Annotated in this window: 57 protein-coding genes, 1 tRNA gene and 2 pseudogenes (2 of these 60 running past the window's edge); 41 read left to right on the top strand and 19 right to left on the bottom strand. The window is 62.8% G+C overall.

Going from position 1 to position 56230, the window contains the following annotated elements:
• On the top strand, window positions 1-190 hold the 3' portion of the coding sequence (locus KBY66_RS03200; protein WP_255087710.1) for a transposase. It extends 89 nt beyond the left edge of the window; 190 of the gene's 279 nt are visible here — the last part of the coding sequence; its start codon lies off the left edge, out of view; its stop codon occupies window positions 188-190.
• Between the two features lie 14 nt (window positions 191-204).
• On the opposite strand, the gene KBY66_RS03205 is transcribed toward KBY66_RS03200, so the two are convergent.
• Complete coding sequence (locus KBY66_RS03205; RefSeq protein ID WP_255087711.1) at window positions 205-2826, bottom strand: hypothetical protein; 2622 nt, start codon at window positions 2824-2826, stop codon at window positions 205-207.
• A 665-nt stretch (window positions 2827-3491) separates the two neighbouring features.
• On the opposite strand from KBY66_RS03205, the gene KBY66_RS03210 reads away from it, so the two are divergent.
• Window positions 3492-3893, top strand: a complete 402-nt coding sequence (locus tag KBY66_RS03210; protein ID WP_255087712.1) for a hypothetical protein — start codon at window positions 3492-3494, stop codon at window positions 3891-3893.
• A 421-nt stretch (window positions 3894-4314) separates the two neighbouring features.
• Window positions 4315-4884, top strand: coding sequence for a tyrosine-type recombinase/integrase (locus tag KBY66_RS03215; RefSeq protein WP_255087713.1), 570 nt, complete (start codon window positions 4315-4317; stop codon window positions 4882-4884).
• 425 nt (window positions 4885-5309) lie between these two features.
• Here the strand turns inward: KBY66_RS03215 and KBY66_RS03220 are convergent, their stop codons facing one another.
• From KBY66_RS03220 to KBY66_RS03250, 7 genes are all read right to left on the bottom strand, one after another.
• Window positions 5310-5798 carry a hypothetical protein gene (locus KBY66_RS03220; RefSeq protein WP_255087714.1) on the bottom strand — a complete coding sequence of 163 codons (489 nt, stop codon included), beginning with the start codon at window positions 5796-5798 and terminating at the stop codon, window positions 5310-5312.
• A 170-nt stretch (window positions 5799-5968) separates the two neighbouring features.
• Entirely contained in the window at window positions 5969-8557 is a 2589-nt protein-coding gene (locus KBY66_RS03225) for a phage/plasmid primase, P4 family (protein WP_255087715.1), read from the bottom strand.
• Window positions 8554-10143: an ATP-dependent RecD-like DNA helicase gene (locus KBY66_RS03230; protein WP_255087716.1), complete on the bottom strand. Its 1590-nt coding sequence runs from the start codon at window positions 10141-10143 to the stop codon at window positions 8554-8556. Before KBY66_RS03230 ends, KBY66_RS03225 begins: the two co-directional genes overlap by 4 nt.
• Window positions 10144-10146: 3 nt before the next feature.
• Window positions 10147-10404 (bottom strand): hypothetical protein, encoded by a 258-nt coding sequence (locus KBY66_RS03235; protein WP_255087717.1) that lies wholly within the window; start codon window positions 10402-10404, stop codon window positions 10147-10149.
• 539 nt (window positions 10405-10943) lie between these two features.
• Window positions 10944-11225: a hypothetical protein gene (locus tag KBY66_RS03240; RefSeq protein WP_255087718.1), complete on the bottom strand. Its 282-nt coding sequence runs from the start codon at window positions 11223-11225 to the stop codon at window positions 10944-10946.
• A gap of 17 nt (window positions 11226-11242) precedes the next feature.
• On the bottom strand, window positions 11243-13126 hold the full coding sequence (locus KBY66_RS03245) for a recombinase zinc beta ribbon domain-containing protein (RefSeq protein ID WP_255087719.1): 1884 nt from the start codon (window positions 13124-13126) through the stop codon (window positions 11243-11245).
• Window positions 13127-13265: 139 nt separating this feature from the next.
• Window positions 13266-13775, bottom strand: coding sequence for a hypothetical protein (locus KBY66_RS03250; protein ID WP_255087720.1), 510 nt, complete (start codon window positions 13773-13775; stop codon window positions 13266-13268).
• Window positions 13776-14387: 612 nt separating this feature from the next.
• Between KBY66_RS03250 and KBY66_RS03255 the strand changes: the two genes are divergently transcribed.
• Window positions 14388-14609, top strand: coding sequence for a hypothetical protein (locus KBY66_RS03255; protein WP_255087721.1), 222 nt, complete (start codon window positions 14388-14390; stop codon window positions 14607-14609).
• 151 nt (window positions 14610-14760) lie between these two features.
• Here KBY66_RS03255 and KBY66_RS03260 read toward each other — a convergent pair whose 3' ends face one another.
• The gene (locus KBY66_RS03260; protein WP_255087722.1) at window positions 14761-15510 is read right to left on the bottom strand and encodes a DUF4143 domain-containing protein; all 750 of its coding nucleotides are present in this window, start codon (window positions 15508-15510) and stop codon (window positions 14761-14763) included.
• Between the two features lie 12 nt (window positions 15511-15522).
• Window positions 15523-15855 (bottom strand): AAA family ATPase, encoded by a 333-nt coding sequence (locus KBY66_RS03265; protein WP_255087723.1) that lies wholly within the window; start codon window positions 15853-15855, stop codon window positions 15523-15525.
• A 231-nt stretch (window positions 15856-16086) separates the two neighbouring features.
• Here KBY66_RS03265 and KBY66_RS03270 point away from each other — a divergent pair, with 231 nt between their 5' ends.
• Both KBY66_RS03270 and KBY66_RS03275 read left to right on the top strand, forming a co-directional pair.
• A complete protein-coding gene (locus KBY66_RS03270; RefSeq protein ID WP_255087724.1) occupies window positions 16087-16353 on the top strand; it encodes a type II toxin-antitoxin system VapB family antitoxin in 267 nt (88 codons plus the stop codon).
• Entirely contained in the window at window positions 16280-16690 is a 411-nt protein-coding gene (locus KBY66_RS03275; RefSeq protein ID WP_255087826.1) for a type II toxin-antitoxin system VapC family toxin, read from the top strand. The genes KBY66_RS03270 and KBY66_RS03275 overlap by 74 nt, the downstream gene beginning before the upstream one ends.
• Here KBY66_RS03275 and KBY66_RS15675 read toward each other — a convergent pair.
• Entirely contained in the window at window positions 16664-17044 is a 381-nt protein-coding gene (locus KBY66_RS15675) for a Uma2 family endonuclease (protein ID WP_315855473.1), read from the bottom strand. The genes KBY66_RS03275 and KBY66_RS15675 overlap by 27 nt on opposite strands.
• A 118-nt stretch (window positions 17045-17162) precedes the next feature.
• Here KBY66_RS15675 and KBY66_RS03285 point away from each other — a divergent pair, with 118 nt between their 5' ends.
• Window positions 17163-17291: a hypothetical protein gene (locus tag KBY66_RS03285; protein ID WP_255087725.1), complete on the top strand. Its 129-nt coding sequence runs from the start codon at window positions 17163-17165 to the stop codon at window positions 17289-17291.
• Between the two features lie 9 nt (window positions 17292-17300).
• Here the strand turns inward: KBY66_RS03285 and lepA are convergent, their stop codons facing one another.
• A complete protein-coding gene (gene lepA / locus KBY66_RS03290) occupies window positions 17301-19109 on the bottom strand; it encodes a translation elongation factor 4 (RefSeq protein WP_255087726.1) in 1809 nt (602 codons plus the stop codon).
• A gap of 81 nt (window positions 19110-19190) precedes the next feature.
• Here lepA and KBY66_RS03295 point away from each other — a divergent pair, with 81 nt between their 5' ends.
• The 11 genes from KBY66_RS03295 (at window position 19191) to KBY66_RS03345 (ending at window position 28796) form a co-directional block, all read left to right on the top strand.
• Window positions 19191-20327 carry a glycerol dehydrogenase gene (locus KBY66_RS03295; protein ID WP_255087727.1) on the top strand — a complete coding sequence of 379 codons (1137 nt, stop codon included), beginning with the start codon at window positions 19191-19193 and terminating at the stop codon, window positions 20325-20327.
• Between the two features lie 77 nt (window positions 20328-20404).
• On the top strand, window positions 20405-20806 hold the full coding sequence (locus KBY66_RS03300) for a type II toxin-antitoxin system Phd/YefM family antitoxin (RefSeq protein ID WP_255087821.1): 402 nt from the start codon (window positions 20405-20407) through the stop codon (window positions 20804-20806).
• Between the two features lie 10 nt (window positions 20807-20816).
• Window positions 20817-21224: a type II toxin-antitoxin system VapC family toxin gene (locus tag KBY66_RS03305; protein ID WP_255087728.1), complete on the top strand. Its 408-nt coding sequence runs from the start codon at window positions 20817-20819 to the stop codon at window positions 21222-21224.
• 51 nt (window positions 21225-21275) lie between these two features.
• A complete protein-coding gene (locus tag KBY66_RS03310) occupies window positions 21276-21557 on the top strand; it encodes a NifU family protein (RefSeq protein WP_255087729.1) in 282 nt (93 codons plus the stop codon).
• A 49-nt stretch (window positions 21558-21606) separates the two neighbouring features.
• Window positions 21607-22899 carry a serine--tRNA ligase gene (gene serS, locus KBY66_RS03315; RefSeq protein WP_255087730.1) on the top strand — a complete coding sequence of 431 codons (1293 nt, stop codon included), beginning with the start codon at window positions 21607-21609 and terminating at the stop codon, window positions 22897-22899.
• Window positions 22900-23216: 317 nt separating this feature from the next.
• A complete protein-coding gene (gene rseP, locus KBY66_RS03320; protein ID WP_255087731.1) occupies window positions 23217-24305 on the top strand; it encodes an RIP metalloprotease RseP in 1089 nt (362 codons plus the stop codon).
• Between the two features lies 1 nt (window position 24306).
• Window positions 24307-24969 (top strand): endonuclease III, encoded by a 663-nt coding sequence (gene nth, locus KBY66_RS03325; protein ID WP_255087732.1) that lies wholly within the window; start codon window positions 24307-24309, stop codon window positions 24967-24969.
• Window positions 24970-25002: 33 nt separating this feature from the next.
• The gene (rpsN, locus tag KBY66_RS03330) at window positions 25003-25305 is read left to right on the top strand and encodes a 30S ribosomal protein S14 (RefSeq protein WP_071800145.1); all 303 of its coding nucleotides are present in this window, start codon (window positions 25003-25005) and stop codon (window positions 25303-25305) included.
• 198 nt (window positions 25306-25503) lie between these two features.
• Window positions 25504-27624, top strand: coding sequence for a polyribonucleotide nucleotidyltransferase (locus KBY66_RS03335; protein ID WP_255087733.1), 2121 nt, complete (start codon window positions 25504-25506; stop codon window positions 27622-27624).
• Complete coding sequence (rsmI, locus tag KBY66_RS03340) at window positions 27596-28468, top strand: 16S rRNA (cytidine(1402)-2'-O)-methyltransferase (RefSeq protein WP_255087734.1); 873 nt, start codon at window positions 27596-27598, stop codon at window positions 28466-28468. Before KBY66_RS03335 ends, rsmI begins: the two co-directional genes overlap by 29 nt.
• A gap of 85 nt (window positions 28469-28553) precedes the next feature.
• On the top strand, window positions 28554-28796 hold the full coding sequence (locus KBY66_RS03345; RefSeq protein WP_255087735.1) for a hypothetical protein: 243 nt from the start codon (window positions 28554-28556) through the stop codon (window positions 28794-28796).
• Here KBY66_RS03345 and KBY66_RS03350 read toward each other — a convergent pair.
• Window positions 28775-29623 (bottom strand): helix-turn-helix domain-containing protein, encoded by an 849-nt coding sequence (locus KBY66_RS03350; RefSeq protein ID WP_255087736.1) that lies wholly within the window; start codon window positions 29621-29623, stop codon window positions 28775-28777. The genes KBY66_RS03345 and KBY66_RS03350 overlap by 22 nt on opposite strands.
• A gap of 41 nt (window positions 29624-29664) precedes the next feature.
• Here KBY66_RS03350 and KBY66_RS03355 point away from each other — a divergent pair.
• The 19 genes and pseudogenes from KBY66_RS03355 (at window position 29665) to KBY66_RS03430 (ending at window position 40753) form a co-directional block, all read left to right on the top strand.
• Window positions 29665-29738: transfer RNA gene (locus KBY66_RS03355), tRNA-Arg, on the top strand.
• A 147-nt stretch (window positions 29739-29885) separates the two neighbouring features.
• The gene (locus tag KBY66_RS03360; protein ID WP_255087737.1) at window positions 29886-31079 is read left to right on the top strand and encodes a hypothetical protein; all 1194 of its coding nucleotides are present in this window, start codon (window positions 29886-29888) and stop codon (window positions 31077-31079) included.
• Between the two features lie 173 nt (window positions 31080-31252).
• On the top strand, window positions 31253-31471 hold the full coding sequence (locus tag KBY66_RS15830; protein WP_399224749.1) for a helix-turn-helix domain-containing protein: 219 nt from the start codon (window positions 31253-31255) through the stop codon (window positions 31469-31471).
• Between the two features lie 496 nt (window positions 31472-31967).
• Window positions 31968-32192 (top strand): hypothetical protein, encoded by a 225-nt coding sequence (locus KBY66_RS03365; protein WP_255087738.1) that lies wholly within the window; start codon window positions 31968-31970, stop codon window positions 32190-32192.
• Between the two features lie 320 nt (window positions 32193-32512).
• A pseudogene (locus KBY66_RS15835) lies at window positions 32513-32872 on the top strand (DUF3854 domain-containing protein); the annotation flags it as partial.
• Window positions 32873-33064: 192 nt separating this feature from the next.
• A complete protein-coding gene (locus KBY66_RS03370) occupies window positions 33065-34654 on the top strand; it encodes a phage/plasmid primase, P4 family (RefSeq protein WP_255087739.1) in 1590 nt (529 codons plus the stop codon).
• 41 nt (window positions 34655-34695) lie between these two features.
• A complete protein-coding gene (locus KBY66_RS03375; RefSeq protein ID WP_255087740.1) occupies window positions 34696-35199 on the top strand; it encodes a hypothetical protein in 504 nt (167 codons plus the stop codon).
• A gap of 230 nt (window positions 35200-35429) precedes the next feature.
• Entirely contained in the window at window positions 35430-35927 is a 498-nt protein-coding gene (locus KBY66_RS03380; RefSeq protein ID WP_255087741.1) for a hypothetical protein, read from the top strand.
• Window positions 35928-36087: 160 nt separating this feature from the next.
• Entirely contained in the window at window positions 36088-36609 is a 522-nt protein-coding gene (locus KBY66_RS03385) for a hypothetical protein (protein ID WP_255087742.1), read from the top strand.
• Between the two features lie 28 nt (window positions 36610-36637).
• Window positions 36638-36925: a galactose oxidase gene (locus KBY66_RS03390; RefSeq protein ID WP_255087743.1), complete on the top strand. Its 288-nt coding sequence runs from the start codon at window positions 36638-36640 to the stop codon at window positions 36923-36925.
• Window positions 36922-37434 (top strand): hypothetical protein, encoded by a 513-nt coding sequence (locus KBY66_RS03395; RefSeq protein ID WP_255087745.1) that lies wholly within the window; start codon window positions 36922-36924, stop codon window positions 37432-37434. The genes KBY66_RS03390 and KBY66_RS03395 overlap by 4 nt, the downstream gene beginning before the upstream one ends.
• Window positions 37431-37688, top strand: coding sequence for a DUF1651 domain-containing protein (locus KBY66_RS03400; RefSeq protein WP_255087746.1), 258 nt, complete (start codon window positions 37431-37433; stop codon window positions 37686-37688). The genes KBY66_RS03395 and KBY66_RS03400 overlap by 4 nt, the downstream gene beginning before the upstream one ends.
• A 60-nt stretch (window positions 37689-37748) precedes the next feature.
• The gene (locus tag KBY66_RS03405) at window positions 37749-37910 is read left to right on the top strand and encodes a DUF2256 domain-containing protein (protein WP_255087747.1); all 162 of its coding nucleotides are present in this window, start codon (window positions 37749-37751) and stop codon (window positions 37908-37910) included.
• A gap of 160 nt (window positions 37911-38070) precedes the next feature.
• On the top strand, window positions 38071-38316 hold the full coding sequence (locus tag KBY66_RS03410) for a hypothetical protein (protein ID WP_255087748.1): 246 nt from the start codon (window positions 38071-38073) through the stop codon (window positions 38314-38316).
• A gap of 13 nt (window positions 38317-38329) precedes the next feature.
• Window positions 38330-38772, top strand: a pseudogene (locus KBY66_RS03415) (nuclear transport factor 2 family protein).
• 453 nt (window positions 38773-39225) lie between these two features.
• Window positions 39226-39615 carry a hypothetical protein gene (locus KBY66_RS03420; RefSeq protein ID WP_255087749.1) on the top strand — a complete coding sequence of 130 codons (390 nt, stop codon included), beginning with the start codon at window positions 39226-39228 and terminating at the stop codon, window positions 39613-39615.
• Window positions 39616-39657: 42 nt separating this feature from the next.
• Window positions 39658-40026, top strand: coding sequence for a thermonuclease family protein (locus KBY66_RS03425; protein ID WP_255087750.1), 369 nt, complete (start codon window positions 39658-39660; stop codon window positions 40024-40026).
• Entirely contained in the window at window positions 40027-40308 is a 282-nt protein-coding gene (locus KBY66_RS15840; protein WP_399224753.1) for an excalibur calcium-binding domain-containing protein, read from the top strand. It abuts the gene before it with no gap.
• Between the two features lie 79 nt (window positions 40309-40387).
• Window positions 40388-40753, top strand: coding sequence for an AbrB family transcriptional regulator (locus KBY66_RS03430; RefSeq protein ID WP_255087751.1), 366 nt, complete (start codon window positions 40388-40390; stop codon window positions 40751-40753).
• A gap of 28 nt (window positions 40754-40781) precedes the next feature.
• Here the strand turns inward: KBY66_RS03430 and KBY66_RS03435 are convergent, their stop codons facing one another.
• On the bottom strand, window positions 40782-41183 hold the full coding sequence (locus KBY66_RS03435) for a hypothetical protein (protein WP_255087752.1): 402 nt from the start codon (window positions 41181-41183) through the stop codon (window positions 40782-40784).
• Window positions 41184-42071: 888 nt separating this feature from the next.
• On the opposite strand from KBY66_RS03435, the gene KBY66_RS03440 reads away from it, so the two are divergent.
• From KBY66_RS03440 to KBY66_RS03455, 4 genes are all read left to right on the top strand, one after another.
• Window positions 42072-43376 carry a hypothetical protein gene (locus tag KBY66_RS03440; RefSeq protein WP_255087753.1) on the top strand — a complete coding sequence of 435 codons (1305 nt, stop codon included), beginning with the start codon at window positions 42072-42074 and terminating at the stop codon, window positions 43374-43376.
• 159 nt (window positions 43377-43535) lie between these two features.
• Window positions 43536-44384, top strand: coding sequence for a hypothetical protein (locus KBY66_RS03445; RefSeq protein WP_255087754.1), 849 nt, complete (start codon window positions 43536-43538; stop codon window positions 44382-44384).
• Between the two features lie 3 nt (window positions 44385-44387).
• On the top strand, window positions 44388-45098 hold the full coding sequence (locus KBY66_RS03450; protein ID WP_255087755.1) for a hypothetical protein: 711 nt from the start codon (window positions 44388-44390) through the stop codon (window positions 45096-45098).
• Between the two features lie 1057 nt (window positions 45099-46155).
• The gene (locus KBY66_RS03455; protein WP_255087756.1) at window positions 46156-47208 is read left to right on the top strand and encodes a restriction endonuclease; all 1053 of its coding nucleotides are present in this window, start codon (window positions 46156-46158) and stop codon (window positions 47206-47208) included.
• Between the two features lie 4 nt (window positions 47209-47212).
• Here KBY66_RS03455 and brxL read toward each other — a convergent pair whose 3' ends face one another.
• From brxL to pglX, 5 genes are all read right to left on the bottom strand, one after another.
• The gene (gene brxL, locus KBY66_RS03460; RefSeq protein WP_255087757.1) at window positions 47213-49423 is read right to left on the bottom strand and encodes a BREX system Lon protease-like protein BrxL; all 2211 of its coding nucleotides are present in this window, start codon (window positions 49421-49423) and stop codon (window positions 47213-47215) included.
• A complete protein-coding gene (gene pglZ / locus KBY66_RS03465; protein ID WP_255087759.1) occupies window positions 49413-51932 on the bottom strand; it encodes a BREX-1 system phosphatase PglZ type A in 2520 nt (839 codons plus the stop codon). The genes brxL and pglZ overlap by 11 nt, the downstream gene beginning before the upstream one ends.
• 5 nt (window positions 51933-51937) lie before the next feature.
• Window positions 51938-53605: a GTPase gene (locus KBY66_RS03470; protein WP_255087761.1), complete on the bottom strand. Its 1668-nt coding sequence runs from the start codon at window positions 53603-53605 to the stop codon at window positions 51938-51940.
• Between the two features lie 72 nt (window positions 53606-53677).
• Window positions 53678-55996 carry a GTPase domain-containing protein gene (locus KBY66_RS03475; RefSeq protein ID WP_255087763.1) on the bottom strand — a complete coding sequence of 773 codons (2319 nt, stop codon included), beginning with the start codon at window positions 55994-55996 and terminating at the stop codon, window positions 53678-53680.
• Window positions 55993-56230, bottom strand: the end of a protein-coding gene (gene pglX / locus KBY66_RS03480; protein WP_255087764.1) for a BREX-1 system adenine-specific DNA-methyltransferase PglX. 3284 nt of this gene lie beyond the right edge of the window; the window shows 238 of its 3522 coding nt (coding positions 3285-3522); its start codon lies beyond the right edge, outside the window; it ends in the stop codon at window positions 55993-55995. Before pglX ends, KBY66_RS03475 begins: the two co-directional genes overlap by 4 nt.

Consider the following 56230-nt stretch of genomic DNA (forward strand, 5'->3'; position numbering starts at 1 on the left):
AGTGATGAACTCCATTCCCGATGCCACCACCATTGCATTCTTCCGGTCCTGCCCGTCGAGAGTGATGATTTGTGAAGGTGTGACGGGGTTTTGGTTCAAGGTCTTACCCCCCAAGCATTTTATCACCGCGCCAAGAGAAAAGGGGCGCAGTTTATACTCGTTGATTCAAATCTGTTTTTCGATGTCATGAGTGTGAGCATATATCTACCGGAGGGAGAGGGTGACAGCGCCTGGACGTTCTTCTGTTCCGCCTGCGAAACTGCCAGCAAGATAAGGTATCCGTCCGCCATCTACGTAAGTGTCGCCGTCATAGACTAGAATTGTAAGTTCTACGACTTCGCTGTTGGTCGGCAAGTCCTCGAACCCGATGTTGAAGAGCCTCTCATAGCTGCCCTTCTCTGTCCCCGCTTTGGCTGTCCGCTCACAGATTTTTCCCGAGCGGTCACGCCAACTTACGACGATGCGGTCGGCTCCACTTTGGACTATGTCGTCATCCGTTACCTTGACCTTGATATGGAGGCTGTCGGCATCGCGCAGAAAAGCGGTTATTGCGGAGAGGTTGGCGGTTTTGAAAAAGGTTCCCCGGAAGATGTTGGGGTCGCTTGCGCCAAGCCAAAAAACGCTGCCTTTGATGATTTGCACTTCGTTGTCGAGCGCGATTGAAGGCGCCTTTTCCCAGGTTGTCGGGTTATCGAGGAGACCGGAGGCCAAAGGCGTCTCAAGTGCGGCTTTCTCCTTCTGCGTTCCTGCGTTCAGAAGCTCCCAGGGCGCGGCGGAGACCAGATAGACGGGCAGGTAGGTGAGTGGGAGCGTGAACGTGCCCGTCGGTGAGTCACTCACATTGCCGAAGAGGTCGTACTGCTTGGTAGGCGCGGAAGCTTTGATTTGCGCTACCGCCTCACCGTCCGCTTGTTTAGACCAGAGGACGAGGACATAACCAGCGGCGCCACGCCAGGAATATCCCTTGCCACCGCGTAACTTTATCTCCTTGAATTCCGAGCCGAGGTCGGTCAGATAGGCGAAAGCGGAGTCCATAGCGAACCTCCAGGACGGAGCGCCGTCGTACAGCCGCGTGCCCCAGTTACCAAAATCCTCACTGCCGTCCAGGGAGTCCAGCACGGGATTTCGGGAGTAGGGCTTGCGGTTGTTTATGAAGCTGGTGAAGAAACGAGCACCCTTGAGCCGACTCTGAAGCATCTCATCCAAGAGCATTCGGAATGATGCCAGCTTGGTGCCAGGTAGTCCGCGCTCGGTGTCGGCCCAAGGCATTTGCGGATAGACGGCGGCCAGATCCTTGAGCACTCGCAGCGTGTTTTCATTGCCACCGTAGCCGTGTAAGCCGAAAATGTCGAAGGGCGGCGTCTGGGGAAAATGCTTTTTCGTCTCTGCCAGGAACCGTGGGACGAACGTCTCGCGTCCGGGCGTCCAGAGTCCGCAAGTAACGCCTACGCTGACAGTCAAGGCCGCTGGGTCCCCCGCCTTAACTCCCTTACTGAAATACGCCAGGTCGCGCGCATATTCTTCCGGCGTACTCCACCAGTCGAAATCACCTGGGAATTTGGCATTTTTGAAAATTATCCGGTCATACTCGTTCCCGAATTCGTAGTAGCGGACCAGCCCCTTGAGCTTGGAGGCGAGGAAGGCCATTTGTTTTTCGAAACGCTCCGGATTTTCGCTGCGGTAGTGCAGGTTAACAGTTTTACCTGGGTCAACGTCTGTCTTCACGTTGTACTGCTTGACGAGCTCCCTGATATACTCGACGTTGTTGGCATGCTGTGGAGCAGCTTGCTGGCTCCAGAGTACGTCAAGACCTTTGGCGCGCCTGAGTTCCACCGCCTGACGGGCGATCAGCCAGTTCTCCTCAACGCCAACGTGGTCTTGCAGGATGTGCGCAAAGGGTACGCCCAAGAGTCTTACCATTCCATAACCGGCGAGGCGTAGATCCTCCAGCTCCGCCGCAGCGAGCGCGCTGTCCTGCGTGCCGAGCCATGACGCTGTTTTTCTGGCAGGCACGACAAGGAAATGAGTCCCGGTCTTGTAGCTGTCAGCGCTACGAGTCAGCTCCAGGCTCACGGAGTAATAGCCTTGCGGTAGCAACCCGAGGTCAAGTTCCTTGACGGAGGAGCCCGCATTGAACGCGAGATTAATAGTGTGCTCAGCACTGACCTTGCCGTCGGAGCGCGCCACCACTGCCTTCAGGGTTCCTTCACCTGGAGCGGCGGCCGTAACAGGCAATTGCAGTTTAACTGTTTGTCCGACAGGGAAGACATGCCGCGCAGGCCAGCCAATTTCAAATGGTCGCTTTGCTGTGATATTAAGGTAGCGGAGGTTGTGAATCAGCAAAGTCCCGCGCTCTTCCTGCGTCGAGGTGAATACCAGCGAATCGACTGTCTCTCCGAGAAACCCGGCTGCCTGCACCTTCGGCTCGAAGTCCTTTTTATACTCCAACGTGAACTCCCCCCACGGGCCGGGATCAATGGACAGGAGACGGCTCTTGAGCCGGACGTTTTTCTCCTTGCCCTGGGCATCGCGCGCCTTACCTGAAACTTCTATTTGGACTTTTGCGGAGGTATTCAGGCTTTTCAGGGAGACTTGAAGCGCGTCATGGGGCAGGCTTAACACATGGGGTATAGTCTGACGGAAATAGGGCGGCTTAAGGTTGACGGCGTTGACCTTTCCTTTCTCTTGATCGTCCGCGACCGCGCCATAGAGCGGTTCATCCGTTGGGAAAACGGCGATGCTGGAGGGCGTGTCGGTTCCAGCAAAAGTAACGACGAAAGCCTGGGCCGCCGGCTTGCTGGCCAGAAGCAACAGGAGAAGGAACAACAGGAGAAGGAAGGGTAGTTTCATATCAGTATCCTTGGAGTTGGCTTGAAGATGAGATATCCATAGGGGTTATAGTGTTTTTGACCGCATTAGCATGGTAGCTCCAGATCTCGACATGGCATCTACAAAGGGCGCATGGGTCATGATTTATCCATGGACTTGATTAGGTAGCAAACTCCGCGCTCCTGACGTGACCCCATCAGTGGTCCAGTTCCTATGAGAGCTGGTGGGGTGATCAGGCCGATTTCCATTGCTGGAAATAGATGAGGCCCATTTGCGGGCAGCGGCACGGGTGGTGGCTATTAGGGCTGAGGCAGCCCAGCTGCGGGCAGCGTGACTCTGCAGGGGAGGGGGAGCTGTTACGCCAACCGTAACGCCATAAGCCCGTTGGGGCAGCGCTTGTGACGGTGTTACGGAGTTAGATAGATAGGTAGGTCGACAAAAGGAAAGAGAGAGTGGTCCTCGCTTCTTTGCTTCCTTCCCCAGGCGTCTATCTCTCAGGAGGCGTAACAGCGTTACAAGCGTCACAACGACTGCGCCGGAACGCGACTGCCGTTACAGTCGGAGCTGCAAGGCGTAACATCCCAACTTTGATGTGTTGCTCACTTTTACGCTGCAGGGAAGGAGCTTCCATCCATTGGCCGGTCGCCCTAAGTTTTGACACCATGAGACACGCGATCTTCACTGGTGCCCTGGTGGCGGCCACTTCGATGATGCCAGCTATCGCCACTGGGTTTTCGGACCTTGCCACCTGCTTTACAGCCGACATGGCGACTGGGAAGAAGATCCGCGAGCTGGGCGAATGCCGCATTAGCGCGCGCGGGAGCTGGGGCAGCGGTGACGGACTGAACCTGTCGATCAATGGCCGTGTCATCATCGACGCTGATACCCCTGGGCGCAATTCTCCTGATTTCGGCAAGCGGGGCACGCTGGTCAATGGCCAACCTGGTGAGCTTGATTTCAGCATGGGGCAATTCGTAGAAGGCGGCCCCACCATGTATTGCGCCTACAGATATACCGATGCGTTCGCCTACTGTGCACTACCTTACAACCACGGAACCCGATAACGGAACCACCTATCACGGACTGATGCAGATAGCCCAACCGCCCCTGACCTGGGAACTCTGAGCTGGCCATACAAGACACCGACCCGAGAGCTGTCCGCCTGGCTGAGCTTCGAGTCCAGCTGAACAAGGTCGGCAGCGAGGTTCGAGGGCTGGCGCCTGGGAGCCCGGAGCAGCTGGAGGTCCTGGACGCTTTGAACCGATCCTGGGCTCCGTGATGGCCCTTGAGGAGGAGCTGAGCGAGGGCAGAGAGCTGCCGGGCTGTCCGCCGACGCTTCAGACGATTCTCAACTGCTGAGCTTGCTGCGAATCAATAAGGTCGTCAATAGCCCGAAAGATGGCCTGTTCCGGCTGTCCCCTTCCTGCGCCTCAGTGGTTGCTCTTCTCAGGAAAGAGCAACTGATCCAAACGAGTCGAACACCCCATGAAGACCTGCCGCCACGGCGCCGCCGCCGTACTTTCCGAAGATCAGCTAGACGCCCTACTGGAGTCGGCCCCATCGCCTCGATACCGCGCCCTGTGGGCCGTCCAACGCTGGAGTGCCGCCCGCATCGGGGAGGCCCTGGCCCTGACCTGGGCTGATCTCAACGCCGCGGTCACCTTCCGCAGGGCCACCACCAAGACCAAGGTCACCAAACAGATCCCGACCTCGCCCCGACTGACTGCTGAGATGGCCACCTACCGGGAGGTCTGGGCGATAGAGCACGGCCACGCGCCTGCGCCCGGTGAGTGCCTGTTCCCGGCGATGGGCAGCACCACTCAGCACCAGAGCCGCCAAGCCGCCGACAAGGCCCTGCGCTCCACCTGCGCCCTGCTGGGCCTGGTGGGGGTGAGTACCCATTCCTTCCGCCGCTCCCTGGCCACCGCCGCCGTGCGCCGGGGTGTGCCCCTGCATGTGGTTCAGCAGATCACTGGCCACAAGTCCTTGGCCAGCCTGGGCTATTACCTCGAAGCGGATGCCGCCGAAGTGCTGGCGGCGATCGATGGGGTCTGATCCCACCATGGCGGCCGCCCTGGGCCCTTCTCAGGTGGCGCGGACCCTGCGTCGCATGGGCCTGGCCTGGTGAAGCCCTCCCGCCCCTGCAACAGTCCCGGCAGAATTACCGCGTTGCGTGACGCCTTGAGGATGGTTCTCACCCCGGCGGAACGCCAGCGCCTACGCCGTGCTCGGGTGAGAGCTGGCCTGACCATGCAGGTGTGCACCAGCTGCGGCGCCCGGTTGCTTCTGGATCGACGTGTCCGCGCTGATCGGCAGGGTGACTCGTTGTGCTGGTGCTGCTGGTTGAAAACCCCTGCTGGTAGGGCCGACGTTGCGGCGAGAAGGAGAAGGGCCAGGCTCGCCAGTCCCGAGAAGGTGCGGGCCGCCACGCTGGCCAGTGTGCGGAAGGTGCGGGCCGCCAGGGCCCAGGTGGCGAAGGGCTAGGCCACCGCCGGGAGGGCTGCCTTCGGTTTCCGGCCTGACCGCTTAAGGACCGGGAACCGCTCCAGTGCCTCGCTGAAATCCAGGATGGTTTCACCCCGTCGAGCAGCACCACCGACTGAGGCCAGCTCGGGATTCAGCAGGTAGGCCATCTCGCCGGTTCGAGGGTCCGGCAGCCGAGCGAGGAAACCCAGCCGTCGCAATCGCACGACCGAGCGCACCAAATGCCCCCGCGTCATGCCCAGCCGCTGGGCCAGGGTGGCGGGGTCGGCGGCGATCCTGCCGGTGGGGAAGGGCATCGCCTCCACCAAGGCGAGCAGCACCACCAGATCGAGGGGGGTCAGCGCCTTATCCCTGGCATGGTCCAGCAGGGGGGCGAGCTGGGCCGCCCACAGCATGGTGAAGCGTTCGCCGTGCCGGTCACTGCTGCCCAGCGCCAGGAGCCGGTGGGCCCCCTTGGGATGAGCGTGGCCGGTGGTGTCGTTCATTGGATGGCCTTGGAATCTCCATCAAGGACTCTTGATGCATTTAAGCCATCCGGGCCTGGGGCGCCAGATACCCGTCTCACCATCGCCACCACCTATCCACCCATGGACAGGCCCCACGGAACACCAGGGGGCCCCAGCTGCAGTGGGTGGCTGAGCCTGCCCCGAGCGAATCACTGCCCCTCCTGCTCGAACAGGTCCGGCTGGTCCTCCTGCTCGGCCTCGATGAGCTCCTGCACGATCTCTGCCACACGCTGGCGGGGCACGGCACCACCGAGGTGGTCGTAGGCCGCATCACGGGCTCCCGGGTGGCACGGGGCGAGCTTGAGCTGCTCCAAGGCGTGCTCCACGTGTTCGCGGCTGGTTTGGAGGCCCGCAGGTGGTGGGTCAGCAGGTGCGATCGGGGCCACCGACGCCCGAGAGGGGGCGCTCAACCCCTCGGCAGTTTCGGCAGTTTCTACCCACTCTCGGTTCCCTGGTGTTTTTTGAATGCCATTACTAGGGGGGGAGGAGTAGGGCAAAACTGCCGAAACTGCCGACCGACCCGGCAGATCGCTTTCTCCAACTGGGTTTTGCTCTCGGCAGTTTTGGGAGTTTGAAACTGCCGAGGGTCCGCTCGGGGGCGCCTGACTCGCCGCCGCTCCCTTGGAGATGCCGACGCTCGGCAGTTTCGGGGGGTCGTGCTCGGCAGTTTCGGAGTTGCTGGGAAGCAGGTTCCAGCGCAGGACATCGCCGGCAGGCTTGAAAAGTTCCACCTCCGCGTTGTGGACCCGGGCATTGAACTTCTGTTTGCCCAACACCCGGGCGTTCTTGTTGCCCTGCTCCTCCTGTGACCACTCCACAAACTGCTGGTACAGGGTGGCCCTGGTGATGCAGCGCATGGACCGATCGCCCGGCCTGGTGCGTTCGGAGAGGAACAGGGCCACCTTGTCGCTGGCCAGGCGGAACTGTTCCGCCGCCGCCTCATCGCAGGGCAGTGGCCGCCCCCGGTGCTTGCGGGCCATCAGCGCCTCGGTGAGCCGCCGCATGATGCCGGGGAGCTCCTGAGCCATCCGGTCCTCGATCCCTGGATCTTCCTTGCCGATGAAGCTGTTGGCGAAGTTGAAGACTGCGGATCGGGCCAGGTAGGCCTTGCTCGATTCGCTGACGGCTGGGATCGAGTTGGCGGAGAACACCAACATCGCCATATTCTCCAGGTCAAAGCCGTCCTTCCCCTTGTATTCGGCGTGGATCGGATCACCGCCGGTGAGGCACTTGAGGATGGAAAGGTCGCCCAGGTCGTCAGAGCTGAGATCGGCGAAGGCGTTGAGCACCTTCCCGAACAGCCGTGCAGGAGCAAACCGCCCCTCTCCAGTGCCCTTGGCTGACAGGGAGTGGAGGCTGACGCAGCTGGAGAGCACCGGCCCGGCCAGGGCCCGCAGAAGCCGGAGGAAGGTGGATTTCCCCGACTTGCTAGGCCCCCACAGGAAGACCATCCAACTCGGGTAGGTGCTCTGGTCCAGCATTTGGCTGCAGTACTCGAGCAGTGCCGGCCCCTGTCCTGGGAGCTGTTCCTCAAGCCAGCGATCGAAGGTGGGACATGCAGCCTTTGGGTCCCAGTTGAAGGGCCACTGGATCAGCGTCAGATGCTTCGGTGTGTGTGGGTGCAGGATCCCCGTCATAGGGTCGAGTAGGCCATTCCTGAAGTTGATCCGAAGGCAGGACTGCTTCAGGGGGATCTCTTGGCCAGAGGTCTTGAGATCCACCAGGCCGAAGCTGTGCACGGTGTTGAAATGCTCCTGCTTGAAGTAGTCGCCCAGCACTTGCCCCACTTCACGCTCAAAGCAGCGGCTCTTGCCGTTGAGGTAGACGCCTTCGCGGTAGACAGCGATCGACTGATCGCCAGCCATTGCGAGGTGATGTTCCTGCTGCAGGTACTCCCAGAGCGTCTGGGTGCGCAGGTTCCCCTCAGGGCTGAAGAAGCCGCTGCCGTCTTTGGCTGGACGCCGCGGCCCCTTGCCGGGCAGAGGCTTGGCATCCTCGATCAACTTGTGAAGCACCCTCGGGCGGCGGTCCTGTGGGATGCGGCCCAGCAGATCGTCCATCCCATCCTTCCCGCCACCGGGGATCTCCAGGAACCGAACCGACTTCGCCAGGCACACCGTCAACAGGTGTTCCTTCAACCGCTTCGCCGCTGAATAGACGTTGTAGTTGGTGGTCACATCGGCGTCGAAGCCAGCGAGCACTTCACGCCCTTCGAGCGCCAGGTGCTCCAGGTCGCGGCTGGGTCTGCTGTCCCCCTGCTTGTCCTTCTCCAACCAGCCGTAGCAGCCGGCGATGCCGCACGGAACGGCGATCGGGTTGTCCTCGGAGATGTTGCTGGCGGTGGCCAGGAGTTGCTTGGTGCCCTCGACGAGGAGAAGGGGGATACGTGGATCTCTCTGGTGCTGCTCGAAGCCCGGGGCGATTCCGACCCGCCCACCAGAACCCTTTGGGAACAGGTATTTGATGGGCTTGCCGTCCTCCCCGAGAGGTGGGCTGTCGGGCCGCAGCTGTCGCGTGACGATGCCAGAAGCGGATGTCCAGGTGAAGCAGTAGCTGGGCACTGCCTTCCTCCCCCAGGTGGTGAACTCCGGCGGCAAATCGGCGATGGTCTCGATGCGGGTGATCCCCTTCACCCGGCGGTCGTCGATCGCGCAGCTGCTCAGCCAATCCTTCTGCTCCTCGGTGAGGGGTTGGCCGTAGTGGGCGGCTGCGCTGGTGCTGGTGTTGGTGTTGCTCATGCCGCCATCTCCACGACGCCGGCCTCGTTGGCTTTGGCCTCCCGTTCGGCCACCACATGCAGGGCCAGGGCCGCTCTTGTGATGCCCACGTAAGCGAGCTGATTGAGCGCCTCAGCGTCTTTGTTCCGGTCCACATCGGGATGCAGGAACACCCGCTCGAAGGTGGAGCCCTGGGCTTTGTGGACCGTCATGGCCCAGACCGGACTGATCCCCCCGAAGGCGTCCCTCCGGCGCCAGTACATGCCCCAGAGCACCTTTGCGCCCGCCTCGTTCCCGGCCTCCTTCTCCACCCTGGCCGCTGCGGCGATGGTGTTGTTTGCCTTGCGCCAGCTCTGCAGATGGTCCTGGCAGAGCACCCGAAAGGAGATGCGCCGCCCCCAGGTGCCGGAGACGTGAGCCTCGATCTCCCACCACTGCCACGCCGGGAGCAGCTCTCCGGCTTTGGTCTTGCGCTTGCCCAGCAGCGCCTCGCGCACCTCGGTACGTTCGTCGCCGTCGATGGCTCCCCAGTCCGGGGTGACGCTGACCAGCCTCATCTCGCAGGTGGAGCCGACCAGCGGCGCCCCGCCGGGCCCGACAATCACCCCGCTGGAAACGACCGGCTGCCCAGGAACCCATGGCGGTGCGGACGGACCGCAGATGGCACGGTGCAGCAGCTGGTTGAGCTTGTCGGCCGCGACGTTCGTCCAGCACAGAACCCGAACCGCGTCGATGTCCTCGTTGTGGGCGGCGATGCGAACTTGTCGGACAACTTCCCGCCGCCAGGAGCCGAGGTTCTCATGGGCCACCACATCGCTGTGGTCCCCATGGCGCGAGATGAACGCAGGTCGGCCGCTGGCCAACTTGCGGGTGGCCGTCGCCAACTCCAGGATCGGCCCGGCATGGCGCACGACCTGGGAGAGGTGCGCGTGGATCGGGGCCTTGAACAGGGGGCAGGGCGTGGGGTCCTCCACCGGCGGTAACTGGGCCGGATCCCCGATGGCCACCAGGGCGGCAGCCTGCGGCATGGCAGCCTCCAGCTGGCCGGCCAGCGCAGCGGAAACCATCGAGATTTCATCCAGCACCACCAGGGCGGTGTCGTCCCCGATCAAGCGGGTGGCGTTGGGATCTGGCTGGAAAGTCTCCACGCCTTCATCACGAACCGGGCGCAGGCCCAGCGCGGAGTGCAAGGTGGTGACCTTCACCTGGTCGAGCCCGTAGCCGACCAGGGCCCGCTCCAGTTGGCGGGCAGCCTTGTGGGTCGGGGCGGCGATCACCACGGCCGGCGGCTTTTCCCATTTCCCCCATCGGTCGCGTTCGCCCAGGGCGCCGGCGATGGTCAGGGCCTGGGCGATCAACCGTGCTGTGAGGAAGGTCTTACCGGTGCCGGCAAACCCGGTGAGCACGCCGCGGGCGCCTGACACCTCCCCCCGGAAGATCGGGGCAAGCTGATCGAACGCCTGCTGCTGGTCAGTGGTGAGCTGCACCTCCTGCTGACCTGCCGCCGCTGGCAGAATGTGGCGGGAGCCAACAAACCCGTTTCGGCCGTGGGCCGAGGTAGTGCCCGGGGTCGTCACGCCCTGGGCATTGCTGTTTGTGGGAGCCATCAATCAGCCCTCCCCCGCGAGGGTGGGAGTCGCCGCTGCTCGAAGTGAGCGATGCGGCTTGCTTCTGATCTGCTGGCCAGCTGAAATCAGCTGGTCTGGAATGTCGGAACCGATCTGATCGGCGGCGACGGTGGATGCGTAGTGTTCGACGCCACGCCGTAACAGCGCGGCAATGCTGATGCCCAGCTCTGCAGCCAGACGGTCAATGAGTTGCGAGTAAGTCGGCGGGCATCGGAAGGCCACAAGAGTGGTCACGTTCAACCCACCTGTTGCTGATCCCTTCAAGGGTCTGCTCCAGGATTTTTGTTTGGTTGAACGTGTCCCTTTCGGTGTACCCCTGCCGCACGGTCGGAGGGGCCGAAGGCGGGGCCTAACCAGGATTCCCGCTTGGTTGTAAGTTTACTTAACAGCGGTAGCGTGTCAAGAGTTCGCGCACCCCACCAGTGGTGGTATCCATTTCGGCTCCGGCTCCAGCTGTTGACCCGCTGGACCTTTTTCCCCGCGACCCAATCGGGGATCGGATCAGAGCCTGGGCGGCTGGCGATCGGCGCTGGCCTTCAGAGAAAGAAGGGGATCCCGATCTCTTCCACGTGGGACCCAGGTTGCCTGGCAAGCGTGAAGAGGATGACTCCCTGAGGCTGGAGGGGTACCTCGGCACATCGAAGAAACCCGCCGCCAGCGAGAGCGAACGCAAGGCCCAGCTGGCAGCAGCCAGGGCCTCCCGGAGCATCACCAGGACCAGCATCCGGGTCTACGGAAATGAAACCAAATGGCTGGGCGGTATCGCTGACACCCTCTGTTCATTTGATGGGCTCCGCGACATTACGGGCCAGTTCTGTGATGGGGCGATTGTCTGCCTCACCGCTGGCGAACAGCAGCGGCTGAGAGGCCTCCTTCATCAGGCGATGGAGGATATGGACATAGGCCTGGGCCTCCCGCAGCCGGAAGCGGAAGTTCTCACGATCGAACAACTCAAGGGCCGTCGATTTCAGGAAGTCTTTGTAGCTCCAGAGATAAACCCCGAGTCCACTGAGCTGGGGGGGGTGTTGCGGGTGTTCGGTGCCGCCCGTGTTGGTCTGCACCTGGTGCGCTGGGAACCTCAGCCCTGAGCTGCTCGCTCCAGCAGCACCGCCACCAGCCTTTCCTGCAGCCCCTCGATCTGCTCGGCGGCGATCCCATCGAGGCGGCCCTGGGCCCGGTAGTCGTCGAGCAGCTCGACCACAACCCTGTGGGCTCGCACCTGAGCGGTGGCGTCGATCCAGTCCTCCCCCTGCATCCGTGCGACTGCGACTTCGACGGCTGGCCCCACTTCCCCTGTTGACCGGAGCCAGATCAGGGTGGCCCCCTCATCGGTCACCTGCTGAGCCAGCGGGTCAACCAGTGCCAGACCACGGGCCAGACCACGGGAAAGGGGGGCGAGGGGTTCCGCACCAACCAGGCGGCCTTCCACCAGCATCTCGATCATCCGGTCGCCACCATCGGCCGGCTTGGGCTGAACCCTGAACTCGATCGAGCGGGAAAGGATCCAGCGGTTGAAGCTCAGCCGCTCGGCCGGTGTGGCGGTGCCGATCGAACCCCAAAGCTCCCGCACCCTGCCGTGGATCGCGGCCGCGGCCTCCTGGGCGCTGGGGCGTGACCGGGCCACCGCCAGGCGCTGCTGAGCTTCGGCCAACTGCTCTTCGGCCAGCGCCAGTTCGGAGCGGAGCCTGGCCAACGACCTCTCCACCGTGGCCTGCCGTTCCTCGCTGGCGTTCTCCAGCCACAAGCCCTCAGCGCGGTGCTCGGCCTGCTCCAGCTGGGCCTGCAGCCGGTCCCGTTCTCCCCCCAGCTGCTCTGCGGCTTGCTCCAGTTCGTGGCGGTCCTGGTCGTCCTCGGGCCGGTGCAACAGGGCCTCCCAATCGGCTGAGGAAAGCCGGGTCAGGCAGTGGGTCTCGAGTTGGTCGTAGAGGATCGTCCCGGTGTTACTGCAGGTCCCTGCACCACGCCGCGCCGCACGGCAGGACAAATAGCCGGGATGGCCAGCACGGGCACGTTTCGAAGCAGCGGCGTAGGAGATCGGCCCACCGCATAGCGCGCACCTGATCGCCCCTTGAAACAGGTTGTGGCATTGCGAGGACAGACCGCGCAGCCGGCCCTTCATTCGATCCCGTTGCTGAACGCTGGCCCGCAGCGCCTGGTGCTCGGCATCGGTGATCACTGCCGGGTAGTAGCCAGGCAGGTCCGGGGCTCCCTTCCGTTGCAGGGTGCCGGTCAAGCTGGGGTGGGCCAGGAGTTGGCTGAAGATGCCCGCTGTCCATTCCGGTGCGGTCTTTCCTCCGTACTGGTTCCTAGCCCGCCAGGTCGGCGGCGGTATGAAGCCTTCCTCGGTGAGCCGCCTGGAGATCAGCACCATCCCTTGGCCAGCAGTAGCGAGCGCCACGGCGCGGCGAATGCTCCGGGTGTGGTCCGGGTCCAGCACCAGGGTTCCGTCTTCACCCCGCAGCAGGCGGCCGGTGCCGGGATCCCTCGCCAGCCACCAAGGGGCGCGGCCATCGGTGCGGATCCCCTCGTCCTGTGAACGCCTGGCCCTGGCCGCGGCCCCCTTCGAGCGGCGGGAACGCTCCAGCCATTCGGCCCGGGCCTGGCCGATCGCACCAAGTACGGCGTGCAGCCGGTGATCTTCACGAGCGATCAGCTCCTCATCGAGGATCACCCCGTCGGTGCAGAAGCTGATCGCCAGTCCGGCGCCCCAAACATCGTTCAGCAAGGTGCGCAACGTGGTGGTGGCAATCTCCCTGGAGAACCTGCTCATTGACTCCACCACCAAGCAGCCCCCCGAGGGCACGGCACCACTCCGGCCACCCTCAATGAACCGGGCCAGGGCGCCGCGTGTTCGGTTCCTGCCGCGGCCAGCACTCACGCCGGCATCGACCAGGGCCTCGCGCAGTTCGTAGTCGGGGTGGTCAGCCAGCCAGCGGGCCAGGGCGGCCTCTTGGCGCTCCATGCCCGACCGGTCCGATCCAGCCTGCCTGGCCGTGGAGGTTCGGCAGTAGCTCCAGGCAAGGGGCATTCGGGCTGGACACCTTCTTGATCTCCAACTTACTCGCGCTATCCTTAAGTCACCATGGTGATCTCGGTGAGGTTCATCGGCCCAGGCTCCGCACACCCTGCACCTGGGTCGGCCGGGCCGGATCCAGCCGCAGGGCGAACAGCCCCTGCTGGCGGCTGGCCGATCCCCCCCCCTCCAGAGCCAGCCTGAGCTCGCCAGTGGCCGGCTGCCACGACAGCAGCCGGTAGCGGCTGCCACCCAGTTGGGCGTTGGTAAGCGTGGCGAGGCCGGCGCCGGGCCCACAACCCGTGGTCGGCCAGGCGGCCGAGGCGGTGGACAGCAGGCAGCGGTAGGGGCCGTTGAACTGGGCGGCCACCTGCTGGGCGGCCGAGGCCAGGGCATCGTCGGCCTGGCGCTGGCGCAATTCCGCCGCGTGAAGGTGGGTGCCGTGCAGGGCGGCCGTCTGCACCGACAGGCTGCTGAGCAGCAGTACCAGCCCCACCCCGAACGAGAGGGGCAGAAAGAAGCCCGCCTCTGCAACAGAGGCGTTGGCGGAGGTGCTGTTGGCGGCGGTGGTTTTGAACAAAGCGTGGCGCGATGCCATCGGCAGCCTCCTGGACGGGTCACCGCTTCAGGGTTCCCGCGCCCTGGCCAGCTGTCACCAGGTGGGCAGCCGAGCAAGCCCAAAGAAACAATTTTTTGCATAGGCTCGCCACCTATCACTGCTAGTATATCTGTACTATAATTCAATTCGAGCGAATTGCTCCCCTTGGCGTGAATCTCAAAGCACCGTTTCCGCCAGTGACGGCCCTGCCGTTCTCCCTCCCGGTCACTCCATTGGAATCCCCCAGCCCTTCGGGCTCGGCTCCATCGCTGCCGGCATGGCGCTCGTTCTTGTCGAAGCTCAACTGGCGACCCGCTTCCAACTCCAGCCCACCCCTATCCACCGACGGCAGCTGAGCGCCCTGCTCGCCCTGCTGGAAGAGTTCGGCGGTTGAACACCCCGGCAAGGGCTGGGCGGGTTTCCCCACTGCCAGGTTGGATTCCGCCAGGACTGGTCAGGGCCAAGAATCTGAAAGCCTATTGGAAACTACAAATGATGAGAGATTTCTCAAGAATCTCTCGATCAATGCGTGCGTGAATTCGGCTCCTGCTGATCAGCTCAAGACCTTTCCAGGCCTGGATCCTGGCCAACCAGGCGGGCTTCTCCCTGGCGATGGCCCTTTTCATGATCCTCACCGTGATCCTCGGCTTGGTGGTCCTGGCCAGCCGCACCACCCTCGGCAAGCTCAGTGCCGCTTTCCAGGGTGAAAGCCTCGAAGCCCGTGAATCCTCCGAAGCCGGCCTGGCCACGGTAATCAGCACCCTCAACCAGGAACAGAACCGCAAGCTGCTGTTGTCCAACGTAGCGCTCAACTGCATAGTTAAAATTGCGTAGGCGACGGCGTTGACAACAGGCAGTTCAGTTCCGGATCAAGGGCACCTCGAACACGTCAAAAAATCCACAAAGACCACCAAGGCCATAAAGTAGACATAGTGGATCTAAGCGAGTCCTATCTGCGTCCCATGTCAGACTGGCTGATGGTGGGCTATTCTTTGAGGTGACAACTAAGGCGGTGAACAATGGCATCACCCTGCGGGATGCCAACGCCGCCAACCCGATGACCCGCAACGGCATCTCCAGCAAAACCCGCATCATCTTGATCAACTGATCGGCAGCGGGGCTTGCGGATCGAGACCCCTGCAAAGAGTCGCCGCAGGGAAGGCAGAGAATCCCATCGATCCGCAGGGGTTCCGGGCCCTGATGCAGCACGGCCACCGTGGCTTTCGGATAGTCGGACTGGAAGGCCTTCAGATCGCCGGGGTGCACCTGGCGATTGCGCTTCACCTCCGGGGCTGCGAAGGTGTCGGAGCCATGCACCACGAAATCCACCTCCCGGCCCGCCTTGGTGCGCCAGAAAAAGTGGATCGTCGCTGTCCCGGTAGGCGATCCAGCCCCGCAGGTGCTGGGCCACCAATCCCTCCAGCGCCATCCCCTCGATCTCCGCCGGGGCATCCAGCAGACCTGCCGGCTTCGGCGAGCGGAACGCGCCGGTATCGACATAGAAGAACTTCTCATGGGCCACCAGTTGGCGCTTGGCTCGCCGGCAGAACACCGGCACCCGAAAGACCAGCAGCAGATCCCCCAGGATGCCCAGGTAACTCTCCACCGTTTTCCTGCCCACCTGGCACTCCCGGGCCACAGCCGAAAGGTTGATGGTGGAGCCATGCGAGAAGCTGATCGCCTCAAGAAACCTCGCGAAGTAGCCCAGATCCCGCACCAGGGCCTCGGCCTGCACCTCCTCCCGGAGCTAGAGCGAGGCATGGGCCCGCAGAGTCTTCTCCGCCTCAGCGGCTTCCCACACCAAGGGCACCAGGACGATGCGCAGAGCGCGCTCCAGGCTGAACTCGTTCCCCAGTTCCGACGCCAGAAACGGATGCATCGATGCCGCCACCAGCCGCCCGGCCAGCAGGTTCCAGCTGCCCCGGCGCAGTTTGCGGGCGCTGGATCCGGACAGCACGAAGCGAAGCCCGGGTTGCTCCTCCACCAGGGCATGCCCCACATCCAGCAGCGCCGGCACCTTCTGCACCTCACCGATCACCACCGTGGTGATGCCGGGTTCAGCCGCCAGCCGCTCCCGCAACCGTTCAGGCCGTGCCGTGAACCGGGCGCACCCAGGCTGACTTGCCAGTGTCGGGGGCCCAAACAGGAAGAAACTCTCGGCTGGTTCCCGCAAGAAATCGCCTGATCGCTGCCAAATCCGCCGCCTTTATGGAGTTTGTGGTTCCAATTCTGCCGGTCGGGCGGCAACAACAATAAAGCCGCATCAAACGATGCCAGAGTTGATGCGCAACGAGGCAAGTCCCCGTCAGGCATGCGCACCACCGTCCCCCTCGACGACGAACTCCTGAGCAAGGCCCGGCAGCTCAGTGGAATCAGCGAGCGCACGCTGTTGATTCGCGAGTCACTCAAAGCCTTCGTCCAACGCGAAAGGGCCAGCCGCCTTGCCCCCTGGCCGGTTCCGAGCCCAGGCTCGATGCCATCCCACGCAGCCGGGGCGAACCGATTTGATCCTGGTCGATACGTCGATCTGGATCGATTACCTGCGTGGCGCCAGCAGGGAGCTGACCACTCACCTTGAAGCAGGTCAGGTCGCCATCCATCCCTGGGTGATCGGGGAGCTGGCCTGCGGCACCCTTGAAAATCGGCAGACCGTGCTCAGCCTGATGGGCACAATGCCCACCGTGGTGATGGCTGACCATCAGGACATGTTGACCCTGATCGACACCCACCAACCTATTGGGAGGGGAATCGACTACGTCGACGCCCACCTGATCGCCTCAGCCCTGCTGAACCACTCCATGTTCTGGACCGGGGCCAAACCCTGCGCAGCGTGGCGATCGATCTGGGCCTGGCCTAGGGATTCCTCTTCAGCTCGTTGGCAGAGCCGGCTACGGAGCGATCAGCCAGCGCAGTAATCGGCTGAGCGTGGCCGCCAGCTTCGGGTTCCAGTCAGGCAGGCTCTCCCATTTGCTGATGGCGGTGGCATGGAGAAGACCCTGCTCGCTCTGCAGTCTGCCCTGCTCAAAACTCCCAGAGCGGGGCCAGATCCAGCGCCAGGCCCGCGAACAGTTCGCCGCCCTCCAGGGTTTCTGCGTCGGCGAGGCGCTCGGGTGTGGCCGCTCCAGCGCGCCATTGCGGGCGCCTGTTTCGCTGCCGGTGGGGGTCATGGCGATCAGTTGGCCATCAGCCGTGAGTTCGAACACCGCATCGGGATTGGCCTGGCAAACCAACTCGAACTGATCGGCGTTGAGCCGCAACTCCCAGGGCAACTGCAGCGTCTGCAGGACTGGCGATGGGCCCTGAGCCTGAGCTGCCAGCGTTATGGACCAACCGCCAGGTGAATTCAAGGGTACTGAAATCACTCAGGCGTCAGCCCCGAGGATCGCGATGGCCGCTGAACCCGGCAACTGGGTGCTGGCGCCGGACCTGGTGCTGGTGGAGCTGCTGAAAGCGGGTTCGAAACGCCTGCGGCCAGACCTGCCGGCCGCGATCAATCTGGCCAGCTTCAAGGGTTGAGCTTCAGGGCTACTGGTTGAGCTTCAGCACCGCCATGAAGGCCTCCTGGGGCACGTCCACCCGGCCCATCGCCTTCATGCGTTTCTTTCCCTTGGCCTGTTTCTGCAGCAGTTTCTTCTTGCGGGAGATGTCACCGCCGTAGCACTTGGCCAGCACATCCTTACGGATCGCGCTGATGCTTTCCGACGCAATGATGCGGCTGCCGATCGAGGCCTGGATCGGGATCTTGAACTGCTGGCGCGGAATCAGTTCCTTGAGCTTCTCCACCAGCCCCTTGCCCACGTTGTAGGCCTTGTCGCGATGCACGATCGTTGTGAGCGGATCGGCCTTCTCGGCGTTGATCAGCACATCGAGGCGCACCAGTTCGTTCTTGCGATAGCCGATCAGGCTGTATTCCATCGAGGCGTAGCCCTTGGTGCGACTCTTCATCTGATCGAAGAAATCGGTCACCACCTCGGCCAGGGGCATCTCGTAGTGCAACGTCACCCGATCGGTGGTGATGTACTTCATGTCGATGAACTCGCCCCGCCGCTCCTGGCACAGCTCCATCAAGGTGCCGTTGTAGATGTTGGGGGTGTAGATCTCCAGCTTCACATAGGGCTCCTCGATCGATTCGCGCTTCTGTGGATCGGGCAGTGTGGCCGGATTGTCCACCATCAAGGTGCTGCCGTCGATCATGTTCACCTGATAGATCACCGAAGGCGCCGTGACGATCAGGTCGAGGTTGTACTCCCGCTCCAGCCGCTCCTGCACGATCTCCATGTGCAAGAGGCCAAGGAAGCCGCAGCGGAAGCCGAAGCCCATGGCGCTGCTGGTTTCCGGCTCGTATTTCAGGGCCGCATCGGAGAGCTGTAACTTGTCGAGCGCTTCACGCAGATCCGGATACTGATCGGCGTCGGTGGGGAAGAGGCCGCAGAACACCATCGGCTTGGCCTCGGCATAGCCCGGCAGGGGCTCGTCCGCCGGATTGGCCAGCAGGGTGATCGTGTCGCCGACGCGGGCATCGGCCACCGCCTTGATCGAGGCCGCCAGATAGCCCACCTCGCCGGCATGGAGACTCTCCACCTGGCGCTGGTCGGGCGCCATCACGCCCACTTCGTCGAGTTCGTAGCTGGTTTTGCTGGCCATCAGCAGCACCTTGTCCTTCCTGGCGATCGAGCCACTGATCACCCGGAAATACACGATCACGCCGCGGTAGGCGTCGTAGTAGGAGTCGAAGATCAGGGCCCGCAGGGGTTCATCCACCCGATCGGCCGGCGGCGGTACCCGGTCCACCACAGCCTGCAGTATCTCAGGCACCCCCAGGCCGGTCTTGGCGGAACAATCGATCGCCTTGGAGGTATCGAGTCCGATGATCGATTCAATCTCCTCCTTGATGCGCTCCGGATCGGCGCCAGGCAGGTCGATCTTGTTGAGCACCGGAATGATCTCCAGCTCGTTCTCAAGCGCCAGATACACATTAGCCAGCGTCTGCGCCTCCACCCCCTGGCTGGCATCCACCACCAGCAGCGCCCCTTCGCAGGCCTGCAGGCTGCGGCTCACCTCGTAGGAGAAATCCACGTGCCCGGGCGTGTCGATCAGGTTGAGGATGTAACGCTCCCCGTCGGCGGCGGTGTATTCCATCCGGGCGGCCTGCAGCTTGATCGTGATGCCCCGCTCCCGCTCCAGTTCCATGTTGTCGAGGAACTGGGCCTGCATGTCCCGCGCCGCCACCGTGCCGGTTTCCTGCAGCAAGCGATCCGCCAGGGTCGATTTGCCGTGGTCGATGTGGGCAATGATGCAGAAGTTGCGGATCCGCTGGACGGGAACGTCGGTCATGCGGTGGTTGATTCCCGGCTTGGGCGCAGTGAACTCAAGCCTGAGATCCTAGGGAGCCATCAACGCCGCTCTACTCCCGCCATGGCCTGGACCGATCGGGTGATCTGCATGCATCACCGTCCTCTGGCCGTCTTCGCCAGCCCGGGGCGCTATGTGCAGGGACCCGGCGCCACCTGGGAACTCGGTCGGGAGCTGGAGCGGCTGGGCCTGGAGGGGCCCATTCTGTTCATCGCCGCCGGCACCGCCAGGCGTGAACTACAACCGATCTGGGAGGAGGTGCTGCCCCCGGTCGGGCTGTGGCCGACGGTGATCGCCTTCGGTGGCGAATGCAGTGTCGCGGAAATCGACCGGCTCGTCGCCGCCGGCTCGGGGCAACCGTTCTGTGCCGTGGTGGGGGCCGGCGGCGGCAAGACCTCAGACACCGTCCGTGCCGTAGCTGATCAGCTCCAGCTGCCGGCGGTGATCACACCGACACTGGCCAGCACCGATTCACCCTGCAGCGCCCTTTCGGTCGTGTACACCAAGGAGGGCGCGGTCGAGGGGTTCCGCTTCTTCAACCGCCATCCGCTGCTGGTGCTGGTGGACACCGAGGTGGTGGCCCGTGCGCCCAGGCGGCAGCTGGTGTCGGGCATCGGCGATGCCCTGGCCACCTGGTTCGAAGCCCGCACCGTGCGCCAGAGCCACAAAACCAACGCCGTGGGAGGGCTCCCCACCACCACGGGCACCGCCCTGGCCAAACTCTGCTGCGACATCCTTCTGGCCGATGGCCCCGCCGCCTGCGCCGCCGTGGACGCCCAGGTCACCTCGCCGGCACTTGAGCGGCTGGTGGAGGCCAACAACCTGCTCTCCGGCCTGGGATTCGAAAGCGGAGGCCTCGCCGTCGCCCATGCCGTGCACAACGGCATCAGCGAACTGCCAGGCAGCCATGGCAGCCTGCACGGCGAGAAGGTGGCGTTCGGCCTCCACACCCAGCTGGTGTTGGAGGGCCAGCCCCAGAGCGAAGTGATGGAAATCCTGCGCTACTGCCGTGCCGTGGGTTTGCCGACGACGCTGGCCGAGGTGGGCATCGATGCGGATGACGAGAACCAGGTGCGCACCATTGCCACCCGCAGCGTGATCCCCGGTGAGACCAGCCACAATGAACCTTTTGCCGTGACGGCCACCGCCGTAGTCGCCGCCCTCAGAGCAGCGGACCGACTCGGACGAACACTCGCCTGAAGGAAGCCCTGCTGCCCAAAATGGGAGCTTCAGGTCGTGGAGGCTGGCAAGTGCCATGGCCGGAGCGATCACCCTTGGTGACGATTTCGACCTCCCCCTTGGGGAGCTATTCGACGGCCTGGCGGGGTGAGCGCTGGCTCGGCGATGCCCCGCGCCTGCCAGCGGCCCCTGTCCCGCTGGCGATGGATCCGGCCACCATCCCTCGACTTAGCCAGGAGCAAACTAAACTAGCTCCACTCTGGATCAAAGCCATGCAGGTGAACCTTCACGACGCCAAGACCCACCTCTCCCGCTATGTGGCCCAGGCCCTCGACGGCCAGGAGGTGGTGATTGCCAAGGCCGGCCGTCCCCTCGTGCGCCTGGTGCCGGTGGAAACCACTCCAGAAGCCCGGCGCGGTGGATTCCTGCAGGGTTCCGCGGTGGCGCCCATGGATCTCAAGGCCGATTTCGCCGGCGAGATCGACGACCTGTTCGGCTGATCCGGCTGCCGTGACCCGCACCGAACCTCAACCTTTGCTGCTCGACACCCAGATGCTGCTCTGGTGGGCGATCGAACCGAAGCGGCTGCCTGCTGCCGCGTTGAGCCTGCTGGCAGATCCGGCCCAACCGCTGGTGCTCAGCGTGGTGAGCCTGTGGGAGGTGGCCTTCAAATCCTCCCTCGGGCGTGCCGATTTCCAGGTGGAGGCTGCCGCCCTGCGGCTGGGCCTGCTTGGTCAGGGATTCCGCGAACTGCCAGTGCGCGCCGAACACGCGCTGGCCGTTCAGCACCTGCCCTGGATCCACCGCGATCCTTTCGACCGCCTGCTGGTGGTGCAGGCCCGGGTGGAAGGCCTGGGGCTGCTCAGCGCCGATCGCACCCTGGTGGCCTACGGAGAGCACGTGCAAGCCGTGGGCTGATCCGCTGATCAGGCTCCTAAGCTCGCTCCAAGCCCGTTCATGCTCCAACCCATGACCCTCGAAACCTCCACCGCCCCGCTCGCTGCCGAGGCCACCGACCCCCGCGCCCTCACCGTCGAGAACGTCGAGCGGGTGCTTGATGAGCTGCGCCCCTACCTGATGGCCGACGGCGGCAACGTCGAGATCGTCGAGATCGACGGCCCTGTGGTGAAGGTGCGCCTGCAGGGCGCCTGCGGCTCCTGCCCTAGCAGCACCATGACCCTGAAGATGGGCATCGAGCGCAAGTTGCGGGAAGAGATACCCGAAGTGAGCGAAGTGATCCAGGTGCTCTGAGGCCCGGGGGCTCACCCTTAAGCTCCCCACTGACCTTGCCGGTTGGGCCGTGCTGGATCAGCGCCTGGTGCGCGACACCCCTGAGCGGATTGTCGAGGAGCTCGGCCGCCGCGGCCTGAAGCTCGATCTCACCGCCCTGCAGATGGTCGCGCGCCAGGAGCGCGACCTGGAGCAACAGCGCAGCACCCTCCAGGCCGAGGGCAACCGGGTAGGGCGCCAGGTGGGGGAGCTGATCCGCTCCGGCGAAGCGCCCCACAGCCCGGCCATCCAGACCCTGCGCGACCAGGGCAACCGGCTCAAGCAGCAGGTGGGGGTGCTCGAAGAGGAGGAGAAGATCCTCGAAACCCGCCTGCACGACCAGCTCCTCGCCTTCCCCAACCTGCCCTCACCGCTCTGCCCGGAGGGCCGCTCCGAAGCCGACAACGTCGAGCTCCGCCACTGGGGTACCCCGCGGCTGCCCGCGGCAGGCGAGCCTGCCCTTGAGGAGCACTGGCTGATCGCCGAGCGCCTCGGCCTGTTCGACACCGAGCGCTCCGTGCGCATCGCCCAGAGCCGCTTCATCACCCTGCTGGGCCAGGGCGCCCGGCTGGAGCGGGCCCTGATCAGCTTCATGCTCGACCTGCACGGCCGACGCGGCTATCGCGAGGTGATGCCGCCGATCCTGGTGAACACCGCCAGCCTCACCGGCTCCGGCCAGTTGCCCAAGTTCGCCGAGGAGAGCTTCCGCTGCGCCGACGACGACCTCTGGCTCACCCCCACCGCCGAGGTGCCGATCACCTCCCTGCACCGCGACGAGCTGATCCCCGCCGAGCAGTTGCCGCTCAAGTACGCCGCCTACACCCCCTGCTTCCGCCGCGAGGCCGGCTCCTACGGCCGCGACACCCGCGGTCTGATTCGCCTGCACCAGTTCAACAAAGTGGAGCTCTACTGGTTTTGCCACCCCGAGCAATCCGAGGAGGCCCACGCCCAGCTCACCGCCGATGCCGAAGCGGTGCTGCAGGCCCTCGACCTTCCTTACCGGGTGCTCGACATCTGCACCGGCGATCTCGGCTTCTCCGCCGCCCGCACCTTTGACCTGGACGTGTGGATGCCGGGGGCCGGGGCCTACCGAGAGATCTCCAGTTGCAGCACCTGCGGTGATTTCCAGGCGCGGCGCTCCGCCATCCGCCTCAAGGAAGGCAAGAGGACCCGCCTGCTGCACACCCTCAACGGCAGCGGCCTGGCCGTTGGCCGCACCATGGCCGCCCTGCTCGAAACCGGCCAGCAGGGCGATGGCAGCGTGCTGCTCCCGCCGGCGCTGGTGCCGTATTTCGGCACCGATCGGATCGGCCCGGAGCCGTGAGCCCTCCGGCGGCTGAGCGGCTGCGCCGCAAGGCCGCCTCCGGGCTCACGGCTCCGGGCCTCATGGCCGGTGCTGGGGGTGTGACGCGGTTTGGATGCCTGGGGGATGGGGCCTCGGGCGGATTCCCGCCGTCCTCGGCCCGCGAGACTCCAACACCCTCCAAGGCGCCCTGCAGCGAAGGGGGGGTTGGTCTTCCGAAGCCTGGGGTGCCGACGCAGCGCTCCCGCAGGCCGTGTTGCCGCGCCAGCGGCGCAACGGCCGCAGGGAACGCTGCGGCGGCACAACCCCCAGAATGAAAGCCCAATCCCCCGGACTGAATGGGCGTTCTCTCGGCACTGGCGATCCTGGCGATCCTGATCGTGGTGCATGAGGCCGGCCACTTCTTCGCCGCCACCTGGCAGGGCATTCGGGTCAGCGGCTTCTCGATCGGCTTCGGGCCGGTGCTGCTGGAGCGCCAGCGCCGGGGGGTGCAGTTCGCCCTGCGGGCCATCCCGCTCGGCGGCTTCGTGGCCTTCCCTGACGACGACGAAGACAGCGCCATCCCCGCCGATGACCCCGATCTGCTGCGCAACCGTCCGCTCAGCCAGCGGGCCCTGGTGATCGCCGCCGGCGTGCTCGCCAATCTGCTGCTGGCCTGGGCCGTGCTGGTGGCCCAGGGCGCCCTTGTCGGCGTGCCGGCCGGCTTCAGTGCCAGCCCCGGTGTGGTGGTGGCCGCCGTGCAGCCCGGCCAACCCGCCGCCGCCGCCGGCCTGCTGGCCGGGGACAGGATCCTCAGCCTCGGCGGCGTGGAGGTGGCCGGCGGCCAGGCCGCCGTGGCCAATCTGGTCGCCGACATCAAGGCTGCCCCCAGCCGGTCCCTGGCCCTGGTGGCCGCCCGGGGCGACCAGAGGCTCAGCCTCAGCCTCACCCCCGACAACAACAACGGCATCGGCCGCATCGGCGCCCAGTTGCAGCCGAATGGCAGCGAGGCCTTCCGGCCGGCCCGGGGGCCCCTGGAGGTGATCGGCCAGGCCAACCGCGTCTTCGTGCAGCTCACCCGCCGCACGGTCGATGGCTTCGTCGCCCTGGTCACCCGGTTCCGTGAAACGGCCCCCCAGATGTCCGGGCCCGTGAAGATCGTTGAGATGGGAGCCTCCCTGGCCAAAAGCGGCGGCGGCAGCCTCTTTCTGTTCACGGCGCTGATCTCGATCAACCTGGCCGTGATCAACGCCCTGCCGCTGCCCTTGCTGGATGGCGGCCAGTTCCTGTTGCTGCTGATCGAAGGCCTGCGGGGACGCCCCCTGCCCCAGCGCCTCCAACTGGTGTTCATGCAATCGGGCTTCCTGCTGCTGGTCGGCCTCAGCGCCGTGCTGATCGTCAAGGACACCAGCCAGCTCTCGGTGGTGCAGCAACTGCTCGGCCGCTGAGGTGCCCCGTTTCCCAACGGCGCGCCAGCGGGCGCCGCTGATCCTGGAGCGCCTGGGCCAGCTCTACCCCCACGCCACCTGCTCCCTCGACTGGCGCACCCCCTGGGAGCTGCTGGTGGCCACCATGCTCTCGGCCCAGTGCACTGATGAGCGTGTCAACCGGGTGACCCCGGCCCTGTTCGAGCGCTTCTGCGATGCGGCGGCGGCCGCTGCCGTGGACAGTGACGCGGTGGAGCCCTACGTCCGATCCACGGGCTTTTTCCGCAACAAGGCAAAGAACATCGTGGCCTCCTCCCGCCTGCTGGTGGAGCGCCATGGCGGTGCGGTGCCGGCCAGCATGGCGGAGCTCCTGGAGCTGCCCGGCGTCGCCAGGAAAACCGCCAACGTGGTGCTGGCCCACGCCTTCGGCATCAACGCCGGCGTCACCGTTGACACCCACGTGCGCCGCCTCAGCAGCAGGCTTGGCCTCACCAAACAGAGCGAGCCGCGCCGGATCGAACCGGAACTGATGAAGCTGCTGCCCCAGCCGGAATGGGAGAACTTCTCGATCCGGATCATCTTCCACGGCCGGGCCGTCTGCACCGCCCGCAAACCCGCCTGCGCCGGCTGCCCCCTCGCCGACCTCTGCCCCAGCCACCCGGACCACGGCCCAACGGCGCGTTAAGGTGAACGATCACCGCACCAGCACAGCAGCCGCATGGCGAAGAAGTCGATGATCGCGCGCGACGTCAAGCGCAAAAAAATCGTGGCTCGCTTCGCCGTCAAGCGCGCTGCCCTGATGGCCGCCTTCGAAGCCGCCCCCGGTCCGATGGAGCGCCTGGAGGTTCACCGCAAGATCCAGGGCCTGCCCCGCAACAGCGCCGCCAACCGGGTGCGCAACCGCTGCTGGGCAACCGGCAAGCCCCGCGGTTACTACCGGGATTTCGGCCTATGCCGCAACCAGCTGCGGGAGATGGCCCACAAGGGTCTGCTCCCCGGCGTCACCAAATCCAGCTGGTAGAAGCTGGACCTTCAACTCACAGCAGTTCAAATCAGAGCAGCGAAAAGGGTGGCCACAGCCACCCTTTTTTTGGCCGTCTCCAGCTCCGGCCGAGAACCCCTCCAGGCCGAAGCTCCCGTTGGCTGGGGTTCGCCAGCTAGGGCCTTGGAACCCCGAATGCGACAATCGATACCGACAACAAAACGGACATAAGCAGACGTGCCAGGAAAAACTCAGTTGGTCTCCTTCGATGGTCGGGAGATCCGACTGACCACAGGGTTGTTCGCCCCCCAGGCGGGCGGTGCGGTGTTGGTGGAATGCGGTGACACCTCCGTGCTGGTCACGGCCACCCGCGCCAAGGGCCGGGAAGGCATCGATTTTCTCCCCCTCACCTGCGACTACGAGGAGCGCCTCTACGCCGCAGGGCGCATCCCCGGCAGCTTCTTCCGCCGCGAGGGGCGCCCCCCCGAACGGGCCATCCTCACCACCCGGCTGATCGATAGGCCCCTGCGCCCCCTCTTCCCCGCCTGGCTGCGGGACGACCTCCAGGTGGTCGCCACCACCCTCTCGCTCGATGAGCGGGTGCCCCCCGACGTGCTGGCAGTCACCGGTGCTTCGATCGCCTGCCTGTTGGCCAGGCTTCCTTTCTATGGCCCGATGGCGGCCGTGCGGGTGGGCCTGCTCGGCGACGACTTCGTGCTCAACCCCAGCTACCGCGAGATCGAGCGCAGCGAGCTCGATCTGGTTGTGGCCGGCACCCCGGCCGGCGTGGTGATGGTGGAAGCGGGCGCCAACCAGCTGCCCGAGCAGGACGTGATCGAGGCCATCGACTTCGGCTACGAGGCGGTGGGTGAGCTGATCAAGGCCCAGCAACAACTGCTCGCCGACCTGGGCATCGAGCAGGTGATCCCCGATAACCCCGTCGAAGATCCCACCCTGGCCGATTTCCTCGCCCAGGAATGCTCCGGCGGCATCGGCGAGGTGCTCAAGCAGTTCTCCCAGACCAAGGCCGAACGCGACGGCAAGCTCGATGCCCTCAAGGCCGAGGTGGCCAGCAAGATCGCCGATCTGGCCGACACCGACCCGATCCGTCTGGCCAGCAACGGCAAGGCCCTGGGCAACACCTACAAGGCGCTCACCAAGAAGCTGATGCGGGCCCAGATCCTCAGCGAAGGCAAGCGCGTCGACGGCCGCAACCTCGATGAGGTTCGGCCGATCACCGCCGCCGTGGGGGTTCTGCCCAAGCGGGTGCATGGTTCCGGCCTGTTCCAGCGCGGCCTCACCCAGGTGCTCTCCTGCGCCACCCTCGGCACCCCGAGCGATGCCCAGGAGATGGACGACCTCAACCCGTTGGGCGAGAAAACCTACCTCCACCACTACAACTTCCCGCCCTACTCCGTCGGCGAAACCCGGCCGATGCGCTCCCCCGGCCGCCGCGAAGTCGGCCACGGTGCCCTGGCCGAGCGGGCCCTGATCCCCGTGCTTCCCGCCAAGGAGGGTTTCCCCTATGTGCTTCGGGTCGTCTCGGAGTGCCTTAGCTCCAACGGCTCCACCTCGATGGGCTCGGTCTGCGGCAGCACCCTGGCGCTGATGGATGCCGGCGTGCCGCTCAAGGCACCGGTCAGCGGCGCCGCCATGGGCCTGATCAAGGAGGGCGAGGAGGTGCGCATCCTCACCGACATCCAGGGCATCGAGGACTTCCTCGGCGACATGGACTTCAAGGTGGCCGGCACCGAGAAGGGCATCACCGCCCTGCAGATGGACATGAAGATCGCCGGTCTGGCGGTCAAGACCATCGCCGAGGCCGTCAACCAGGCCAGGCCGGCCCGGCTGCACATCCTCGAGAAAATGCTCGAAGCGATCGACAAGCCCCGCGACACCATGTCGCCCCACGCGCCGCGCCTGCTCAGCTTCCGCATCGACCCCGAGCTGATCGGCACCGTGATCGGTCCCGGCGGCCGCACGATCAAGGGCATCACCGAGCGCACCAACACCAAGATCGACATCGAGGACGGCGGCATCGTCACGATCGCTAGCCACGACGGCGCCGCCGCCGACGAAGCCCAGCGGATCATCGAGGGACTCACCCGTCGGATCAGCGAAGGCGAGCAGTTCAGCGGCACCGTCACCCGGGTGATCCCGATCGGTGCCTTCGTGGAGATTCTGCCCGGCAAGGAGGGGATGATCCACATCTCCCAGCTCTCCGAAGCCCGGGTCGAAAAAGTCGAAGACGTGGTGAAGGTGGGCGATCCGGTCACGGTGCGGGTGCGCGAGATTGACAACCGCGGCCGCATCAACCTCACCCTGCGCGGTGTCCTCCAGGAACCCGTCGCCGTCTGAGCCCGCCGCCGGGGTGCTGTATCTGGTCGGCACCCCGATCGGCAACCGAGGCGATCTCTCCCCCCGGGCCCGCTTCGTCTTGGAGGGGGTCGACCGGATCGCCTGCGAGGACACCCGCCACAGCGGCCAGCTGCTGGCGGGTTTTGCCATTCGCGGCCGGCTGGTCAGCTTCCACCAGCACAACCAGCAGGCCCGGGTGCCGGAACTCGTGGCGGCCCTCGAAGCCGGCGAAAGCCTGGCGGTGATCAGCGACGCCGGCCTGCCCGGCATTTCCGATCCCGGCGAGCTGCTGGTGGCCGCCGTCCGCGCCGCCGGCCTGCCAGTGATCTGCATTCCGGGACCCTGCGCCGTCACCACCGCCCTGGTGAGCAGCGGCCTGCCCTGTGGCCGCTTCTGCTTTGAGGGCTTCCTGCCCGCCAGGTCCGGCCCGCGGCGCCAGGCGTTGCAGGAGCTGGCGGCTGAACCCCGCACCCTGGTGCTGTTCGAAGCGCCGCATCGGCTGGTCGAGCTGCTGGAGGATCTGCTCGATCTGCTCGGAGACCGCCCGCTCCAGGTGGCCCGGGAGCTCACCAAGCGCCATGAAGAGCAGATCGGCCCCACGGTGAGCGCGGCCCTGGAACACTTCCGGCGGGTGCCGCCCCGGGGGGAATGCACATTGGTGCTGGGGGGCGCCCCTGCCCCAGACCTCCCACGCTGGAGCGAGGCCGACCTCAAAAAACAACTGGTTGAGCGGGTGGCGGCGGGCCTCAGCAGCCGCGACGCCGCCCGGCAGTTGGCGGCCGAAACCGGCCTGCCGCGCCGCGATCTCTACGCCCTCCTGCACGAGGGGGAACCACGGCACTAGGCCGAGGGCCAGCGCGAGCCGAACGGAGCGCTATCGAAGCCGGCGCACCACCAGGCAGACTCAGACCATCGAACCGGCCTCGCCTGTGCTACTGCGTCTGCGCCTGCTGCTTACCAGCCTCGGCGGCGGCCTGCTGCTGCTGCTGATCCTCTGCCTGGGGGCCCAGAACCTCAACGACCGTCCCAGCCTCTGGCTGGGTTTCGGCCGTACCGTTCCTCTGCCCACCGGCTTCATGGTGGGGGTGGCCCTGGTGGTGGGGGTGATCAGCGGCGGCACCGCCACCGCCCTGCTGATGCCCGGCTCCGATCAGGAACCGGGCAGGGAGTAGACGGCTCCTTCCAGCACCAGCCGGGTGATGCCCTGGCCCAGCAGGTAGGGGGCGGTGCGGTGGATCACCTGGCTGTCGGGCAGCTTGATCACCCGCTGGGTGCGGCCACAGTGCCGCTTGGCCTGGCGGGGATTGGCGAACACCACCAGGGCCTGGCGCCGCTGCTCCCCATCGGGCAGGGGCCCGAGCTCTGGGAAGTCGCTGAGCGGGTGGGTCTGCAGTTCCACTGTCTTGTCCACCAGCATGTAGAGGCTGTCTGGCAGGGGGGCGGCCTCCAGGGGCCGGCAGGTGGCGGGCGGGCGATCCTCCAGGGCCACCCCCACTGGCACGGTCACGAAGATGTTCGCCTCCCGGTCGCGATCGAGGCCGCCCCATTCGGCACGGACCCCGCCAGCGTCTGGTTCCTCGTCGCTGTCTTCGAGCTCGCCGTCGTCCACCCCCTCGTCGCTGTCCTCGGCGCCGAAATCATCGGCATCGTCGATGGCGAGCACCCCAGGGGTGGCGTCGTCGTCCCCGTCGGCGTCGAGGTCCGCGATGTTGTCCTCGTCAGCAGGAACGAAGGCAGCGTCGCCGCCTGCAGCCAGCGCTGCAGGTTCAGGGGTGGTCGTACCTGGAGCGGCCACGACCCGGGTGGAGAGCGTGCCCCTGGAGCCTCGCTGCCGTTTGAGCTGCCCATAGAGATCTTCCCCCAAGGCCCCCTTGACCAGACGGATCACGGTGTTGGGACTGCAGCCAAAGGCTGCCGCCAGGTCCTGGGTGGCCTCGCCCCGCCGGTAGCGCTCCACCAGGTCCGCTTTCTGGTCGTTGCCGAGCCGGATGGCCGCCATGGAAGAGGGTTGCGCAGCCGCTCACCTTAGGCTGCCCGGGTGGGCCGTTAGCTCAGCTGGATAGAGCATGCGACTTCTAATCGCACGGTCGCTGGTTCGAGTCCAGCACGGCCCGTTTCCATAAATCACAGTCCCTGACAGCGATCTACCCATCAGTAGTAGGCGTTTTCTGGGGCTCCCATTTCACGAAAACAGGCCCCCGAAGACCCCGAAAACCCCGGAAAATGCCAGGATTTCACGCAGATTTCACGCGTGAAAACCGATGGCCTCTCCCCCTTGGCTGCGGAACCTGAGCGCAGCGTTCAAGGCGCACCGGTTGGGCCGCACCGGCTGGTATCTGGAGGTCAACCGCGAACGGCTGCGCGTGGTCTCCACCGAGCTGCCGCCGCGCCCTGGTGATGAACCGGATCAGCCCCACAAACGCCGGGCTTTCACGCTTCAGGCCGCTCCCGGCCCGGCAACATCCGCCGCAGCCCTGAGCGAAGCCTGCGGAATCTTCGATGCTGTGATGGCTGGCAGCTGGACCTGGCCTGACTCGGATGCAACCCCACCAACGGATGATCCTGAGCACCTTCAGCCTGCCCACCTGGAGCGCTTGGCCAGACAGCTGGAAAGCAAGCTTGTGGGGGAGCAGACGACGGCCCGGACATGGGAGCGCAGCTGGGCGCCGTTTCTGCGTCGATTGGTGAAAGGAGCGGTAGAACGCCGCTGGGGTGATGATGCGGCCCTTCTTGGCGCCTACTTGCGGCACTGGGAAGCAAACACGCGGCACCGGCAACTGGCCCACGACCGTGCCCGCCGGCTGTGGAAGGAAGCGGGCTGGCCCTGGCCTGAGGATGTGGCGCCACTGCGGGGGAACGGCAAGGCAGCGGCTGATCCGCGAGGGGTTCGATCGTTCACGGATGCAGAGACCGAACTATTGCGCGCGCGGATCGTGGCGAGCGCCAGGCTTACGGCCGCCGATCTGGTGGCATGGGACTGCCTGATCGTGTTCGGGCTGCGGCCCCAGGAGCTGATTGGTCTGGCGCTGAAAGCCTCGCCCAGCGGTGCTCCACTGGCTGTGGTTAGCCGCTTGAAGCGATCCAGCAAGGGCACCACACGGCCGCGGCATGTGCCAGCAGTCCCACCAGCAGCATGGCCGGCGGATTGCTTCCGGCTGTTGGCTCGATGGCGGACCCACGGCCTGCCCGACTGGAGCCAAAGCGCCTACAGCCCTGGGTCGCACATGAGCCAGCAACTACGACGGTTGCAGATGCCCAGCGGCCTCACCAGTTATGGATTGCGACACGCCTTCGCGCTGCGTCTTGGCCTTGACCTAGGGCTCCATGTCCGCGAGAGCGCTGAGTTGATGGGCCACTCCCCACAGGTGCATCTGGCCGCCTATGGGCGGCGGCTGGATGGCCCGAGCCTCCAGCGGAAGGTGCAGCAGCTGGTAGCCGGCCGCGGCGGGCAGTAAGCACAAGCATAGGTTCGCTGGCAAAAGATAGGAAAGAGCTCTTTCCTTGCTTGTGATTGGAAAAGGAAATGAACGCCTCCTTTTAAATCCCTACACCAGAGCTGACTACGGCGATATAACTCCTCCAAGGGCCAGGAAAGCTCACAACCATCCACCTGGCCCCAACGATCACAATGGCCTTTACGACCACCACCGCAGAGGTGGCGGCAGCACTTCGGCTGTCAAAAAATACGCTGATCCGACTGCGAGCCTCGGATGTTCTTCGGCCCGCAGTTCACTACATCAACATCGGCAGGGGAGAACAGCGTGCATGCCTGAGGTGGGATCTCGACAAGGTGGAAGAAACCCTTGTGCGACGCTCGAAATCACTCCCCCGCCCCAGCATGAAGTAACCAGTAGCAGTCACCAACCCCACTGGAGATTCGCCTCTCCTCTCAATTCTTGGAGCGCTGCATGGCCGCCGAATGGCAGCACCACCGCCCCGAAGGCAGCCTCGCTCATCAGCAAATTGAGGCCGCGGCCAAGGGGAGCAGCTTGCACAACCTCGTGTGCTCAGAGCGCAGGCCTAGGTCGAGGTGGCTAGGGGGATGGCCGAGGAGGAAGTAGCCACCTGAGCCATGAACGGAAAGAGATATAGGCAGTGGCGCCCTCTGCAAGGGCAGCAAAGGCGGTGAGTGGGTACTAATCATCGGCCGCGGCATTTCAAAAGACCTCAGAGACAAACACTTTGAACTCATCATGATTTTACCGGTTCCATTTCCTAGCGGGAATAGCCCAAGGGCGGCGTCGTGCTCGTCGGCAACGGACCCATCCGGCGGAGCGACACTAGCGGGGCCGTCTTTACCCGCCGCCGTTCCCTCCACATCGGCAAGGCCGTGGCGGCCAAGGATGAGCGCAAGCTGCTGGACCCCGACGCCGTTCTCGCCAGATACAAGCGAACGGCCTACCGACTGGCTGGAGCTGCTGGCCATCCACCGACAGGCCAATGAGATCGGCTGGGGGGCTGAAAGCTACCTGGCTGTGGCGGACTGGGTGCAGCGACACCGCCCGCGGGAGACGGGGATCATTTCCTTCTGGCGCCGGATTGCCTGCGGGCTGGGGGTGGCGCAGTGAGCACGGCCCCGTCAGAAGGCCCCGATGGTGGGGTGACGGAAGAACCGGCCGAGCCGGGCCAGCCGCTCGATCATGAAAGCATCGAATGGCTGAGAAAGGCTGCCATCGATGAGGAACGAATGGTCGGCATCCGCCGGGCTTTCGGACCCGATGATCTGCCGCCAGAACTGCGGTCCTGGGGCACGAAAGGGTGCCCAGGTTTCCTGTTCCGTTGGCGCTGCACAAGTGGCCGGATCGTATGGCAACTAAGGCCCGATAATCCTCCGCTCGACAAGGAAGGACGCCCGCTCAAATACCTGTTCCCCAAGGGTGGTGGGGGCATGGTGGCCATCGCCCCAGGCTTCGGGCAACATCAGCGGGATGCCCGTTTGCCGGTTCTGCTGGTGGAGGGCACCAAACAACTGCTGGCAGCCGCCAGCGTCCTTTCAGGGGATGACCCGATCGCGGTGCCATTCGGCGTCGCCGGCTGCTGGGGATGGTCTTCCGACGAAAAGCCTGGCGACGATCTGGGCTACATGGCCTTGCATGGACGCGACGTGGTGTTGGCATTCGATGCCGACGTGTTCACCAACTACTGGGTCTATCGAGCGGCCGCACGGCTGCAGGATCACCTGCGATCTGAGTTTCTTTGCCGTTCGGTGAGTGTGCTCCAAATCCCTAGTGGAGGGAAGGACGGCCTCGACGATCTACTGGGGAGGGTCGACCCCAGCATGCGGCTGGAGGTGCTGGGGAGGCTGATCCGGGAAGCGGTGCCGCTGCCGAAGGCCCCGCCGAGGAAACCCCGGAAGGGGGGCTCAGAGTTCTTCGATGACAGCGGCGGCCTGCGGCCCCAGACCCTTTGGGCCTACCTGGAGCAGGAGCACCATCTCGCCATGGCGGGCGACAACTCGATCGCGGTCTTTTACGGCGGCGTGTATCACAACGGCAAGAGCCGGCGATTCACGCGCCTACTGGCTGACCTACTGGCCGATCACTACCGGCCTGAGCACTTGAAAACGGTTATCGAGTTCGGGCTCAGCATCCTCAAGACCGAAGGCAAGGTGATCCCGTTCAAACAGGACCGCCCCCTAATCAACATGAAGAACGGCCTACTCAACCTGGAGAGAGGCAAGCTGCATCCGCACGATCCGAGCTTCCTCTCGGGGGTTCAGTTCCCGTTCGAGTGGGATCCGAAGGCCACCTGCCCGACCTTCGACCGCTGGCTTGATGAACAACTGCCGGGCCAAGGAGGCGTCCTACTCGATGTCGCCAGCCAGATGCTCGATCAGACGCGGCAGCCGACGAAGTTCTTGTTCTTAATTGGGCCATCCCGGACGGGGAAATCGACGTTCCTGCGACTGCTCCAGCAGATCGCTGGTCCCGAGCGTTGCAGCAGCGTCAGCCTTCACTCTTTGAGCACGGAGAGATTTGCTCCGGCCCGATTATTCGGGAAGGTGCTCAACACTTTCGCGGACCTGAGCGCTGACGAACTGAGCGATCTCTCGATCCTGAAGGCCCTCACCGGCGGCGACACCATCCACGCCGAATACAAGTGCGTTGACGGGTTCGACCTGCAGAACATGGCCCTGCTGGCCTTCAGCGCCAACACGGTGCCACTCACCAGTGAAGCCAGCCAGGCTTATCTCAGCCGCGCGTCAGTGTTCCGCTTCGATCGGACCTTCCTTGGGACGGAGGATCCGTCAATCGAAGCGGCGATGTTTCGTGAGCTGCCGGGTATCTTCCGGCGCCTGGTGGAAGCTCTGATCGAGCGCCGCAAGCGGGGCCGGTTCCTCGAAGGCGATCAATCGGTCCAGCAGGACTTCGCCCGCAGGAGCGACCGGGTCCGGGCCTACCTGGCCGAGCGGACTGTGCCGTGCGATCGCTGGGCAGCTTGCCTCGCGCAAAGTGCCCTGTTCGAGGACTACCGACGCTGGATGGAAGCTGATGGAACCGCTAGCCGGGGGATGCTGGGCAAGCACAAGTTCAACGATCGGGTCCGCGCTGCCGGCGTGCCAGAGGGCAAGACCGGAGTGCAGCGCTGGGGTTTGAGGCTGCTACTGCCCGGCGAAGCCGCCGAATGTGAGGGGTCGGCGGTTCCCGATCTAGGGCAGTTAGGGCAGTTTTCCCCTTACTCCTTCCAGGTTCTCAGAGAAGAAAAAAACGCTCACAACCTTGGAGAATGGACAGAAACTGCCCAAACTGCCCAAAAGCTTGATCCTTGGGGTGCCGTTGAGGCCAAGCCTTGCGCTGAGTGCAACGGGCAGGCCCATCCCCTCCATCCCCAGGCCACTAACACAGAGCACGTGGCAGCCTCGCTGGCAGCCCTCCGCCTGGCCCCGGAGCCATCCGCCGCCGAAGCAGTCTGGGAGTGGCTGAAGAAGAAAGGAACACCCGTTGCGCGCGCTGCAGTGGTCATCGCCCTAGAGCGCCTGCAGGAGTTTGAGGCCGAGGAGGAACCACAGCTTGGGCTTGCGGTGATCTGAAGGCGGCCCTCAACCCTCCGCCACCCGCAAGAGATCAGCCCATGTCGGTGGTAGCTCTGCCGCAAGAGCCCGCGCCGCAGACTCCAGAGATCCAATTGTCGCTCTGGAGCGAGATCCGCTATCAGCCCTCCGTATGGCTTCCACTTTCTTCACTGAAGCTGCTTGGCTTCCCACCACTCACTTTCCAGCTTGCCTTGATGGAGCAGGGGGCGATCGGCCCGTTTCGCACACTGGAAGCCCCCTTCTGGCCTGGGCAAGACCCTGGCCATCCTGCCCGTTGCTGGCTGTGGGACCGCCAGCAGCGGCCAGGTGTCACACCACGTCGGCCGATCTACCAGCTCCGACTGCGCACCCTCACGGATCAGATCGGCGCTGAATGCCGGACGGTGATCGATCGCCTGGGGGTCTCGATTCCGGTGTACGTGCTGCGCGGAGGCCAGGTGGAGAACGACTACGTGGACGACTTGGCGGGGGAGGCGGTGACCGTCGGCACCATCGATCAGGTGGTTAGCCCCCAGCTCAACCAGCCCTTGGTATCGACTTGAGCTGCGGATTGACGAGACCCCCATCAGTGGTCGAGTTTCGATGTGAGCTGATGGGCTGATCAGGCCGCTTTCCTTAGCTGGATGATTTCCAGAGGCGGACAACCCTGGATAGCCGAATGCAGTCTGTGGACGTCGTACTCGAGGGGGTCATGCCTTAGCGCTCACAACCAATCCACGTCCAAGGACCCACCCCGAAGGACTCACAATTGATGGAGCCTTGGCTTGATCGGTTGACCCTCCTCCAGAGCCCCATTCAGCACCGCACCAGGCTGCCGCGGGCCGAGCGCGATGCTCAGATCCTGCGGCTGCGGGCCGCGGGTCAGACCCATTTGTTCATCGCCAACCAGGTGGGTTGTGGAGAGGCCACCGTTCAGCGGGTGGTGCGCGGTCACCTCCAGGCACTTCAGCGGGAGATCCGCCTGGATACCGCCAGCATCCGCTCCCAGCATCTCCTTGAACTGCGCTGGTTGAGAGAGCGCCTTGCCCCCGCAGTTGCTCGCGGCGACACCTCGGCGGTCGGTCGCTGGCTACAGGTGCAAGACCGTGAGGCCAAGCTCCTTGGCCTTGATGCCCCCCTACAGATTGAGGCCGCGGCCGAGCAGCTGGCTGCCATCACCGTCCTCCAGCACCTTGCCGATGAACTGCCGGTGGAGGTGATGGATCAGATCGTCGAGGTTCTTGCCCATGCCCCCACGGAGCTCCGCGATGTTGAAAGCACTCAAGACTGAAGCCCTGCGGATCAAGGGCATCCAAAAGATGCTGGCTAATCAACCTCTGGAGGTAGCCGCCCGCGCTTTGATGCGCTGGGTCGTCAGTCGTCCTGATCTGGAACCGGTGATTCCGATCGATCAACTTGACACCAGCCAGATTCAACCGGCGGGTCAGCGGGTGCTGATCGATGGCCAGGAATGGTTTTTGCGCATGCAGCAGTTCCATTCCGACGGCCGCGACTGGATCAGCCTGCCTCCCAGGCCCGAGGAGATCACCAGGGTGAATCCGCTGGAAGCGTTCCCACTCGATGCCCCAGCGGAGAAGCTGCTGCGATGCTGCCGAGTGGTGGCCCTGCTTCAGGCCGCGGCCGGTGGTAACCCTGTCGAGATATGGCAGGTGCTGAAAATTGCAGGATTAGAGGAAGCCGCCGATTTTGTGGCAAAGCACGCCAACGGCAAAATAACCTGGGACGAGCTCCTGGTGCCGTCAGCATTCCCAAGCCCACGCAAGTTTCTGGTGGCGGCCTTTGCTGGGCCGAGGCATGAGTGGCACCATTGGGTTCTGGAGAACCTCTGCGAGGGCGGAGAGGACTGGGACCAGGGCGAGAACCCGGTGCAGGTTCCCCTGCCGGCGGGTTCAGCCATCAAGGCGGATGAAGGCGCAGCAGAGGCCGCGGCAGAAACCATCAAACCCTGCTAGTACAGACGTATTAATCAGGAGTAGATGGATGGCCCCGCTGCGCCCCTCTTACAAGCCCGCCTTCAGTAGCTGCAGCGAGGTTCCCATCGAAGAGTGGGCCTATCTCGATGGCGAGGTGCTGGTGGCCAGCCGCAGCCGCAAGGTCTGCCTCACCTGCCATTGGTTCCGCCACCACGCCGGGGTCAATTGCATCCCGCTTCTGACCTGCCAGCTCCACCAGGGCCTGCTGGCCCACGGGGAGCACCTCACCCGCCGCTGCCACGGCTGGACCGATGACATGGCCCGCCAGCGGGGCTGGTGCCCGGAGGCGGGATGAGCAGGCGGCGGCCCGTGGTGGGTGTGATGGGCTCCGGAGAGGGCGCCTCCGCTCAGGCTGTGGCCCTGGCTGAGCAGCTTGGGGAGTGCATCAGCGCCAGGGGTTGGGTGCTGCTCACCGGTGGCCGCCCGTCGGGGGTGATGGCTGCGGCCAGCCGCGGCGCAGCTCGGGTGGAGGGACACCTTGTGGTGGGGGTGTTGCCCAATGAAGGGTACGGAGACGATAGGCAAAACACAGCGGACCTGGATCTCGCCCTGTTCACCGGAATGGGTAAGGCCCGCAACGTGATCAACGTGCTCAGCGCCGACATGGTGGTGGTCTGCGGAGGCGGCGGCCCAGGCACAGCATCAGAAGCCGCCCATGCGATCAACGGCGGCAGGCCGCTTGTCCTGCTGGCGGTGCCGCCGCTGTGGCGGGACTTCTTCTGTTCCCTCGGTGGGGCAGTGGAGAGCGCGAGCGACGTGCAGGAGTGCTGCCGGTTGATCGAAGGACGACTCGCAGAGGCATGAGTTGGCCGCCATCATCCCGGGTCCCCCTCACCCCCAAGGAGGGCTGGCTCAGTGACGGCCGCCAGGTGCTGCGCTTTCGCCCAACCCGATGGGAGCGCCTGGTGCACCAGCTGGAGATCACCACCGGCGAGCTGCTGCCCGATCAGGAGATCCCCTTGCTCAAACGGCGAGAGGAGCTGAGCAGCAAGGAGGCCCTTCTGCTCTGGGCCGAGAAGCGCAAGGCGGGCTGGGCGCCCTGCAGCCCCCAGTGGTGAGCATGCCTTGGCCCCTTGAAGCAGGCTGGGCCATGGAGCCGCTCCATCCCTGAATCCCCGATGGCCGACCACCCAGAGCGCTCCACCAAGGTCTGCCCGGTCTGCGGGCGGCCATTTCAATGGCGAAAGAAATGGAAGGACGTCTGGGAAGAGGTGCGGTACTGCTCGGAGCGGTGCCGCCGCCGCCGTTCCAGCGTTGCTGAGCCCATTGGGGCGGAGTGAGCCATGGCGGTCGCCGTGCTGAGCGAGCAGGACCGCTTGGCTGGCTGGGCGGCAAGGGGGACCCGTTCTTTGCGGTGCTCGCCGAGAAGCCGGCGGAGTAACCCTGCATCGTCCCGCCGAGCCTCCAACGTCGCCAGCATGGGAGGACAGGATTGGACCCGTGCTGTTTCCCACGCCCCCTTGCCCGCTCAACGCAGCCAGCCTGCTGGGGTTGAAGGCCACGGTTCTGTTGTTGATCACCCTGCTGATCAAAGCCAGGATCCAGATCAAGCTCGCCTCGGCCTTGGGCCTATTCCTGCTGGCTCTCCAGACGTTGCTGTTCCTGGCCGCGGCGGGAGCCCTCGGCCTGGCGGGTCTTGGCGGTGCGGCCTACGCCCTCCAGCGCAGGCAGGCCACCGGGGCCTGAGGGGATCGCCGCAATGAACACTGTTCTCACGCCACCGCTCACCGAGGAGACGCTCAGGGCCCTGTTCACCAAGCCCTTGGCGCTCCGGCGCCCACGCCGGAGCAGTGGCGGGCCGTCTATGACGATTCGGTCCATTGTCAGGACCCCACCCAGGAGAAGCAGGGAATCGAGGCCTATATCGCTGCCCAGGAGGGATTGATGCGCCGCTGCGATGACGTCTTCATCGAGCCCGGCGCCGTGGCGCGCAGCGGCACGACGGCTTTCGTGGAGTGGACGATGGGCCTGAAGATCAAGGGGATCGAGTTCGTCTATCCCGGCACCACGCGCCTGCGCATCGGTGCCGACGGAACGATCGTGGACCATCGCGACTACTTCGATTTCGTCGGCCCCACCTTCGCGCCGGTGCCGGTGGTGGGTGGCTTCGTGCGCTGGCTGTACCGGCGGTTCGTGTCCTGAAGGCAGCGGGGGAGACCGATCAGGTCATCGGCAACACAACTTCATCAGCGAATGTGTCTGTCGTTCTCCACACCCTGCCTTTCATCAGCAGGGAATGGGATGGCTGTATGGGTAGACCAAAGGGCAAGGAGCCCCAATCGTGTTGCATACCATCCCGCTGTTGGCCGCCACCTGTCTGACGGGATTCGCGATGCTGCAACTGATGTTCAGCATCGGCTCGTTCTGATCGGCCGTTGGCTGGTGCCAGAAGTACCTGACTTAAGAAAGCCTCAGGTGACTCAGACAAAGACAGAGTACTGGTGGCTGCCGGTGCACTGAGTGAAGGGAGGCGCTGCTGTGCCCAACCCAAGCGAGCGGACCGATGGCGCCCATGCCGGTGTCTTGCTTCCCCAGCAGTGCCCTGACCTCTCCGTCGGCCATGCCTAGCGTTTGGGCCATACCGCAAGGTGGGCCATGGCCGTGGTGAACCGCTGCGCGGTGGGGATCTACCCCAGCGAGAAACTGCTCGATTGGGCCCGGGGGCTGGACATTGATGTCGATGTCGCCGGGATCCGGGAGCCCTGCCTGTATCTGATCCCCGACTACGACACGGAAGCGGAGGCAGAGGAGCTCCTCGAGGAGATCTACGAGACGATCTTTGAGGCTGAGCTGGACTACTGGAACCGCGACTCCGGCACCTGGCCGGCGGAGCGCACCTACCCGGTGTTCCGAAAGTGGTTCGAGATCAGGCTCTACCCCATGATCCAGGACCTGGTGGGTGAGGAACTCAGCGCCACGGAGGTGGATGAGGAGTTCATCGGCGAGGTGCGCACGGCGCTGGCGGGTGTGGAGCAACTCGCCTGAGCAAGGCCAGATGGCAACGGCGTCGGCCCCCACACTGGGTTGATGCCCCTGAGCCATCGCCTGCTTTTTGGACTGTTGCTGGTGGTGCAAGCGGCCCCGGCTGCCTTGGCCGGACCCGACATCCGCGCCACGGTGATCTCGATCGGCGACGGCGACACGATCCGAGTGCTGGAAGGTGGCAAGCGGCTCACGGTGCGGCTGGCCTGCATCGACGCCCCCGAGATGGCCCAGGCTCCCTATGGAGCCAAATCCCGCGCCTATCTGCAAACGCGGCTGCGAATCGGCGCCGCGGTCACGCTGCTGCCCCAAACGGTGGATCGCTACGGCCGCACGGTGTCCGAGGTGATCGCAGAGATCAATCTCGGCCTGGCGATGGTGGAGGACGGCCAGGCGTTTCCCTACCGCAAGTAAATGGGCCAGTGCGACGCCAAGGAGTATCTGGAAGCCGAGTTCAGGGCTTCTCGCCGCCGCACCGGGGTGTGGAGGGTGCCGGGTGGCATCACCCGCCCCTGGGACTTTCGCCGCAGCAGAAGCTCGGGGCGATCAGCCAGCAGCACCGGGTCGATTCCTGGTGGGCGGACGTATCGCTGCAGTGAGATCAGCTCCTTTGCACGCGCACAGGAGTTGCTGCACCGAGGTCACACCAACCTGGATGGGAATGGTGATGGCGAAGCCTGCGAAAGCCGCCGCTGAAGGAGCGGACACCCATTCCTTTATCATCTGGCAATGTTAGACTCGGTCGTTACCATCCCCCTATACACACCCCAGCAACATGGCTCTCACCGGTGCTGATCTACTCGCCAAAGTCAAGGAACTGAGCGATGCCTCCAAATCGGAGCTGGTGCGTGCTGCCGGCTACCTCAGCACCAAAAAGGACGGCAGCGAGCGGCTGAACTTCACGGCGTTTTACGAGGCGCTGCTGGAAGCCAAAGGCGTGAGTGTGGGCAAAGACAGCAGCAAAGGCAAGGCAGGACGCAGCTTGAGCTACGTGGCCACCGTGCAAGGCAACGGGAACTTGCTGGTGGGCAAGGCCTACACGGGGTTGTTGGGTCTCACCCCGGGCGAAGAATTCGAAATCAAGCTGGGGCGCAAGCAGATCCGGCTGGTGCCAGTAGGTGGGGCTGACGAGGAGGACTGAGGAACAGGCTCGCTGATCGTTGTTGACCTCATACCAACTGGTCGCAGGGCACCAGAAACGCGCTGACCTGATCAGGCCATTTCACCAGGACCAGCAGTTCACGGGGGTCGCGGGCAAAGGCCAGTTGGGCTAGGGCAGCAAACTTGAGCACCTGGGCTTCAGCTACCAACGGTTCGAGCTGTTTGGGGTCTAGATCCTGGCTGGGGTTGACCTGGTCCTTGACGATGCAAGCCTGGAGAGCGTTATCCAGGCTCTTGCCTTCGAACCGCAACCGAGCGTAGGTGTCGATCCCTGTAGTGGGTATCGGCCTCAGCAGTCCTGGTAGTCCTTGGATCGGCGCGAGCGTCACTCCTCCCTGGGGCTGGTGCAGCAGGACGATGGTGACTTCCGCAGACCAGCTCGGCTGAGCTAGCAGTTTCTCAGCTGCCATTTCCAAAGCTCCCAGGTACTCCTCGACCAGGTCCGGGTGATGGCGGAGAAGATCATTGATGGTTGGTGCTGGTGAGCAGACCTCACTCGATCGGGGTCTTGGCTCCCGGCCCCTGCATTGTCCACCCCTCGGCAAGGGCTTTGCTGGCCTCCTAGGGCGATCCCGAACCTGGGGAGTCGAGCACAGCAAACATCAAATGCCAACCCTTGCCAGAGGGGCGGTAGCCGGGTCGTCCCGTTGCAGGCGCCCAGCGCTCGAACGATGACTCTAACCACGCTGAATTACTAAGCCGGCGATTACGGCTGCTTGGTAGCCACTTGCCAGCAGGCTTTAGAACGGCTCCTGCTGCTCAGCCGAGGGCCACCTGTGCAGTGCTGCTGAACCGACTATCCCTACACCGAGTAAGAGGTCACGTTGTTGGAGGAAGGAGTAGGTGCTGCCGGCGATACTGTTTTTCTTGGAGCATGTTGGGGAGATCGATGTCGGGCTGTAGGCCGAACAAGCAGGCTGAACCCTTCATATGCAGGTTGAAGGGTGGCCTGTGGGTCTGAGGTAATAGTCTTCCATAGAGTGAGAGTTCAGTCGTCGACAGCAGCAAGCGGACAAGTAATGTCTACCAAATGATGGTCCAACTACATGTGGATCAGCACTGCCTCTGAAACCTTTGCCGAAAGCCTCCTCTGAAAGTCTTAGCCTAACGCCGGATTGCATCTCAGTTCCGTTATGCACACGTCATGTGTCAGAAATTTATGGCAGAATCCCCAGGGCATCAGGGATTTGCCAATCGCAATGGAAAGCATGAGCTACCTAGGCGGCGGTCTGGTCCAAGCCATGAGTCCATCACGGAACCGACCATGTAGTTGTTATGCAGCTTGTCTGAGGTGAACCTTGCCGTATCAGACCGACGAAAGACTAAAGAGTTACCTCGACACGAATCAGCTCTACCGAGAGCAGATGTGCCGAGCGGTGCTTGCGACCGACCCACGGTTTTCGGAAGTGCGCCCACGGCACCCGCGTGGTGGTCCCGACGGGGGGCGTGACATTGAAGCCCTGTACCGAGGCGAACAGAAGGCCATAGGGGCGGTTGGCTTTGTCAATCAGGCTAACGATTCGAACGAGCAGAAGCGAGGCATAGAATCAAAGTTTGCGGCCGATCTCGAAAGCGCAGTAGCCGCAACCAACGAGCTTGGTGCATTTGTCTTCTTCACCAACATTAATTTAACCATTGGCGAGAAGAACACGTTCACACTGCAGGCAAAGTCACGCGGAGTGCCCTTCTGTGACATATTCGACCGCGAACGACTGAGAATCGATTTAGACGGACCAAATGGTTTCTTCATCAGGTTTCAGTACCTTGGGATCCCCCTCACGGAAGCGGAGCAGGCCAGCTTCTTCGCCCGATGGGGCGACGAGATTCAATCCGTCATCTCGAGCGGGTTCGATCGCATGGAGTCCGCTCTCAATCGGATTCTCTTCCTTCAAGAAAGCCGGGACCCAATCGTTCGCATTACAGTCGCGGTAGAGCTAGACAGGAAATACACAGCAGAGGAAATCGGCCACTTCCGATTTTTCTGTTCGCTATACCTGAAGGAGCCGAAGCTAGGTATCATGGCAATACTGTTCGGATCTTCGGACAAGTCTTGCCGAATGAGATCTGATGCCGCCTCTGATTTCTCGACACAGCAACCTGGAATCAAGTATGGAATCAGTAGCGGCCAATGGGAACGGCATATCACATACAGCAATGAGGATAAGCCTGACCAGCAAGAGCAAGATGAAGAGGAGAGATACACTCCTGTTGGTTCCTCCTCATCGATGGGGCCAGATGAGATTGAGTTTCTGTCTATCAGATATGACAAGGATCCGTTCTTCAGACTTCAGCCTGGGCTTGCTCTCAAAGATCTTGACGACTCAATATTCATTTTCTTTTCCAATAACACTCTATCCCATAAGATCCGAGCAGTTCATGTCTATTCGAATGGCTACAAGCTTCAGGAGATCACCGAACTTACTATCGACGAATCGAAGTTCGAGCCGAAGCTCCCAGTTGACTTTTCCGAGGATGAGCTTGCCGACCCTTGGGTGCGTATTCGTCCGGTGGAGTTCTCATCTGCCTTTCATTTCCGGTTCTTCGAAGTGACGCCTACCCGACTTTTCTCCCCAGATCAAGTCAAGAACAGCCTCAATATATGAGCAGGGCGGAACTGCTCGGTAGCGGCACTGCATAACAAGCCCCTCGAGTGGACAAGCCGCCATCAAACATCTAGCATACGTTTTATAGACCTTGCCCGCCACTCAGGGGCAGCGTTAGGCCGCCAGCGATTTCCTGGCCTCTTCACAGGGTGAGAACGTATGCCAGAGCAGTCGATTAACATCGTCACATTTAACGCCAACGAGCGCGACGCTATCGATTTTCTGCTTAAGGACATGTGCGGCAATGGAAGCGCTTGGAGACCGAAGCACGATAATCCTCGCTCGATCAGCCGCACGAACCCCAAGTGGCGCGTGACGCATGAACCATTGGAAGCTCAAGGAAATGTCATGGCGGCGACCCAGACTGCAAAGCTCTTCAACCCGCGCAATAGACCGGATATGGTCATCTTTTATGGTTGTGCAGGTTCAAATGACACGGCACTAGTTGGGCATGTCTTTTTTGTTGGTACCGTGGCATACGCATCCCTTGGGACCGTTGACGACGAGATCGAGCCCGCTGCAGAGCGCTTACGCGAGCTAGTTACACTGAAGCGGAAATGGCTAGATGAAACTATGATGGGGGGTGTTACGCCGTTAGTTGTGCATGTATTCGAAACTGGATCAGACACATCGAGTCGCGGTCTGCCTGCGACTACTGGCATTGATGTCGCTCATGTGATCGCTACTGACAAAGTTGTAAAAGTAGCGGCAGTCCTAGCAACGCCCAAGCCGCCAAAGGAATGGACCTATTCGCACGCCTTGGCGTGGATGGCGACACAAAGCAAATACCCTGCGGTGCTAATCGAAATGGAGTCCTACGGTATCGCCGCAATCGCTGAAGCGCTCGAGATTAAAGAACGGGTACTCGTCATCCGCGTAGTGACAGACTGCCTTGTGGATAAAACAACATCAACATCAGATGAGTCGCAGCGAGAGTTGCTAATTGATGGTCGTCAAGCAGTTGCTATTGTTCTGGATGAGATTATCAGTCGTACCGGTGAGGGTTAAGACATGGACCTAAAACAACTACTAGCTCAACGCACATATGAGTCTACACTAGACCACCTAACGGCAAAAACGATACAGCGACGCGGCATTGGACAGGTTGCCATCGCGCAGCCGCAACAGATTGCCGCCCAATTGCAGGATCTTCGAAATTGGCAAGTTGATGCGCTGATCTCCTACTGTCGTACCGCCGTTACAGCCACTCACATGCAACACGGCGACAGTAAGGTTGTTGGCGATATGGATGCCGGGGAATCAACAGGTATCACGCACCTTTTGAGCGAACCTCGGCACGTGGCACGGCTCATCGTCAACGAGCTATCTCGTCGTGCGGCATTGGAAGGTCTCGGTAATGTGACGCCCGATTCGGTACTGTCTGCCAACGACACCAAGTTTTTGTCCCTAATTGGCTGGCTGGAGCGCAAGGGTTCAGGGCCAACGCCCGAATGGGGTTCACCCACGTCAAATGCGTTATTGGCTAGTTGGCAGGCGGCCGCAGGTGTCATTGTTGGCGGCTTCGCGTTTCGCCTTGCCGGATGGCTTGCCGTGCAAAAAGGCTTGCCCAATAACGAACTCAACAACCCGGAAGAAATTGAGATTCTCTCCACCCTAGCCGATCGCGGAGTGATATTACCTAGGTGGTGGATAGGCCAGCTTGTGGAGGAGGGCCGCAAGCGCCTCAAGGAACTAGTGGACCGAAAGCCAAAGCGGCGGTAAGAACCAAGATGCGCTCGTGGTTCATACGAGGTTGGTCTCAGTTGGCGGCCTTACCCGCCCATGCAGCTGATGGGCCAGTCCTTAGCAAGACCAAGAGGTGCACCCTTGGGTGAACTACATCTGAGTTACTTCAGAACACGTGGCATGTTTCGTGAAGCTCGTGATACCCTCGCGACCCACCCAGGCGACCTACGAGTACGGCTTGACATCCTCGACAAGGAGCTCTTCATGCTGCCAGAGACGCAGGTGCCGGAGGATCTACACCAGGAGTACGCCGATCTGAGGAGGCGTTGTACCAAGCTCAAGGCAAGCAATGGCGAAGGCCCCATATCTGCAACGTTTCGGCGATCGCGAATAGCAACGTTGGAAGGGATCGCGCAGATCATTGTTGACCTCTGTCATGAGTTTGATGGGTTTTGCTAGGCTTGCCAGACGACCGATCCCATGGTCGGTTTGTTTGCTCTAGGGGGCCTCACAGCGTCACCCACGCCAGACCCACGGCGGTGTAGGGACTTTTGGTGTGTGACGAGTGTGACGCTCAAATTGCCTGAACGTCGGCCACAACACTTTTGGATGAGCGGGGCGAGGCCTCCAGCACCCGTCCTGTATGCAAGGCGCGAACCCTCCAACCCTGCTCGACCAGGTGGTCAAGCAGGGTCGATGGATTCCGTGGCAGTGGCTGTCCCTTGATTCCTGGGCCACAGTGCTTTTTATCAGCTCCATCCGCGTGGTGGAGTTGGAAAGCTGCTCACGATCCTGCTGGCCTGTTTCCTTGTACCGGAGACTGACCTGGCCCACCATACAAACAGCGAGGACGATCTTCTGTTCCACGCTGGAGGTCGTCTCAATGGGTTCCTTCCATGCCACGTCCTCGTTACCGACAGAATCCCCTGCCGCTGGGAGCAGAGGCACCATCCGCTGAACTGTTCCGACCTGAGCGACCGAACCAGCCGGGCTTGCAGGTTGCGAAGCAAGGTCAGCTGGATGTGGTGCCACTCGGGCTACTGTTCGATGAATCCCAGGATCTGGGTCCCGATCGTGGATCTACTCCCAACTCATGACCCTCTGGCTGATCCGCTCAGGTTCCCGCGGCGAACACGAGCAGAAGTTTCTTGATGAGGGCCGTAGCTACGTGGCCTGGGATGGCCTGGATGTCGACCTCGCCTGCCTCACCGAGCGGCAGGAGCTCATCGCCGCGTTGGCCGAGCGCTACCCGGAGGAGAAGCCCAAGGCCCTTATTAACTGGTCGGCGCAGGTGTGGGCATTCGGGCGGGATATCGCGGAAGGCGATTGGGTGGTGATGCCCTCCAAGCTCCAATCAGGGATCTACTTCGGTGAGATCACCAGTGGCTATCACTACAATCCGTTGGGGCCGAATCCCTACTTCCATTGGCGCAGCGTCAACTGGTTCAGTGGCCTGATCCCCCGCAGCGCCTTCCCGCAGGACCTGTTGTTTTCGTTCGGGGCGTTCCTCACCATCTGCCGCATCCAGCGGAACGATGCAGAAGCGCGGGTACGGGCGATGGCGGCAAACAATTGGCGTCCGGAGACCGCTGGTGCCAATACGGCAAGCGTGCCGTTACCAGGTCAGGGTGAACCCATCAGTGATGCCACGGAAGCCGGCCGCATCAACCTCGAAGAGCTTGTCGCCGACCAGGTGGAGCGGCAGATCGAAGCCAGGTTCAAGGGGCATGGGCTCACCGTGCTGGTGGAGGCGATCCTCCAGGCAGAGGGCTACAGCACCTATCGCAGTCCCGAGGGGGCCGATGGCGGCGCAGACATCCTTGCGGGAGGGGGTGAAATGGGCTTCGGGAATCCCTCGATCTGCGTTGAGGTGAAGTCTGGCGATGGGCCGGTGGATCGCCCCACGGTCGACAAGCTGATCGGGGCCGGGCAGAAGTTTGGCGCCGAGTCCTGTCTGTTTGTGAGCTGGAGCGGCTTCAAGCCCAATGTGCAGAAGGAACTGGCGCGTGATTTCTTTCGGGTTCGGCTCTGGAGCCGCAAGGATCTGCTGGAGAAGCTCTTTACTCACTACGGCCGGTTGCCGGAGGAGATCCGTCTGGCGTTACCCCTCAAACGGGTGTGGATGGTGGCAAACCAGAGCGATTGAGCCGTCAAGGCTTGACGGCGATATAGCTGATCTCACATCCCTTGGTCAATCGGGCCTCTTGAACGACGGCCGCAGCGTTAAAGGGAGAAGACTCAAACCGTTGGAAGAGATCCAAGCCGCGATCGAGGGCAATTTTCCAGCCGGTGTTGGTGGTGAGGCTGCGCGCATGGAAGTTGGGGCTGGCGTCGATCTCCCAGGAAAAGGGAGTACTGGTTCCCGCGAAGGAGTCCTGGACCTGGCCCAGAATTTCCACCTGCCTCTCCAGGGTCTCTTGATCGGAGCCCGTGATCAAATGCACGGTCACCTCATCGCCCATAGGGGTGATCTCGTTCACCATGCGCAGGAACTCCACGAGGTTGCGGATCTGGTGGAAGGCGCGGATGTAGGGATCCCGGACAATGATCCCGGTGGTGCCAGTGAGGTAGTCACCGAAGAGGCGACGGTAGCTCCAACCCTTGGAGTTTTCCGGGACAACCAGATGGTGCTCCTTAAGCTTTGAAGGCTCTGGTGGCTGTGGGGCCACCTCAGCTGCGACGGCTGGAGAGGGAGGGGACTCACCGTTGGAGGCAACTGAGGCAGTGGTCTTGGATGCCGCAGGCTGACCGCCCTCGCCAGGGGCGGGCTCTGCCCTGTTGATGTCTGCCTCGCTGGATAGGGGCCGAAGCCCGGAGAAGGCGGGGTACTGCTTCTCCTCAGGCGTCATCATCGTGACCTCTTGGCCGGTCTCCAGGTCGCGGTAGATGAAGTCGTTGGTTCGGAAGGTATCGTCGATCCTGAGGATCTGCTCTCGTACCCGGCGACGGCACTCCATAGCGAACTCCAACAGCTCGGCAATCTCCTCCTTGCTGGCCTTGCCATCGGGATGGAGGATCTTCATCAGGCCTGAGAAAGTCTTCTCGAAACCGGTCTGGTCGCGGGTGGAGACCTCCGAGCTGATCTCGAAGAACGGCTTGTAGAGGCCGGTGAAGTCTTCCGTGCGCAGGTGCTTGAGCACCTCAGCGATGTAGTCCACCACGAAGCCATAGCCGGTGCAGAACAGCTCATGGCGCACCGGTGCCACTTCCCAACCAGGGTTGAAGGCATGGATGCGATCAAGGAAGGCCGAGTCGATGTACTTGTCTGGCAGCGGCTCGTAGAAATGGGAATGCTTGAGCATGTAGGCCACCGACTTCTGGGTGTTGCCCATGAACACCATCGACGCTTCTGCGGTGAGCTGCTCGATGCCCCTTGAGAAGGTGCGGTTGGCCATGTAGTTCTTCATGATGTCCACCAGGGTCTTGTCGACCTTCTTGTCCTTGCCGGCGAACTCGTCAAAGCAAATGCAATCCCAGTAGCCCACCAGGCCGATCTTGCCGCTGGCATTGCTCACGAAAAGCTTTGGTGCGGTGACCTCCGAGCCTGAGATCAGCATGCCGTGGGGGGAGAACTCGGCAAAGATGTGGGATTTGCCGGTTCCCTTGGGGCCCAGTTCCAGCAGGTTGTAGTTGCGCTCGCAGTAAGGGATCAGCCGAATCAAGGTGAGCAGCTTGGCGCGGCGGCTGAAGTGCTCGGGATTGAAGCCCACGCTTTGCATGAGCACATCCATCCACTCGTCGGTGCTGAACTTGGCGCGGGCGGCGAGAAACTCGTCGTGGTCAACACCAGCCACCTGGATCGGTTTGACGGAGGAGATCTGCCAGGGGCTGGCTTTGGGATCGGTGGGGAGTTCGTACTCGACATCGGTGATGGCCCAGATGCCGCCCACCAGAAGCTTGGGGTAGCGCTTGATGAAGTCCACATCGATGGGGACCTTCTTGAGGCCGAGGTTGGTGAACTCCATCTCGTAGAAGCCGCCCTTGTCGTTGAGCTCCACAGTGAGCTTGTCGATCACCTTGTGGGTGCCGCGCTCTTTGATGGTGGACTTAATCAGTTCCGCTTGGTTGCGGTGCACGTAGTGCTTGGAGAGGATGCGCCGGACCGATTCCAGCCCCTCGGCAATGAAGGCGGGGTCGTCGGTGGCGCAGTGCTGGCCGAGCAGGTACTCGAGAACGTAGGTGGGCACCACCGCGTTTTGCTTGAGCTCAGTGGTGAGGTCCTTGCGGACCACCAGACCTGGGAAGTGCTCAAGGATCTTCTGGTCCAGGGCGCTGGGCGTGCGCAGGGAGGCCTCGCCACTGCTGTCGGTGGTCTTGGCAGTGGGGTCGGGGTTGGTGGCGGTCACGGGCTCAGAAGTCATCAAAATCGCTTCCGAAAGCCCTTTGCAGCTTGAGCTCCACAGTCTTGCCTGGATCCGGCACCGGGTCATTCACCCCTGCCACCCAGCGCTCGAAGCGCAGTTCGATCGGTTGGTTGTTGTAGGCCTCGGCCGCGTTAGAAAGCACCAGCTCCAGCCGCTGTTCCCGTTCGCGCGGCTCGGCGGCTGTGGAGTCAAAGACCAGGGTCTTGGATTCACAAAGCAGGGTCCCATCCGCCTTGGCATAGAGAGCCACCTTCAGGCGGATGGGCAGGACAGTCGGGGAGATGGCGTCCCGCTGGAATAGGGAGACCGGCACCTTACCAGTTGTCACTTTGCTCGGAACCCGCAGCACCTCAACCTCCACCAGACAGGAATCGTCCTTGCGCTCGCGCTTGAGCTTGATCACTGGCACCACCACCTCTTGCAGCAAGGGACCGCCGTGCACGAAGCGTGAACCCGAGCCCTTGATCGGAAAGCGTCCCAGGGACAGGGGGAACACGGCACTCCAGGTGCCCATGAAGCCGAGGGCCTGGGCCGTGAACACCTTCAGCCCTCTGGCTGGATCGATCTCTTCTCCGTAGGCAAAGCGACGGTTCTTGAAGGTCAGGGCATCCGCCTTCGGGAAGACGGCCGTATCGATGGTGTCGACCGCTTCCTGCTGGAAGAGGAAGCCGTGATCGGCGGTGATCACCACATGGCTGCCGTTGAGGTTGGCGATCTTGCGCAGGATCGCCTGCAATTCCTCGAAGGCCTGCTCCACCGCCTCGAAGGTGCTGGCCTCGGTGTTGAGCTTGTCACCCACCTGATCGATGACGTTGTGGTAGATCACGATCAGGTCATGGTCCTTGGTGAGGGTACGGCCATCGGTGCGGCTGTTGAGAGCCAGGAAATCACCCGCGCGGATGGCCTTGGCACGGCCACCGGTGGCACCCTTGAGGATCTTGTCGCGGTTGTTGGTACCGCTGGCGCTCTGGCCATCAATCGCCACGGTGGCATCAGCGGGGTTGATGGTGATCTGGGCCCCAGGCAGCAAGGCGGCCATGCCCAGCTGGGTGTAGCTGGGCAGGGCACCAAAGAGCGCCTCCACCTCGGTGCTCCATCCCTTGCCATGGGTGAGCTTTTGGGCCAACTCCCGGGCGGCCTCGTAGCGAAGGGCATCGGAGACCACCACAAACAGGCGCTGGCCTTTGGCCAGCACGGGATTCACGTGGCGGGCATAGAACTCTCGCTGCCTGGGGAGGGCTTCTGCTTGCCAGGTGGTGAGCTTGGCGACCTGATCGCTCCAGTGATCGGAAAGGGGCAGCAGGAAGTTGTTGACGTAGTGGTTCTCCACCCAACCCTTGAGCCCTTCCATCAACCCGGGCTGGCCGTAGGCGCGCAGGTTGGCGATGCAGAGGCGATAAGCCTGATCGAGTTGCCACCAGCGCTCCACGTAGAGCTGGAGGCCTTGATCGAATGAGGCCACGCTGAGCTCGGTGGTCTGCAGAAGGCTGCGCAGCTGAATCGCCTGCTCGATCGCCTGATAGCCGCGGCGGTGCTTCTCGAACCAGGTGGAACTGCGGCGAGAGCGGATCAACTCCAACAGGGTGCATGCGGGTGCGCCTGCCTGGAAGCCCTGCACAAGCCGGTGGAGGGTGTAGCGATCAAACAGCTCGAAGGTGTCGTCGTCACCGAGTTGGGGATCCGTGGCATCGGCAAGCTGGGCCTCGATCTGCAGGGTATCCGCCAGCAGGGTTGACCAGGCCTCAAAGGCAGGCCGGCTGCTGAGGCTGTCTTTCCAGAAGCTCAGGAACACCCGGCCGTGGGGCTTGAGGTCGGCCTTTGCCTGGAGGGGGTTGACGCTGCGGAACAGGGAAACGGCGAAATCCCGCAGATTCGGCTGGGTGCTGCCGTAGCCAAATTTGGCTACCACCGCTGCCCAGAAGGCCTCCACCAGAGCGTGGCTGCCGTAGGCCTCCTGCACCTCATCGCTGAGGGGAAGCTCGTGGGGTTCGGCCCGGCTGAGGAAATGGAGCAGAAGCTTGTCGATGTCAGCGGGGACCCCCGCCAGCACCGCCATCATCTTGAGGCGGATCGACCTGGCGTCATCGGTGGAGCGCAGTTGCTCCCTGAGCTTCTGGGTGCGCACCATCGAGCGAAAGAAGGCGCTGTGCTGCTTGGCCAGATCGCGGAATTCCAGGGTGAGCCCGGCGTCCTGGATGTCGAGGGAGGCGCGGTCGGCCTTGAACTCATGGCCGGCGAGGAGCAGATCCAGGAGCCAGTTGTCTTTTTCCTCTGGCTTCTCGCTGGGAATGTAGAGCAGGAAGCGCTGATGGCTGGGGCCACGGGCCACCAGCACCTTGCTGGCGAACTCATTGCCTTCCACCCGCCGTTTCTCAACGCCTTTGCCGGTATAGCTCACAAACACATCGCTCCATTCGCCAGGGGCGTCGTACCAAATCACCACTCGCTTGCGGGCCAGGGCCGCATCGAGGCTGTCGTGGACGCGGGTGGTGGTAGGGCTCTGCATCGCGATCAGACCGCAGTGGGATAGAGCTCAGCCAGCAGGGCCATCAACTGCTTGCGGTGTGCCGCGAGACCCTCCACCAGGGACTTTGTGGACGCTTGATGGGCCAGGATCTCGTCACGGGCACGTGTCAGGGCGGAGGCGATCTTCTCGATGATCTCTAAGTCGTACTGGGACTGATAAACCTCGAACAGTCGGGCTGCAGTGGCCTCGGCACTCTGTTGGAGGGCGGAACGGAAGACCAGCAGCTCCTTCTCGCGTTGACGATCCCTTTTCTCTGCTTCAACTCCCTGGTTGATGACGTCGTAGACCTCGAAGGCGGAGATGGCAATGCTCAATCCAATCATCAAGTTGCCAGCTCCTTTGACGGCATTAACGGCTCCCCATGGCTTGAACTTGAATCCAAGCAACTTGCCGCCTTCGTAAATCACCTTATGAAGGCTGCCACCGGCCACCTCCTTGGCGTCGTACAGCATTTTTGACTGGGTTGCACCGGGTTTGAGAACGGCATCTCGCCCTTGATCGAGCAACTTCTTGAACGTCTCTTTCAATCCGCCCACGCCACGCTGGGGCGGAGCGCCATCACGCGGTGCGGACTCTGTTAATGAAGCCTCCACCTTGGCGTAGTAGTCGGCCACAAAGTTCTCCTTGGCGAACTCCTCAAGCTTGGCCTCGATTATTTGGTAGTCACGCTGGAGGGTGGCATTGAGCTCCGTGTAGGCAGCAGCATTGATGGCCTCCCAGCGCTGATCGAAGGCTTGCTTGTTGGCTTGCTCCTCTGAGCCGAGCTCACCTTCGATCAGCTTCTCGCCGAGTTCGAGCAGCTGCTGGATGCAGCTGGTTCCGATCTGCTTCACCTCAGCAGCCGTGCGGCTGCGTTGGTTCAGAACAATGCGATGCTGCTGATTGAGAAGGAATAGTTTGGGATCGTCCCCAAAGGTGGGTTCCGGCAACGAGGCAAGGCTCTGATCAATGGCGTTCAAGCCTAGGCGGATCGGCGGATCCAATCGGGCCAGCAGGCCCTGGCTCTGCACCCAGCTGTTCAGGCCATCGATGAAGCCAGGGAAGCGGCTGAAGCTGACCAATTGCTCGTTGCCTGTCGCGATGCCATCGCGGTAGTCCTGGGCATCAATGAAGGCATGGGGAAATTTGTTGAGTTGGTGAGGCGAAAGGGTGCGATTGATTGACTCGGTGAGGTTGCTGATGTACTTATCCATATATTCAACATCCTCCATGGAAAGCTTGTTGATCACTAAAAAGATCTTGCCTGCAAATCCCTGTTCAAAGGCAAGCTGGCGAAAATCCCTGGCCGTCACCTCATCAAACAGGTTGGTCGTGAGGCAATAGACGACCAGATCCGACTCCCGCAGCGCCTTCTGGGCTTTTTCGTCATGGTCAATCCGGTTGGCATAGAGCCCTGGGGTATCCCAGAGTTCAACGCCGCTCCAGGCGTAGGCTGTGACTGAGTCGGTGGTGACATCAGCAGAGATCTTGATCTCCCGATTGCCTGTAAGGGCTGAGATGATCGTGGATTTACCCGCGCTGAACTGCCCACTGAACGACAGGCTGAGCAGGGAGCGGCCGGCAATGGATTCCCGCTGTTGTTTCAGCTCAGCAGCCTGCTGTTGGATGGCTGGCTCCGGCCTGGCGAGCAGAAAAGCCTGCAGTTCATCCATGCTACGGGTGCTGCGCCGTTGAAGGTCGGCGAGCTGAAGTGAAGGCGACATGGCGGGGGAGCGCTTGGCGGGTCAGTGCAGGGTTGAGGCCAGGAGGGAGATCTGCTGCTGGCAGCGGTAAATCTGCCCGGCAAAGGCTTGCAGAGCCGTCTTGGTGCTTCCGAAGGCGAGACTGTAGGAGGAGGCAAGTTGATCCCGCTGGGTGATCAGCAACTGATCGAGGTTGTTGATGAATGGGTCTTTCTGATCCTTGATGGATCGTAGAAGCTGTTTGCAGAGCTTCTCCTGGGCTTCTTTTCGGCGGTCCTCCATGCCTGGAAAGAAACTTTCAAACCAATCTTGCATCCAGCCTGTAATGGGGCCAACAATCCAACGCAATGGAGCAAAAGCTATCCCCACTCCCACGACAAGAATCTTGAGGACAATCCTGATGTTTTGTCGCAACGACTCTTCGTAGCCAATATCAATCATGTCATCGAGACTGTGGCTTAGTCGGATGGTCTGCATCTGAAACTTAAGCCGCTCCTGGATGTCGTCTTGGAGTTGTTGCAGACGGGCGACGATCTGAATCTTGAGTTCGGCCACGAGGGCATTCGCTTGTGTAGTGAGCTTGGCCTTTTCAATCTCCTGCTTCCAGAGACGCTCCAGCTCCTGACCATTCTTCTTGAGATGGGTCTTGCTGAATCGCTGGGCCTGGAGTTCAAGCGGGGTGAACAGCGCGCTGCCCTTGCTGGCGGCGAGTCGGCGTGTGTCTTCAAAGATGTCAACCACACATTTACGCGCACTCACTTCTGCGTCCGCGAGGACCCTGGCCTGCTCCGACAGTCGCTGGTGCAGGGCCTTCAGCTCTGCGCTGATCATTTCGAGCTCCAATTGCGGGTTCTTGCGCAACGTGTCGCGCCGCAGAGCAGGGGCCTTAGCGGTGATCAACTCATCGAGCGCTTCGAGGAAATGATCGATTCGGCTGAGCTGACGCCACTGCTCCGCTTCCGAAGGATTTTGGTTCTGGCTTGCATGCAACGCGGCAACAGCATGGATCGGAATGATGGGGACGGCCAGGCTGCCGTTCTCCCCAATGGCCCTGGTGAGAAGTTCCCGAATGGTGATGATGTTGCCGACAATCGACTGCTCTCCCTCCATGGAAAACATTGGCTCAAGTCGCCTGCGCAGGTCAACAATCCCCTCCTTTGCTTTCGCCTTTACGTTAAGAAGGATTAGAAAGGCTATGCCACGAGCATGCAGCTTTTTTATCAGCTCAGGTTCGCAGGGCATGGTGGAGATGTTGTCGGTAACAATACAGACGAAATCGGTTTCAGGGAAGATGCTGCGGGCCACAGCACTGTCGCGAATTTCCGCCTGTTCAAACGAGGCCCCTTGGCCACCGGCTGCGCCGATGCCGGGGGTATCGATCAACCGCATCCCGAAGAAGTCATAGGCGCGGTTGTAACGGGTGAACCCCTGGCCGCCATCGCCAATGGAGGCTTGATCGCGACCGGTGAGAGTCGAGATCAATGTGCTCTTCCCTCTCTTGCTACCACCAACGGCGGCGATGCAGAAGCGTTTCAAACTGCGCTGCTTGGCCTGCAGATCGTGGTTGAGGCGAGCCAGATCGCTCGACACCAAGCGATCTAGAGTTGAGCGCTCGGTATTCAGCACCATCTGGAGCTGGCGCCGGCATTCGACAGGCAGCTCGGCAGCGATCGGGTCGGTGCTGATGGCAGCAAAGCCTGCCTGCAAGGCGATTAGCTGGGAGCTGGCGGATTCCAGCACTGCCTGGGTGTGGGGCATCAACTCCGCCGTGAGCTCATCCATGCTCTCAAGGCTCTGGTTATAGCCCTTGTGATTGAAGAGGCTGCGCCGCCTCCAGGTACGTAAGCGATGGCTCTGGCGGAGTAGGGCAGCGAGCCTGTCCACACGCTCCTGGCCCAGCTTGAGATCCAGCTGGCGCAGTGCCCTGATCCTGCGGGAGGGGGTGGGTCGGGGTTGGTTGAGCTCCTTCCTGATGCTCTGAGTCCGTTCGCGGGCGGCCGTGAGCCTTTCTTGCGTGGAGGCTCTGGTTTGCCCAAGCAATTCAGCCAGGCGTTCAATCGTGGCGATCTCCCGTGGATCGGAGTGGTCGTCGACGGTGGTGATGTCGGCCAGTAGATCGAGCAAGCCCTCTTGATCTGCAGCAGTCAACTGCCGAAGGGCCTCGACGTTCACCACGGGATCGTCGTGGGCGACCATCAGCCTCTGTTCAGCTTTGGCGAGCTCCATGCCCCTGGCCTCTCGGTAGGCTCTGAACCAGGAATGGGAGCTGAGCAGGGCGAGCTCATGGACATCCACCAGCTGATCGGCAAAGACCAGCTCGGCGATGGCCTCCAGGACGGGGTCGGGGGTGGGATCGCTCATGAATCCTCCTTTGCCGCCAGCCCTGGGATCGGAGCCAGCACGCCGGTGAGCTTGAGGTAGTTCACCTTCACGCCGTCGTCGAGATCGAGCGAGATGCGCTGCTGGGCCAAGGGCAGGAGGGCCTCCCGCTCCCAGTCCTGGCATTCGCGCAGCACCTTGGCGATCTTTTCGAGCTCCTTGCGCCCGGCGGTGCGCTTCTTGGCGGGGAGAGCCTCGTTGAGTTGATCCAGCTCG

Source organism: Synechococcus sp. Tobar12-5m-g (assembly GCF_024345415.1).
Classification (GTDB): domain Bacteria; phylum Cyanobacteriota; class Cyanobacteriia; order PCC-6307; family Cyanobiaceae; genus Regnicoccus.

What these genes read in the sequence shown, in the direction of transcription:
- KBY66_RS03210 (WP_255087712.1), top strand. Translation starts at nt 3,492, where the DNA reads ATGAGACACGCGATCTTCACTGGTGCCCTGGTGGCGGCCACTTCGATG.
- KBY66_RS03215 (WP_255087713.1), top strand. Translation starts at nt 4,315, where the DNA reads ATGAAGACCTGCCGCCACGGCGCCGCCGCCGTACTTTCCGAAGATCAG.
- KBY66_RS03220 (WP_255087714.1), bottom strand. Translation starts at nt 5,798, where the DNA reads ATGAACGACACCACCGGCCACGCTCATCCCAAGGGGGCCCACCGGCTC.
- KBY66_RS03225 (WP_255087715.1), bottom strand. Translation starts at nt 8,557, where the DNA reads ATGAGCAACACCAACACCAGCACCAGCGCAGCCGCCCACTACGGCCAA.
- KBY66_RS03230 (WP_255087716.1), bottom strand. Translation starts at nt 10,143, where the DNA reads ATGGCTCCCACAAACAGCAATGCCCAGGGCGTGACGACCCCGGGCACT.
- KBY66_RS03245 (WP_255087719.1), bottom strand. Translation starts at nt 13,126, where the DNA reads ATGGAGCGCCAAGAGGCCGCCCTGGCCCGCTGGCTGGCTGACCACCCC.
- KBY66_RS03250 (WP_255087720.1), bottom strand. Translation starts at nt 13,775, where the DNA reads ATGGCATCGCGCCACGCTTTGTTCAAAACCACCGCCGCCAACAGCACC.
- KBY66_RS03255 (WP_255087721.1), top strand. Translation starts at nt 14,388, where the DNA reads ATGGCCCTTTTCATGATCCTCACCGTGATCCTCGGCTTGGTGGTCCTG.
- KBY66_RS03270 (WP_255087724.1), top strand. Translation starts at nt 16,087, where the DNA reads ATGCGCACCACCGTCCCCCTCGACGACGAACTCCTGAGCAAGGCCCGG.
- KBY66_RS03285 (WP_255087725.1), top strand. Translation starts at nt 17,163, where the DNA reads ATGGCCGCTGAACCCGGCAACTGGGTGCTGGCGCCGGACCTGGTGCTG.
- lepA (WP_255087726.1), bottom strand. Translation starts at nt 19,109, where the DNA reads ATGACCGACGTTCCCGTCCAGCGGATCCGCAACTTCTGCATCATTGCC.
- KBY66_RS03295 (WP_255087727.1), top strand. Translation starts at nt 19,191, where the DNA reads ATGGCCTGGACCGATCGGGTGATCTGCATGCATCACCGTCCTCTGGCC.
- KBY66_RS03310 (WP_255087729.1), top strand. Translation starts at nt 21,276, where the DNA reads ATGACCCTCGAAACCTCCACCGCCCCGCTCGCTGCCGAGGCCACCGAC.
- rseP (WP_255087731.1), top strand. Translation starts at nt 23,217, where the DNA reads ATGGGCGTTCTCTCGGCACTGGCGATCCTGGCGATCCTGATCGTGGTG.
- rpsN (WP_071800145.1), top strand. Translation starts at nt 25,003, where the DNA reads ATGGCGAAGAAGTCGATGATCGCGCGCGACGTCAAGCGCAAAAAAATC.
- KBY66_RS03350 (WP_255087736.1), bottom strand. Translation starts at nt 29,623, where the DNA reads ATGGCGGCCATCCGGCTCGGCAACGACCAGAAAGCGGACCTGGTGGAG.
- KBY66_RS03360 (WP_255087737.1), top strand. Translation starts at nt 29,886, where the DNA reads ATGGCCTCTCCCCCTTGGCTGCGGAACCTGAGCGCAGCGTTCAAGGCG.
- KBY66_RS15830 (WP_399224749.1), top strand. Translation starts at nt 31,253, where the DNA reads ATGGCCTTTACGACCACCACCGCAGAGGTGGCGGCAGCACTTCGGCTG.
- KBY66_RS03365 (WP_255087738.1), top strand. Translation starts at nt 31,968, where the DNA reads ATGAGCGCAAGCTGCTGGACCCCGACGCCGTTCTCGCCAGATACAAGC.
- KBY66_RS03370 (WP_255087739.1), top strand. Translation starts at nt 33,065, where the DNA reads ATGGCGGGCGACAACTCGATCGCGGTCTTTTACGGCGGCGTGTATCAC.
- KBY66_RS03375 (WP_255087740.1), top strand. Translation starts at nt 34,696, where the DNA reads ATGTCGGTGGTAGCTCTGCCGCAAGAGCCCGCGCCGCAGACTCCAGAG.
- KBY66_RS03390 (WP_255087743.1), top strand. Translation starts at nt 36,638, where the DNA reads ATGGCCCCGCTGCGCCCCTCTTACAAGCCCGCCTTCAGTAGCTGCAGC.
- KBY66_RS03395 (WP_255087745.1), top strand. Translation starts at nt 36,922, where the DNA reads ATGAGCAGGCGGCGGCCCGTGGTGGGTGTGATGGGCTCCGGAGAGGGC.
- KBY66_RS03400 (WP_255087746.1), top strand. Translation starts at nt 37,431, where the DNA reads ATGAGTTGGCCGCCATCATCCCGGGTCCCCCTCACCCCCAAGGAGGGC.
- KBY66_RS03405 (WP_255087747.1), top strand. Translation starts at nt 37,749, where the DNA reads ATGGCCGACCACCCAGAGCGCTCCACCAAGGTCTGCCCGGTCTGCGGG.
- KBY66_RS03420 (WP_255087749.1), top strand. Translation starts at nt 39,226, where the DNA reads ATGGCCGTGGTGAACCGCTGCGCGGTGGGGATCTACCCCAGCGAGAAA.
- KBY66_RS03425 (WP_255087750.1), top strand. Translation starts at nt 39,658, where the DNA reads ATGCCCCTGAGCCATCGCCTGCTTTTTGGACTGTTGCTGGTGGTGCAA.
- KBY66_RS15840 (WP_399224753.1), top strand. Translation starts at nt 40,027, where the DNA reads ATGGGCCAGTGCGACGCCAAGGAGTATCTGGAAGCCGAGTTCAGGGCT.
- KBY66_RS03430 (WP_255087751.1), top strand. Translation starts at nt 40,388, where the DNA reads ATGGCTCTCACCGGTGCTGATCTACTCGCCAAAGTCAAGGAACTGAGC.
- KBY66_RS03435 (WP_255087752.1), bottom strand. Translation starts at nt 41,183, where the DNA reads ATGGCAGCTGAGAAACTGCTAGCTCAGCCGAGCTGGTCTGCGGAAGTC.
- KBY66_RS03445 (WP_255087754.1), top strand. Translation starts at nt 43,536, where the DNA reads ATGCCAGAGCAGTCGATTAACATCGTCACATTTAACGCCAACGAGCGC.
- KBY66_RS03450 (WP_255087755.1), top strand. Translation starts at nt 44,388, where the DNA reads ATGGACCTAAAACAACTACTAGCTCAACGCACATATGAGTCTACACTA.
- KBY66_RS03455 (WP_255087756.1), top strand. Translation starts at nt 46,156, where the DNA reads ATGACCCTCTGGCTGATCCGCTCAGGTTCCCGCGGCGAACACGAGCAG.
- brxL (WP_255087757.1), bottom strand. Translation starts at nt 49,423, where the DNA reads ATGACTTCTGAGCCCGTGACCGCCACCAACCCCGACCCCACTGCCAAG.
- pglZ (WP_255087759.1), bottom strand. Translation starts at nt 51,932, where the DNA reads ATGCAGAGCCCTACCACCACCCGCGTCCACGACAGCCTCGATGCGGCC.
- KBY66_RS03470 (WP_255087761.1), bottom strand. Translation starts at nt 53,605, where the DNA reads ATGGATGAACTGCAGGCTTTTCTGCTCGCCAGGCCGGAGCCAGCCATC.
- KBY66_RS03475 (WP_255087763.1), bottom strand. Translation starts at nt 55,996, where the DNA reads ATGAGCGATCCCACCCCCGACCCCGTCCTGGAGGCCATCGCCGAGCTG.